Genomic DNA, 55,793 nt, shown 5'->3' with positions numbered 1-55,793 from the left:
AGCATCATCGACGTCTCGGCCCACCCGGCGTGGATCCCCATGCCGAGTTCGGTGGGGCCGGGGTTGGCCCGACCGGCGTACAGGAAGGTCCGCAGGCCGCTGCGCCGGCGCAGTTCCCGCAGCGCCACCTCCAGCAGGGCGGAGTTGCCGCCGTGGCAGTTGACAAAGAGCACGCGGCCGAACCCGCTGGCGCTCAGTGCGGATCCGAGCTCACGGACCTGGGACAGCAGGGTGTCCGCGGTGATCCACATCGCCCCGGGGAACGAGGAGTGCTCGTCGCTCTTGGTGTATCCGAGGGCGGGCATGAGCCAGGCGTCGACCTCGCCCCCCGCCCCTTCCCCGGCTGCGGCGGCGGCCACCGCCCGGGCCGCCACCTCCTCGGCCACGATCAGGTCGGTGGCCAGGGGAAGGTGGGGGCCGTGGGGTTCGATCGCACCGGCGGGGATGACGGCGACGGGATCGCCCCGGCCCACCCGCGCGGCCTCGACGGTGCTCAGGTCCGCATAGCGCCGGGCGGGCCCGATCATTCCTCCCACCGCCCGGGATTGAGCAGGCCGTGGGGGTCGGTCCGGGCCGCCAACGCCCGCACCTCCTCGGTTCCGTGGTCCACCCGGTACTGGTGCGGGGAGTGCACCCTCACGCCCAGCTCCTCCAGGACGGGCACTCCCGCGTAGGCGGCCTCCGGGTCGGTGTAGTGACCGTTGAGCATGCCGAACATTCGGCCGTGGCCGGCCTCGAGGTGCAGGGTTCCGCCCGGATAGACGGCCTCGACCTCGTCCAACCGCTCCACCAGCGCGTCACCCTGGCATTCCATGTGGAACCACGTGTCCGGCTCCGCTTTCTGCAACCAGTGGGTGGGGTGATTGTAGGACAGGGTCGAGACCTTGATGGACTCGTTGACCCCCTTGCGCACCGCTTCCACCACTCCCCCGGCACCGGTGACCAGGGCGCTCACCTCGTCCACGACGGAGGCCTCGACGATCGCGCGCAGACTCGCGCGGCCGGGCGGGATGGCCTCGTCGGGCGGTAGGCACCCGGCCACGTGGGCGCCATCGGCCGAGCAGAGCCGCGGCGCAGGGTCGAGACGGTGGATGCGCGGGACCACGGAGAAGGCGTCGTGGTGATCGTCGAAGCTGGCGTAGAGGCAGCGCCAGTCCTGCAGGGGTTCGATCCTCACGGTGGCGCGGACGATGATCCCCGCGACCCCGTAGGTGTGCACGAACGGCTGGGCGTCCTCCCCGGTCAGGTGCACGATCTCGGCGTCGGGGTGGGCGTAGACCACGTCGAGCGCCTCGACGAACCCCTCGTGGTTGCGGCCGTGCACGATCGTTCCGGTCCCTGCGGACCCCCCGGCCAGGAAGCCCCCCAGCGTGGACTGCACGGTCGAGGGATACATCCACAGCTGGGAGTCGTCGCGTGCGAGCCGCTTCTCCAGGCTCATCATGCGGACGCCTGCCTCGGCGGTGACCGTCCCGGCCTCCGGGTCCACGTCGTCGATGCCCCTCAGGGCGGTCAGGTCCAGCACGAGACCACCGTGCAGCGGCACCACCTGCCCGTAGTTGCCGGTGCCCTTTCCGCGTGAGGTGATGGGGACCCCGCGGCGGACCGCCGCGCGGACGATCGGCGGGACCTGCTCGACACTCGTGGGCCGAACCACCACCTCGGGGCGGCCGATCGGCCACTGCGCACGCAGGATCGGGCTGAGATACGAGCCGTCCTGTGAGGCCTTGTCGAGGCTGCGGTCGTCGGTGAGGACGAGCTCCGGGCCGAGCAGGTCACTCAGATCCTCGACGAGTCCGGCCACGTCCGGGGCCGTGGGAGCCGTCGGCGACGCCGTCTGGGTCTCGCTCACTGGGGTGCCTTCCTGAATCGGGTGGTCACTGGGGGGATCAGTTCATCCCGATGGCCGGATCGATGAACCGGTTGGTCGCGATGGTCTCCGGTGCAACGTCCTCGGCGATCGCGACGTCGGCGGCCTCGTAGATGCCCGTGACCATCCCGACGATGTCGGCCAGTCGTTCCTCGTCGAAGTTGCCGACCGTCGAGTCGGGACCGTTGCCGACGATCTCCCGGTCGAGCATGGCCTCGACGGCGAAGTCGGCCAGCTCGGAGCTGTAGACCCAGCCGGTGTTGAACTGCTCGACGGCGTCGACGATCACCGCGTTGGTGCGATCCGGGTCCGCGAAGTACTCGACCTCGGCCTGCTGCAGGACCGGAACGAGCATCTCCAGGCACGCGGAGTTGTCCTCGAGCTCGGCCGAGCGCACCGCCATCATGGACTTGTAGATCGGGTACCCGGTGTCGTGGAGCAGCTCGTAGGCCACGGGCTTACCCCACTCGGCGACCTCGTTCTCGTAGATGAACGGCTCGGCGCTGGCGTAACCCTGTTGCGCGACCGACCCGCCGGCCGCCACGAAGTTGGACGGCGACCCGTCGTAGCTGCCGTCGACCTGCTCGGGGTCCAGGATGCCCTCACCGGTGAGGTAGTCCATGTACGCGTTGCCCTCGAAGTACAGGACTCGGGTCCCCTCGTCCTTGAGGTCGGCGATCCGCGCCACGTCGGGGTAGGTCTCCGGGTCCCACATGATCATCTGCGGGTTGATGTCCAGCGGCGCGAACACCCCGATCGTCGGATTGTTGAGCGAGTTCTGCACGGCCTGGTCGGAGTCCACGTAGCCGAGCATGATGTCGGTGTCCTGGTACATCTGCGCGGTGACCTGCTGGAAACCGATTGCCGGGCCACCGGTGCGGATCTCCACGTCCACCCCGGTGTACTCCCCCGAGGCGAACAGCGGGCCCGAGACGGCCTTGGCGCCCGCGTCGATAGTGGGTTCCGGGCCCAGCAGCTCGTAGAGGTGTCCGTGCTCGGCCTCCGGGTTCCAGTCGGTCTGGACGACCACGGTGGCGGGGCAGCTCTCGCTGAGGTCGACGGCCCCGATCTCACCGCTGTATCCGGACGCCGCCTCGGCGGACTCGGAATCGGAACCACCACAGGCGGTCAGTGTGGCGGCTCCGAGGGTGCACAGGGCGGCCACGGAGAGCACGGTCCTGGTGGTGTGGGTGCGGCGCATCTGGGTCTCCTCCCGGGGGCCGGATCAGGCCTCCCGTATTGACGTGATCAATATCTATAGTGAAGCGGTGCTACGTTTCGGTTGTGTTGCCGGTCGGGCAGATGTGGGTTACGGCCGGGGCGAGACTCTCGCCATCACCGCTGGTCGTCGGCGTTGTACCACCGCCCCACCACCTTGCGGGAGAGTAACCCGAAGGCCAGGAACACGGCCACACCGAGCAGCGAGGCGAGCAGGATGGAGGCGAACAGTTCCGGCGACTGCAGCCGCGCCCGATAGGTGTCGATGAGGATGCCGATCCCCGGGTCCCCCTGCTTGAAGAAGAAGTCGCCGACGATCGCCCCGACCACGGAGAGCCCTGCGGCCACCCGCAGGCCCTCGAACAGCGCGGGCAGCGCCGCCGGTGCCTCGAGTTTGCGAAGCACGGTCAGTCGGCCGGCGTGGTGAAGCCGGAAGAGCCTCCGCAGACCCGGGTCCACGGACTTGAGGCCGAACAGGGTGTTCGACACGATCGGGAACAATGCGATCAGCACGCAGACGAACACCCGCGCGGTGAACCCGAAACCGAACCAGAAGCCGATCAGCGGCACCAGCGCGAGGATCGGGATGCACTGCAGCACCACGGCGTACGGGAACAGCGAGCGCTCCGCCCACGTCTCCTGACTCATCAGGATCGCCCACACCACCCCGATCACGAACGCGATCGCCAGGCCGGTCAGGGCGACGACCGTCGTGCGACCCAACGCCTCGAGCATGGCCGGAAAATTGGGCCCGAGGAACCCGTCGGTGATCACGACGTGCGGCGGGGGCAGCAGGAAACGGCGGGCGGGTTCGAGCACGACGTAGCTGACGAAGTACCAGAGGGCCAGGCAGGCGGCCAGGACGACCAGCGGGCCGCCGATCCGCACGAGCGCCCCGTCCGCGGAGATCCGGCGCCGCCGCCCGGTCTCCGCCGAGGTGGGCGCGGTTACCGTGGTCGCCCCGCCCGGGGCCGGGGTGTCGGACCCGGGGTCCGCGTCGGGCTCGGCCGAGGTGCTGCCGGCCGAGGTGCTGCCGGCAGCGGTGGTGGTGGTGTTCATCAGTGTGCCTCCTCCAGAGCCTGGGAAACCTCGCCGACGAGGTTGATGTAGTCGGCCGAGTACCGGACCTCGGGGTCGCGGGGGACGTCGAAGGGGACGTCGATGGTGTGGACGATGCGGCCGGGACGCCCGGACATGACGACGACCCGGGTGGACAGGTACACGGCCTCGGCGACCGAGTGGGTGATGAACAGTCCGGCGAACCGTTTGGCCGCGAACAGCTCCAGGAGCTCGTCACCGAGTCGCTGCCGCGTGATCTCGTCGAGGGCCCCGAACGGCTCGTCGAACAGGAACAGCTCGGGCTCCAGCGTCAGCGACCGGGCCAGCGACACCCGCATCTTCATCCCGCCGGACAGTTCTCGCGGCAGGGAGTGCTCGAAGCCGGTCAGCCCCACGAGGTCGATTGCCTCCTGCGCCCGCTGCCGCCGCTCGGCCTTGCCGATCCCGTCGAGCTCGGCGAGCATCTCGACGTTCTGGGCGACGGTGCGCCACGGCAGCAGCGTGGCGTCCTGGAAGACGTACCCCACCCGGTCGGTGCCGGTCTGCAAGTAGCCGTCGGTATGGGTCGCCAGGCCGGAGGCCAGCCCGAGCAGTGTGGACTTGCCGCACCCGGAGGGTCCCACCACGCTGACGAACTCTCCGGCCCCCACGCGGAGATCCACGCCCTCGAGCGCGCGGGTGCCGTTGGGGTAGGTGACCCCGACGTCGGAGAAACCGAGTATCTCGGTACCCGGCCGGAGGACGGGGCGGGCTGGGGTCGTCATGGTGCCTCCTGGAGATCGGGCGGGTGGGTCGAGGCCTGTGTGAGGGTCGAGGTCTGTGTGAGGAAGGGGTCGACGAGGACGGACGCCCTCGCGGACACCATGCGGCCCGCGCGAAGCACGATCCGGTCCACGGGCGCGTCGGCGATCACGTCGTCGAGCCCGCTCGCGCGCACGAGCAGCAGATCTGCGCGGCGGCCGGGAGCGGGACCGGCGGGCGGCAATCCCATGACGTCGCGGGCGCCGTCGGTGACCAGGTGCCATGCGGTGTCCATGTCGAGGTGGGCAGCGATGACCAGCAGCATCGCCGTCTCGATCGCGTCGGAGCGGCCGACCGGGTTGAACGGGTCGCGCACGTTGTCCGCACCCGCGCCCACGGTGACGCCGCCGTCCAGCAGTGCCCGCACGGGGGGCAGCCCGCGCGGCGTGGACGTGCATTCCGCCCGCCCCTGGAGGTAGAGGTTGGTGACGGGCAGTGTCACCACTCCCACACCCGCGCCGCTCAGCGCGGTGGCAGCGGCCGACTGACCGGACGCGTCCATCGTGCCGATCCGGCAGCAGTGACCGGCCGTCCGGATTCGGCCCGGTTCCCACGAGGCCACCCGGTCGGTGAAGGCCGTGAGCATGCCGTGGTCGCCGTCGAGGAACTCGTCGACGTGCAGGTCCACGCCCACCCCGAGCTCTTCGGCCAGGTCGATCAACCTGTGTGTCTCCGCGGCGGTGTCGGGGGCGATGTGCGGGGCGCCACCGATGAGGTCGGCCCCGGCCGCGATCGCGTCGCGGGCCCGCTCGGCGGGGTCCTCATCGCGGACCATCACCGCGATCTGCAGGTCCAGCACGTCCGCGAGCTCGTCGCGCACCCGGACCATGGCCCGGACTCCGCGGAGCGGGTCACCCTCTCTGTGCAGATCCACATGGGTGCGCACCGCCGTGGTGCCGCTGGCCACCAGTCTCCGCGCCGCCGCCAGCGCCCGTCCGTGGATCTCGTCCTCGTCCACGGTGACCGCAAAGGCCCGCCACGCGTCGATCGCGGCGCCCAGATCGCAGCCCGGTGGGCGCGTCGCACCCCAGCTCAGGGCCTTGTCCAGGTGGGCGTGCGGTTCGGCGGGCGCCGTGAGGGCCATGTAGCCGCGACCGTCGATCACCGCCGGCCCCACAGGCCCCGACCCCCCGGTGGTGTCGACTCCCGCGTCGGTGACCGCCACGACCACTCCGCCCGCGATGTCCACGTCGACCACCCGGCCGTCGAGCAGCCCCACCCCGGCGATGCGGTCGACCTGCCTCCCGGCGGTGCCGTCCGGCTCCGGGGCGGTGATGCCGGACCTGGCGGTTGCGCCGTCCAGCCTCGGGGCGGCAGCGCCTGGCTCCGGGGACCCTTCTCCACGCTGGCGGGTGAGTGTGTCCACTGACTGGGTTCTCCTGCTCTGCCGGACCGTCCCCGGCCGGGTCGGTGTGGTGCCTTGCGCTTTCGACCAGGACGCGGGATATTGACCTCGTCAATACAGATCAGTGTCACGGGTCGGTGTTTCGCCCGGATTACCCCGCCGGATCTGATCTGTAACCGCTCACTGCCGATGGGAGACACCGGTGTCGGGGTTACGTGGCGACGGACTCGCGCGCCTGGGTGCACGCATCCGGCACCACCGTCAGCAACTCGGCCTTACCCTCGTGGCGGTGGCCGGCCAGGCCGGCATCTCGCAACCGTTCCTCAGCCAGATCGAGCGTGGCAAGGCGGCCCCGAGCATGTCGACGCTCGAGGGGCTCGCCCACGCATTGGGCACCACACAGGCGCACCTACTCGAAGCGGTCGACGCCGTCGCCCCGACGCCCGGAGGCCCCGACGCGCCGGCGGGCGACCCGTCGACGGCAGGCGACTCGCCACCGGCGACGGGCGGACGCGTGGACATTCGTCGCGCCTCCGAGGGCGCCGTCCTCACCCGCGCGGAGGGCACCGTCGGAGGGCACACCCGACTACTTCCGGGCGGGCCCAACGACACGCAGTTCCTCGAGTTCGTGGAAACCAATCACGTGCCGGGCCGATTCTTCGAACACCCGGGCCGCGAATGGGTGTACGTCACCAGGGGCACGGTCCTGCTCGAGGTGGGCGAGTCTCTCAGCCGACTGCAGGCGGGGGATGTCGCGAGGTACGACGGCACCCTCCCCCACCGCTGGTACGTGCCCGAGGGCGGGCAGGCCTGCCTGATCGTGGCACGACCGGGCTGAGTCACCGCCCCACACGGTTCCGACCTGCGTTGCCCTGCAGGGGCCGAGCAGGGCACCCCAGGTCGGGACCACCGGATCCGCACCCGCACCCGCACCCGCACCCGCACCCGCACCCGGACCCGGACCCGGACCCGCACCGAATCATCCCGTGCCATCCCGCGCCGCCCGGAGTCCCTTCTTCTCCACGGACACTCTCCCGCCGGCACTCCGCCGAACCCCGTCGGACCGTCGCCCCACACCCCGCTGACCTGCGATGCCCTGCACGCCGCGTGCAGGGCATCGCAGGTCAGGCCCACGGAATCCACGCCTCCACACCGTGTCAGATCTCGAACATACTATCGAACCATGATCGCGACACCTCCCCCTGCTTCCGACGACGTCGAGCCTCCCGAGGCGCTCATCCCGCCTCCCGGATTCACCACGTGGACGGGGCCCGCACTCCCCGTGCTGGTCCCCGAGGCGTTCGCCCGGTGGGACCCGGGCCAACAACGCGGCTACCTCGCCCAGAGGACGATCTGCGCGGCCGAGGGTCGGACGCTCGCCTACGCCTACGACTGTGTCCGTTCCGCCACCGATCGTTTCGCCACCGAGCACGACCGCCATCGTGATCCGTGGGACGCCGCCGCCACGATGATCGGCGCCTCTATGGCGCTCTCACGCCACGGCGCATCCCGTCTGGTGACCACCGCGGTCGAACTGACCGAACGGCTCCCCCGAACGGCGGCGCTACTGGCGACGGGGTGGATAGGAATCCTCGCCGCGCACACCATCGCCGAGGAGACAGCCCTTGTGGCCGATCACCTCATGCCCGAACTCGATCGGCGGATCAGCGACGGGTTGGCTCCCACCAGGCGCCGGACCCACCCGCCGAGGCTCGGCCCATTGCGCAAGATGCTCATCAAGACCGTCGCGGCCTGCGATCCACTCGGTGCCGATGCCCGCGCCCGGCAGGCGCGACGTGACCAGGACGTGGAGCTGGTGCCCCTCCGGGACGACCGTGCGATCATCTCGGCCACACTCACCGCCGAGGACGCGCTGGAGATCGCGGACCGTATCGAGGCCCTCGCCCGCACCGCCTCGGCCGACGATCCGCGCCCCCTCGGCCAGCTCCGCGCCGCCGGATTGCTCGCGCTCAGCCGCGGCTGGGCCTGCCTGCCCGACCCGCAAGGAGAACACCCCGCCGACCCGGAAGCCCGGTCTGCGGCTCGCCGGGTCATCATCCACGCATACGACGATGGCACCCCGGACAATCGCGGCATCACCCTCGCCGGGTACGGGCCGATCACCCGGCACACCGCCGAGGAACTGCAGCGCGACGCCAGGCGGCGGGTCAACGCACTCTCCGAACTCGCGGATCCGGACACCGCCGCTGCGCGGCGCCACACCCCGTCCGAGGCCCTGGCCCGCTTCTGTCGGGGGCGCGACGGTACGTGCGTTTTCCCCGGCTGCCAGACCTCCGCCGAGAAATCCGACCTCGACCACATCGTCCCCTTCGACCATGACCACCCCGACCAGGGCGGACACACGACGTGCGACGACCTCGGCACCCTCTGCCGCTTCCACCACAGACTCAAGACCGACGGGGTGTGGGCCTACTACCGGGAGACCGACGGTTCATACGTGTGGATACACGGCCCCCACCACCCGAACAGGGACCCCGCAACCCGCATCACGACCTTCCCCACGGGGCCTTTCGCCGGCCACGCCGCACCACGACACCCTGAGGCGAGCCGACTACAGCGGGAGGCAGCCGAAGCGGGTGAGACCGGCTCCGGATCGGCCGAGTCGCGGCGGCGACCCCACCTGCGCCACCGTCGCGATGTCGAGAGACGCAACCTCCGTGCGCAGGCTCGACTCTGGCGACAGGCACCACAGACCGGTCCGGTGTCTCCGCCCACGCCGTCGACTCCCCTGTCGGACGAGGAGCCCCCGTTCTGATGGGCTGCGCGCGACTCTCGACGTCAGAAGCGCGAGCTCGTCGGATACCACCCGTCGGAGGCGTCGTGGGGACCGATGGATCGGACCTCGATGTGCTCGAACGACGCGAAGTCACCGGCGAGCCTGTCCCAGTTCTCGCGGGTGATCGCAGTGGTGATCGCCGAGGCGATCCGCCCGATCCCGCCGTAGATCCCGGAGAGCTGGTTCCCGGTGACGCCCATGGAGGCCCGCGCACCGGTCGAGAAGTGGTGCAGCCGGGTGAGCCACGGGGCGGTGCCCGGATCGCGTTCGGTGAACTCGAACCCCGGACCCAGGTAGGGACTCCGTCCGGCCGGGTGATCGACCGCGGGAGGGTGGCGGTCGGACCACAACGCGATGTCGTCGACGAACTCGGTGAGCTCCGGACGCATCTGCAGGTCCACCTGGTATCCGGTCGCGGACAGCACGACGTCAGCGTGGAACCGCCCCCTGGTGGTGTCGATCGCGATCTCCTGCCCACCGGTGCCGGTGTGGACCATCGAGACTGCGTTCCACCCACAGCCGGTGTGCAAGGCGAAGCCGGAGTGAGTGAAGCACCGCCACACCGCGTGCTGCGTGGGCGGCTGCGGAAGACCTCCGGACATCACGCCGAAGTCCCACTTGCGCTGGTCGTCCAGGTCGTAGAAGCGCTCCTGCATGCCCGGGAACTCCATCCACCGCAGCGGGTTGGAGGCCGGGACCGTCGCCCGTCGCACGAACACATGCGCCCGGACGGCGCCGTGGTCCAGCGCGGTGGCCGCGTTGTCGAACCCGGAGGCGCCGCCGCCCAGCACCGCCACCCGCTGACCCCGCAATGCGGTGAAGTCGATCGGGTCCTCCGTGTGGAACCAGCGTTCGCGGGGCAGAGAGGAGATGAACTCCGGCACGCGCACACCGCCCCCGCCCGCGAGCCCGAGTGCGCAGACGATGCGCCGGGCGGTCAGCGTGGTCTCCCGACCCTCCGGACCACGCAGATCCACGGAAAACGGCCCGTCCGGGGTGGCGGGGCGGTGAATCGCGGTGACCCGGGTCCGATGCTGGACGCTGATCCTCGTGACCTCCCGGTACCAGCGCAGGTAGTCGTTCCAGTCCAGGCGGGGAATGAGCTCGACGGCGGCCCAGGCGGCCTCTCCGTAGACGGCCTCGAACCAGCGCCGGACGTGGAGGGAGGGGACGTCGAACTCGATGCCCCTCATATGTTTGGGGCTGCGCAGGGTGTGCATGCGGGCATAGCGGTCCCAGCAGCCCACCTCGTGTTCCGGACCGTCGTCCACCACCAGGACGCGGTCGATCCGTTGGCGCTGCAGTGCGAACGCCGTGCCCAGGCCGGCCTGCCCGCCGCCGATCACCAGGACGTCGAGTTCCGTGGACCCGGGAGCGCGGGGGATCCAGTCACGGGCATGGCTGGTGGCGGCGATGTCCTCGTGCACACGGGCACGGAGTGTCGCCAGGCGAGCGTCCGCGTCGGGCAGGCGGCGGGAGGTCTGGGCCTCGGCCTCGGCCTCGGCCTCGGCCGCGGGGTCGGGGGCCGCGGGGTCGGAGGTCGCGGCGTCGGAGGTCACGGCGGTCATGGCGGAGGATCTCCTGGGTTCAGCGGGCCCGGGTCGATGTCGCGGGCCCACCCGGGTCCTGTGCCCGGGCGGACACCACGGCGATGCCTGACTGATGACTCGGCCGCCGTGCCGCGGGACGCGGCGGCCGGATCGGCGGGGCCGACCGCACCATCGTGGTGTCCAGACCGAGTCTGGCACCGCGGTTTTTCGGCCGTGTTACGAGCGCATGAGCCCGGTGTGCCGGGCTTGGGCGACCCGCGCCGCGAGCAGATCGAGTGCCTCGGTACTCAGCCTGCCGTGGACCCGCAGGCGGGCGATTCCGCCGTCCGGGAACACGTCGAGCCGGACGAACCGCACCAGATCCGCCGCACCCGGTTCTGCACCCGGCTCCGCTCCCGACCCCGACCCCACCAGGTAGCGGTGCCGACAGTCCGGTTGCAGTGGCGTTCGTGGAACGAGGTCCACCCACCGGTCAGGGTGCTCGAGGTCCTCCGCGCGAGCGATGCCACGAAGCGACGCCGACCCCGGGGCATTACCGACGTAATAGGAGGTGTCGATCTCCACATGGTCGACCGTTCCCTGGCCCGCGAGCGCCACCGTCACGTGGTCGTTGCCCCCGTCGCGCCGCCGGGCGTTCTCCCAGCCCTCACCCATGATGCGGGAGCGGCCGGGGGCGATGATGTTGGCCGGCGAGGAGTAGAACAGGTCCGAGCAGTCGACCACCCGGCCCCCGTTCTCGGCGGCCGCGAGGTCGACGGTTCCACCAAGGAACGCAGGGTCAGGGGTCGGTTCGCCGTGAACCCGCAGCCGCGCGACACCTCCGTCGGGGATCATCCGCAGGCGCACGTGGGTCACGGACACGGGGTCAGACACCGCGAAGAGGTTGCGGGTGTCCCCCTCCGCGGCCGCCGCAGGCACCAACGGCCGCCAGTGGGCACCCGGGAGTTCATCGGTGCCCGGGTAGCCGTCGATCCAGGCACCGTCCACGGCGACCTGCGGAGGGAAGTTGCCGCGGAAGAAGGCGGTGTCCACCACGACCCCGCGCACCACGCCCGGCACGCCCAGGCGGACGATCGCCGCGTCCTGGCCGGGCGAGCGCCGCCGACGGGTCTCCCAGCCGTCATAGACCTTGCCTTTGTGTCCGAACAGGTCCGGGTCGAACACCGGCTCGGAGGGCAGGATCAGGTTCTCCTTCTCGGCGAAGAACTCGTCATCGGCGTACACCACACTGCCGGCCAGCGCGCGGGAGGCGAGGTCGGGTAGGGCGAGGAACTCGGGGTCGGTCATCCGAGGGGCTCCGTTCGTGAGAGCGATGGCGCGCCGGTCCGGGCGGGCGCGGCAGTGGGCAGGTCAGCGGGCGGGGCGAGCGGGTCAGCGGGCGGGGCGGGCGGGGCGGGGGACGCCGGGCGGAAGACTGTGGTGCCGGCGGCGGGGCCGGTGAGGTCGATACGTCGACCGGCGAGGTAGACCTCGCGCACCACGCCGCCGAGTGCCCGCTGAGCGTAGGCGGTGACGGGGTTCTTGTGCTGTAGCCGCTCGGGCAGGACCACGAACGCCTCGTCGGGAGCCAGGACCACCAGGTCGGCGCGGGCGCCGGGGCGGATCGCGCCGCGGTCGGCCAGCCCGGCGAACTCGGCGGGGCCGGCCGACATCCACCGGACGACGTCGGGCAGGCCCAGTCCGCGCAGCCTCGCCTCGGACCAGATGATCGGCAGGCCCAACTGCACTGAGGCGATACCACCCCACGCCTGGCCGAAGTCACCGCTGTCGAACCGCTTGAGCTCGGGGACGCAGGGCGAATGGTCGGAGACCACCAGGTCGATGGTCCCGTCGCGCAGCCCCTCCCACAGCCGTTCGCGGTTGCCTGCCTCGCGGATCGGCGGGCAACACTTGTAGTGGGTGGCGCCCGGTTGGATCTCCTCGGAGAACAGCGACAGGTAGTGCGGGCACGTCTCCACCGTCAGAGGCAGTCCCTCCGCCTTGGCCGCCCGGATCAGCGGCAGGGCGTCGGCGGCCGACAGGTGCAGAATGTGGGCCCGGCACCTGGTGCGGCGGACACCGTCGATCACCTGCGCCACCGCGCGGACCTCCGCGGAGACCGGTCGGGACTCCAGGAATCCCGCGTAGGCGGGCCCGGACGGTGGGGGCTGTGCATCGATGGTCCCGGCGTCCTCGGCGTGGACGATGAGCAGCCCTCCGAACCCGGCGATCTCCTCCATGGCCGCCAGCATCTGCGAGGCATCGAGAGGCGGGAATTCGTCGATCCCGGAGTGGAGCAGAAAACACTTGAACCCGAACACCCCGCGGTCCCAGAGTTCGCGCAGCCGGCCGAGGTTCTCCGGCACGGCTCCACCCCAGAATCCGGCGTCCACGTGCAGTTTCCCGGTAGTGCTGACCAGTTTGGCGTCGAGCGCGGCGGGACTGGTGGTCACCGGGCTGGAATTGAGCGGCATGTCGATCAGGGTGGTCACCCCGCCGCACGCGGCGGCGCGGGTGGCGCTGGCGAATCCCTCCCAGTCGGTGCGGCCGGGCTCGTTGACGTGGACGTGGGTGTCGACCAGTCCGGGCAGCAGCACCACGTCGTCACCCAGGTCCACGACGTCCGTGCCTGCCGGCGTCGGAGAGGTCGGGGCCGCGGGACCGGTCTCGACGGCCAGGATGATCCCGCCGGAGACCGTCACGGAGGCCGGCACGATCTCGGAGCCGACCACTGCCCGGTGCGCGCGGAAGACGATCTCGGGGACACCGCGTGCGCTCATGTCGTGGTCTCCGCCTGGTCGGGGGCGTGCTCGGGGTGGGGCTGCTCGAGGCCCGGGCGCCGCAGCCGGTCGAGAGTGGCCCTGTCCACACCGGCAAGCTCGGCCACCTCCCCGGCAGTGGCGGCCCCGCAGTCCAGCGCGCGGACGCAGAAATCGGCCAGTGCGCGGGCGGTGGCCGGCTCGTCGAGGTATCCCGCCGACACCGGGGCGCCGTCGGGAGTGGTGCCGAGGTAGGCCGACAAGCGGGCACAGGCACTGGGCAGCGAGCGGCGGTAGAAGGCATAGGTGGCCACGTAGCGGGAGACCAGCTGCGCGGGGTGCAGGTCCCAGCCTTGGTATAAGCCCCTGCGCAGGGAACGGTCGACCAAACGCGCGTGCAGCTGCCAGGCGGTGAGGACCGCGTCCGGCTCGCCCACGGGCAGCCGGTTGGTGGAGCCGTCGGAGAGGGCCACCCCGGTCCCGGCGGCGGCGACCTGCATGACGGCCTTGGCGTGGTCGGCGGCCGGGTGGTCCATCGCCTGGTACGCGGCGGCGATCCCGCAGGCGGCCGAGTAGTCGTAGGTGCCGTAGTGCAGCCCGATGCAGCGTCGATCGGACGCGTGCACCAGGCGCGCCACCATTGCCGAGCCGTCGGGCCCGCAGATCGACTGCGGGGTCTCGATCTGGATCTCGAACCCGATGCTCCGCTCGGCCAGTCCGCAGGCCTGCTCGAGCTCACGGCACATCCGGACCATCGCGTCGACCTGGTCCACCGAGGTGACCTTGGGCAGGGTCGGGCGGAAGCCGCTCGGCAGGCTGCGGGGCAGCCCACCCTCCGCCGCGAGCCTGCTGACGAACCGGGAGAAGGTGCGGATCCCCCGTCGGCGGGTCTGCGGGTCGAGGGACCCGAACCGCAGCCCCCAGAACGCGGGGAGCGGTGCCACCAGGGGCGACGACAGCGACGACGACGAGGTCGGCCCCTGCCCCGCAGCTGCCGACTGCTCCGACTGCTCCGACCGCGCCCTCTGCCCAACCAGTAGTTCGGCCAGCACCCGGTCCACGTGGGCGTCCTCGTCGCGGTCGCGGTCGCCGGCGGGCACCCCGCGCTGGGTGAAGCCGTCCTCGAAGTCGATGCGCAGGTCCTCGACGGGTTCCCTCTCGAGTTTGCTCCTCACGAGCGCGTGGAGGGATGCGGCCTCGGAGTGGGTGCGCGCCTCGTCGTCGTCGCCCCCGGTGCCGGGTTCCCCTGCCACCACGTCTCCGAACACTCTCACCAGCGCGGCGGCGTCCGGCAGGTGGGTGTCGAACGCGTCGAGCGCGGCCGCGCCCACCTCGGCCACCACGCCGGCGTGGACGCGCTCGGCGGGCAGGTACAGGGTGTGGACGGGGTGGCGGGTGGCGGATGGGCCGGGGTACCGCTCGGCGAGGTCGGCGTCGGCCGCGGCGAGATCGGCGTCCAGGGCGACGGTCAGGGAGGCCGCCAGTGCATCAGCCAGTGCACCGGACGGGGCGCCGGACAGGGCGCCGGACAGGGCGCCGGGCGACCCCGAGAATCCTGCGCTCACCGGCTTTCCTGCTGCGCTGCCGCCAGGACACGCGCGGCCTCGCGGACCGCCCCGGTGTTGGCCCGACCCTGGCGGGAGCCGGCGAGCTTGGCGGCGATGTGGTCGCGCACGGTGATCGGGTCGTACGCGGACAGGTCCGCGCCGGGCAGGTCCGGCAGGGTGGCCACGATCGCGTCCACGTCGCCGTCGTGGAAGAACGCGGCCGAGCGTCGGCGCACGATCCCGCCGTCGACGATCGGCGGCCTGACCCGGTGGAGCGTGGACATCCAGCGGTCACCGGTCAGTCGCGCGGTGAGATCCCCGAGGTTGACCAGCAGCCCGCCCTCGACCGGGTGGACGTCGTGCCACACCCCGTCGGCGGACAGGACCTGCAGGCCCGCCACGCGGTCGGCCCAGAGCACGGTGACCAGGCCGAAGTCCGTGTGCTCGCCCATGCCGGTGAGCTCGCCGTCGAGGGTGACCGGTCCCGGGGGCAGGGCGTAGTTGTTGAGCCGCAGCACGTCGATCGAGTGCCCGGTCATCCCGGTGAACACCTCGGGCGGCACCCCGAGCGCGTCGGCGAACGCCCGGGTGAGAGTCCGCGCGACCCGCGAGGCCTCGGCGAAGTAGGCGTCGATCCGGGGCCGGAAGTCGGGGAGGTACGGCCACAGGTTGATCCCGTAGTCGGCCTCGTCCAGCGCCAGGTCCGGGAAGGAGCGCGCCTCGACGCCCACGTTGAACGCCTCGAAGAAGTCGTTCATCCTTCCCGCGGACTCGACCCCCAGGCTCAGGCTGAGCGTCTCGCTCTTCGGCGGGCTGTACCCGCGGTTGGCGCCGGCCACGCGGTAGCCGTTCTTGGTCTCGGGCGGCAGGGCGAAGAAATCGTCGATCGCGCCCGCCAGCCCCTCGATCACCGCGTCGTCGATGCCGTGCCCGACGATCTGCATGAACCCGACGGAGGAGCACGCGGCGTCGATCTCGCGCGCGACGCGCTCGCGGGCGGGGTCGTCTCGGGCGGGGTCGTCGCCGGCGGTGTAGGGGCTCAGGTCGATCACCGGGACGCTGAAGCCGGTCGGCGCGCTGCTCGGTGGTTGTGTGGTCATGTCCGCTCCCGGGGCTGGGGTGCCGGCCGAGGTGACGGGGGCCGGGGTACCGGGGCGCGGCCTGTCCGCGAGGGGTGGCCGAGCCGATGACCTTGTTCTATCCGCGCGCGATTACCGGCCGGATACCCCGTGTGTCGCCGGTGTTACGGGTGCGGTGTCGAGATCCCCGGGCACGTCCACATCGAGCGGGGACCCGGTGTCGTCGCACGGCACCTCGACCACCGATGCCGCGTGCGCGCGCAGGTGTCGGCGGGCACCCACGTCACCGACCGCCGACGCGATCACCCCGGGGTGGTGCCGCCCGCCGAGCAGCACCGGGTGGCCCCACCGCCCGCCGTAGGTGGCCACCGCCAGGGCAGTCCCGGCGTTGTCGCCGTCGATGTCGCCGTCGATGTCGCCCGGTCCCGCCTCGCACACCCGCCGCACCGCGCCCGGGCCGAGCCACGGCATGTCCACGGGCACCACCACCACGTCCCGCCCGGCCGCCGCCTCCAGCCCCACCCGCAGCGAGGACCCCATGCCCGTGTCCCACCCCTCGTTGTGCACCACCCGCGCGCAGGCCACCTCGAGAGGGGCGGCCCCGGTGACAACGACGACGAGCCCACACCCGCCGTCACGCAGCAGCCTCACCGCGCGATCGACCAGGCGCACTCCCCGGTACTCGACCAGCGCCTTGGGCCCGCCGAAGCGCCGCCCCGCTCCGGCCGCCAACACGAGCCCCACCGGCGCGGGTCGCGCACCGTCTGCGGCTCCCGACACGTCGGTCACCGGTGGATGGCCATCTCGAGGCCGGTCAGGGGCGCGCCCGTTCCGCCGCGGTGGTGGGCGACCAGCTCCGCGGCGATCGAGACGGCGGTCTCGGCGGCGGTGCGGGCACCCAGGTCCAGTCCGATCGGCGAGCGGAGGCGCCGCAGCTCGGACTCCCCCACGCCCGCCTCGCGGAGCGACGTCAGGCGCTCGGTGTGGGTGCGCCTGCTGCCCATCGCGCCGATGTACCCGGCGTCGGTGCGCAGGGCCTCGGTGAGCAGCGGGATGTCGAACCGGGGATCGTGGGTGAGGACGCAGATCGCGGTGCTCGGGCCCACGCGGGTCCGCCGCAGGAACTCGTGGGGCCAGCACCGCACCACCTCGGCGGCGGCGGGGAACCGCTCCGGCGCGACGAAGACGGGGCGGGCGTCGCAGACGGTCACCCAGTACCCGAGCAGAGCCCCGATCCGCACCAGGGCCTCGGCGAACGCGGTGGCGCCGAACACCAGCAGCCGCGGTGGGGCCAGGGACTGCACGAACACGCGCCCGGCGGGGCTGTCCAGGACCGCGGTCCCCGGCCGGCCCAGCGTGTCGGTGGCGCGGGCGCAGAGCAGCTCGCCGAGTGGCTCACCGGGGTGGTCGCCGAGTGGCTCACCGGGGTGGTCGCCGAGTGGCTCACCGGGGTGCGGCGAGTCCTCGTCGTCGTCGTCGTTCCCCACCAGTGCCGTCCCCACCAATACCGCCCACTCCCCTGCGCGCGGGCCGTCCAGGGCGGTGGCCACCACCACGGGCCGACCCTCGCGCAGGGCGGCGGTGACGCGGTCGACGGGGTGCCCGCCGTGGGGCGGGACGTACTCCACGAGGACCTCGAGGCTCCCGCCGCAGGTCGGGCCGACCGCCAGCAGTTCGTCGCCGTCGGGGCCGAAGACCGCGGTGGTCGGCCGCCCGTCCGCCGTGACCTCCCGGCACAGCGTGTACACCGCCCCGTCCACGCAGCCGCCGGAGACGCCGCCGATCACCTCACCGGTCGCGGACACGGCCATCGCGGTGCCGGAGGCCAGCGGAGCCGAGCCCCCGGTGGCCACGACACGGGCGAGCGCGCAGGGGATCCCCTCGGCGCGCCACCGGCTCACGGTCTCGGCGACGGTCTCCATGAGCACATCGTGGCGGGGCGAGATTGCGCCGGTGTTTCGCGGGAACGCGCCGCCCGTTACGGGCTCAGTGGTGGCGGGCGCCCATGAGGTGCAGGATGCGGTGCACGGTGTCGTCGGCGAGCGAGTAGCGGACCACCCTGCCGTCGTCGGCGTCCCGGGCGGCGCGCACCCAGCCCCTGTCCCGGAGGATCCGCAGCGCCTGGGAGGCGGCGTTGCGGGTGATCCCGGCGGCCTCGGCCAGGTCGGAGACGGTCGCGACACCGGGGCCCACGTGGTGCATGTGTGCGAGGAGCCCCAGCCTGGTGGGGTCGCCGAGCAGCTCGAAGCGCTCGGCCCAGTCGGTCAGATCCATCGCTCCCCCACGCATCAGGCTTAACACCAGGCGTGTTCAGACGCTCTCCGGTGTAACAGCAGCGACACATCCGCTCGCTACGCTCTGCGAACTATGTGTCCAGCCGGACACCTACCCTAGCCCTGGCAGGAGTGCGTCTGTGAGACCGTTGTACGCCGCCGTCTGCGTCGGACTCGCGTCGGCCCTCGCCGCGTCGGGCTGCGCGACCCCCGCCCCGGCGTCGGAGAACACCGGTCAGATCGTGTTGGCCGACGCTGGCGACCCCGGCGAGTTCAATCCCGTGTCCGGGTACGGATCGACCGGCGTCTCCCCGCTGTACGAGGGGCTCCTGCGCCCGGTCGCCGTCGACGACTCCACGCTGCCCCGGCTCGAACCCGCCCTGGCCGCGCAGGTGCCGGAGGTCAGCGCGGACGGGCTCACCTGGACCGTCCGGCTGCGCGATCAGGTGCGGTTCCACGACGGCTCCCTCCTGGACTCCGGCGACGTGGCCGCCACCTACCGCGCGGTGGTCGATCCGCGGTCGGCCTCCCCCATCGCCTCGGACTACTCCCCGATCGCGCGCGTGGACACCCCGGACCCGCTCACCGTGCGCTTCCACCTCCACGCGCCCGACCCGGGGATGCCGGCCCGGCTCCTGCTGGGCATCGCGCCCTCGGAGGCGCTGACCCCGGGGCCGGCGTCGGCGTCGTCGCTCAACTCCGCCCCGGTCGGCACCGGCCCCTACCGACTGGCCCGCCTCACCGCCGGCGAGGCCGTGCTGGAGGCCGATCCCGACTACCGCGACGGCCCGCCCGAGGTCTCCAGGGTGGTCCTGCGGTCGGTGCCGGACGCCGACGCGCGGGCCCAGATGCTGATGGCCGGGGAGGTCGACGGCGCCGCACTGCCACCGCGGCTCGCCGAAGGTCTGGCCGGACGGGGCGGCCTCGAGCTGGTCTCGGTGGCGTCGGCCGACTGGCGCGCGGTGGCGCTGCCCATGTCGCATCCCTTCGCCGGGGATCCCGCGGCCCGGCGGGCGCTGAACCTGGCCGTGGACCGGGACGGCCTGATCGACCGCGTCCTGTCCGGGCACGGCCGCCCGGTGGCGTCCCCGATCACCGACGCCTACCCGGAGTACGAACCCCCGCCGCTCACCGGTGTCCGGGCGGCCGACCTGCTGCGGGAGGCGGGATGGCGGCCCGGCGCTGACGGCGTCCTGGCCCGGGACGGAGCACGCGCCGAGGTCACGCTGGCCTACCCGGCCGCCGATCCGGTCCGCCGGGAGCTCGCGTCGGCGTTCGCCGACCAGATGCGCGAACTCGGCGTGGCGGTGACCGTGTGGGGCGGCAGCTGGGACCAGATCGAGCAGCGCATCGACGAGGTGGCGATCCTGTTGGGTGGCGGCGACAACCCCTACACGGTGGACACGCAGGCCTACCGGACCCTGCACTCGCGCACCTCGGCGTCCGGCCCGTTGGACAACCCCGGTGACTACCGTGATCCCCGGGTGGACGCCGCCCTGGACGCGGCCCGCTCCACCGCCGACCCCGGGGAGCGGACCGGATACTACCGCGAGGCGCAGAGGGCCTACGCCGACGCGCCCGGTCACGTCTTCCTGGCCACGCTCGACCACACCTACGTCCTGCGCGACACCGGCCACACCCGGCCCGCCCCGATCCTCGAGCCGCACGCGCACGGGGTGACGTGGGGTCCATGGTGGTCGCTGGCCTCCTGGACCAGCGGCCGGTGAGCAGGCGCCTGCGCGAACGCCGCGCCGACCTCCTCCACCTCACGGCCCGCCGCGCCGCCGCGGCGCCGCTGGTCCTGATCGCGGTGACCCTCGGCGCGTTCATCCTGGCCGCGGCGTCCCCTCTGAACCCGTTGGCCGCTCACTTCGGCTCCGGGTACGAGCGCACCACCGGGGCCGACCGGGCCGCGGCCGCCGCCGCACTGGGGACGGACCTGGCGTGGTGGCAGGCGTGGTGGAGTTGGGTGGCCGGGCTGGCCGCCGGTGACGCGGGGTTCTCTCACGCTTACCGGCAGCCGGTGCTCGAGGTTCTGACGGAGCGGCTGCCGTGGACGATCCTGCTCTCCGCCACCGCGCTCGCCCTGGCGCTGGCGGTGACCCTGGTGGCCGGAGCCGCCGCCGCCCGCCGCCCGCACGGCGCCCTCGACCGGGCCCTGGCGGGTCTGGCCGTGTCGCTCAGCGCGGTGCCCCCGTTCGTGCTGGCGATGGCCTCGGTCGCGGTGTTCGCGGTGGCGCTGGGGTGGCTGCCCGTCACCGGGGCGGCCCCGCCCGGGCAGGACCCCACGGTCGCGACCGTCGCCCGCCACCTGGTGTTGCCCGCGGTGGCGCTGGCCGCCGGGCAGGTCCCGTGGATGCTGCTGGCCCTGCGCCGGGCGGTCCTCGACGCCGAGGCCTCCGCCCCTGTGGCCGAGGCCCGCGCCCGGGGGTTGAACGAGCGCACTGTGCTCACCGGGCACATCGCGGCCGTGTCGTGGAAGCCCCTCATCGCGTTGCTGGGCGCGAGGCTGCCCGAACTCATCGCGGGGTCGCTGGTGGTGGAGAGCGTCTTTGCCTGGCCCGGCCTCGCCGCAGCGACCGTGGACGCCGCCCTCGAAGCCGACTTCGCGCTGCTGGCCGCCGTCACCCTGGGCGCCTCGGCGACCGTTCTGGTGGGCACCTGGCTCGCCGATTGCCTGCTCCTGCTGGCCGACCCTCGGGTGCGGATCGATGCGTGACCACCCGGCCCCCCAGCGTCACGGCACCCGGCGCCACACCACCCGCCGCCGAGCCCCCCGGCGCATCGTCGCGATACTGCTCCTTGCCCTCGTCGTGGCGTACGCGGTCGTCTGGCCGCTGCTCGCCCCGCCGGCGTGGGCGGACACCGACTATCTGCGCGCCGGGTTGGCCCCGAGCTGGCCGCACCTCATGGGCACCGACACGCTGGGCCACGACACCTCCGTGCGCGTGGCGCAGGCGCTGCAGGTCTCCCTGGCGGTGGCCGCCGGCTCGGCCGTGGCGGCCACGGCGATCGGGGTGGCCGTGGGCGCCGCCGCCTCCGCGGGCGGCGCGCGGGTCGACGCGCTGCTCATGCGCCTGACCGACGCCGTGGCCGCGGTGCCGCACCTGTTGGCGACGGTCGTGGTGGTGGCCCTGTTCCGGGGGTCGATCACCGCCCTGGTCCTGGCTCTGGCGCTGACCCACTGGCCCCCGGTGGCGAGGATAGTGCGCGCCGAGACGCAGAAGGTCATGGCCTCGGGGTACGTCGCCGCCTCGCGGGTGGCCGGGGCCTCGCCCGCCGGGTTGGTGCGCCACCACGTGCTCCCGGCCGTCGCCGGACAGGCGGGGCTGGCCGTGGTGGTGATGCTCCCCCACGCCGTGTGGCACGAGTCCACGCTGTCGTTCCTGGGCATCGGACTGCCGCCCGAGGAGGCGAGCCTCGGCACGCTCGTCGCCCTGTCCCGGGCGGATCTGCTGCTGGGCCGCTGGTGGGCGCTGGCCTTCCCCGCCGCGGCGCTGATCGTGGTGACCGTGGCCGTGGCGCTGCTCGCCCCCGCGGGGCGGCGCCGGGGACGCAGGGGGGCGTCGCCCGCGATCCACGAGATCGACGACGACGACAACGGGTCCGGTCCCTCCGGCGAGCCGATGCCGTCGCCACCTGTTCCGTCGACACCCGTTCCGTCGACACCCGTGGCCTCGACCCCGGCGCTGGACATCGCCGGGCTCACGGTGTCGGTGCCCGGCCCGGAGGGCCACCCTGTCCGGATCCTCGACCGCGTCACGCTGCGTGTCCCGCCGGCCCGGGTGCTGGCCGTGGTGGGCGAGTCGGGCGCCGGCAAATCGACGCTCGCGGACGCGTGCTGCGGTCTGCTCCCGGAACAGGCCCACGTCCGGGGGCGCATCACGGTCCTCGGGGACACGCTTCTCAGAGATACGCTTCTCAGAGATACGGCCCGCAGGTCCCGGGTGGGCCACGTGCCGCAGTCGGCGGCCGCCGCGTTCACGCCCAGCCGGCATGTGCGCGGGCAGCTCGCGGAAGCGCTCGCCGCGGCCGGGCGAAGGCGGGATGGCCGCCGCTCGGTCGCCGAGCTGTGCCTCGAGGTGGGTCTCGACCCGGCGCTGGCCGACCGCTATCCGCACCAGCTGTCCGGTGGGCAACTCCGGCGTGCGGCGATCGGCGCCGCCCTGGCCACCGCTCCGTCGGTGCTGGTGGCCGACGAACCGACCGCGGGCCTGGACGCCGGGCCCGCCCTGGCCACTCTCCGGCTGCTGCGCCGCCTGGCCGACGAGCGCCGCATCGGCGTCGTGGTGATCACCCACGACCTGGCCACGCTGACCGCTTCGGACGCCGCCGACGAGGTCGCCGTGCTCCGGGCCGGCCACCTCTGTGACGTGGGCCCGGCCTCGCGGTTGCTCGCCGCACCCGACACCCCGTACACCCGTGAGTTCCTGGCCGCCGCGCTGCACCCCGGATCGGCGGCGGTGCCGGCGGTGCCCGACTTCAGCCCGGAGCTCGACGCGGCGGTCGGGTCGTCGTCGTCATGACCCTCGTCGCCGACCGGGTCACCTACCGCCGTCCCGACGGCGGATTCGTCCTCCCGCCGACCGACCTGACCGTGCGACCCGGACGGATCACCGCGCTCGTCGGGCCCTCCGGGTGTGGCAAGACCACGGTGGCCCACCTGCTCTCGGGCCTGCTCGTCCCCGGCTCCGGTTCGGTGACCGCGGGGGGCGTGGATGTGCGTCGTCGTCGGGGTCGGCTGCCCGGCCACACGGCCCTGCTGGACCAGGATCCGGTGTCCGCCTCCGACCCGCACCTGACGCTGCGCCGTGCCCTCACCCTGTCGGCGTCGGTGCGCGGCGTCCCCGTGGACCCGGACGCGCTGGCGGTCGAGGTCGGCCTGGACCCGGCGCTGCTGGACCGCCGCCCGGCGGAGGTCTCCGGCGGGCAACTCCAGCGCGCCTGCCTGGCCCGCGCGCTGGCCCAGGAACCCCGGTACCTGATCGCCGACGAGGCCACCGCCCATCTGGATCCGCTGAGCACGACCGCGATCGCCCGCACCCTCCGCCGGCGGGCCGACGGAGGCCTGGGCGTCCTGGCGATCACCCACGATCTGCGGTTGGCCGAGAGTTGGGCCGACGAGGTTGTGGAGTTGGAGACCCACGCGCCGTGACGGCACCGAGACCCGAACGCAACCCGATCGCCTCTGGACACCGGCGGGTCACCGGCGCACAATCCTAACCATGTTAGGCACTCCGAATCGCGATAGGTCAGCCGAACGACGTGAGGCGACACGGCGGGAGATCATCGACGCCGCGTGGGAGGTGGCCCGCGAACAGGGCCTGGCCCAGCTGACCCTCCGCGATGTCGCGGCCCGCGTCGGCATGAAGGCGCCGTCGCTGTACTCCCACGTGGACTCCAAGAACGCCATCTACGACGCCATGTTCGCCCAGGCCTGGACCGAGTGCCTCGACATCATGCTGGCCCTGGACGAGGGACGCCCGTCCGATGCCCGGGGGACGGTCCGGATGTACGCGCGGGCGTACTTCGACTTCTGCGTGAGCGACCTCGCCCGGTTCCAGCTGATGAACCAGCGCACCATCCCCGGCTTCGAACCCAGCCCCGAGGCCTACGCGCCCGCGGTGCTCGTGCTCGACGGTCTGCGTCAGCGGTTCGCGGCCATCGGGATCACCGCCCAGGAGGACATCGATCTCTACGTGGCCGTGGTGGGCGGCATGGCGGACGCCCAACTCGCCAACGACCCCGGCGGCGATCGCTGGGCCCGCCTGTTCGACCGCGCGGTCGACATGTACCTGCACGACGTCGGCATCCCGACCGACGTCCCGGTCACCACCACACAGGAAGGCACACCGCCATGACCACGACAACCGGGCACCACCGCTCGAAGACCGATCCCCGCATGCCGCAACTACAGCGGGACGTCGCCGCGCGCCTCGCCGCCACCGAGTACGACCGGGTGGCAGACACGCTCGACCGCCTCGCCCCCGACCAGTGGGACGCCCAGACCGACTGCACAGAGTGGGACGTGCGCGCGATGGCCGGGCACATGCTGGGCATGATCCAGATGCTCGCCAGTTGGCCCGAGATGGTCCGCCAGCAGGTGGCGTCCGGCAGGCGCGCCAAGCGCGAGGGCTGCCCCGCGATCGACGCGATGACCGCGCTGCAGGTGGAGAAGAACGCCGGACTGTCGACGGAGGACCTGATCGCCCAGGTTCGCCGACTCGCCCCGAAGGCCGCAAGAAACCGGCGGCGCGCGCCGGGCGTGATGCGGAAGCAGGCCATGGAGGACAACGGCGAGTGGTGGTCCATGGGCTACCTGTTCGACGTGATCCTCACGCGCGATCCCTTCATGCACCGCATCGATATCGCCACCGCGACGGGAGCCCCCATGACGGCGACCGCGGAGCACGAGGGGGTGATCGTCGCCGACGTGGTCGCCGAGTGGGCCGGCCGACACGGGCAGGCCTACGATCTGGAGCTCACCGGCCCGGCGGGTGGGCGCTGGCAGCACGGCGGGCACTCGGGCGCGGGCGAGAACCTCACCATGGACGCGTTCGAGTTCTGCCGAGCACTCAGCGGCCGGGCCCCGGCGGAGGGACTGCTCCGGACCCAGGTCCCGTTCTGACCCGGATCGTGAATGTGCTTTTATCCAACCGAGTGTGAGGTAGATTACATTCCGGGCACAACGCGCTGGTAGCGCGCACTTCTCCGGCTCGTCGCCGCCTCTGACTCGACCCCGGAAGAAGGACGCCGCCATGCCCCCGTCAGAACCCCTCCCCCCGCCCCCGCCCACCGCCCGCCTCAGCCGCCGCTCGGTCCTCTCCGCCTTCGGCGGGGCGGTCGCGGCGACCGGAATCGTGGGCTTCGGCAGCGGCTCCGCCGGAGCCCAGAGCCTCACGGGTTCCCTGGGCTCCGGCTCCCTCGGGTCGTCCGGCGGCACCCCGCCGGACGGCATCCCCTCGGCGCAGCGTGAACCACTCGAGCTGCTGCTCCTGGGGACACTCGCCGGCCCGATGGTGGAGAGGACGCGGGTGGGGATCGCGTCGGTCCTCGTGGTCAACGGGGCCGCCTACGTGATCGACTGCGGCCGGTCCGCGGTGACGCAGTACGGGCTCACGGGCCTGGAACTGGCGGCGATCAGCGACATCTTCCTCACCCACCTGCACGCCGACCACATCGCGGACTACTACAACTTCGCGCTCATCGGTGGGGTGGTCGCCAACGCCGCCGGGGACAAACTCGTGGCCCCCGTCGGCGTCCACGGCCCGGGGTCCGCGGGCGGACTGCGACCGCCCAACGTCGACTACCCGGACTTCCCGGTGGTCGCCCCCCAGAGCCCGACCCCGGGCACGGCGGAGATGACGCAGCGGCTGGACGAGGCCTACGCCTACACGTCGAACATCTTCCTCCGGGACAACGGCCCCACCGGTGGGCCGCCCGACCCGCGCACGCTGTTCGACGTCCACGAGATCGTGATCCCGGACGTCGGCGCCAGCTACACCAACACCTCCCCGGCGATGGACCCGTTCCTCGTCATGGAGGACCAGAACGTCCGGGTCACCGCCACCCTCGTCCCGCACGGGCCGGTCTTCCCCGCGTTCGCCTTCCGCTTCGACACCGCGCACGGGTCGGTGACGTTCTCCGGGGACACCAGCCTCAGCGTGAACCTGGACCGGTTGGCGCTCGGCACCGACACCCTCGTGCACGAGGCGATCAACGTTCGCGGCGGCAACCTGCCGCCGGCCATGATCGAGCACAACCTGGAGTCCCACGTCGAGGTCCAGGTGGTGGGGCAGGTCGCCGAGCGCGCCGGCGCCGAGCGACTGGTCCTCACGCACCTCGGCGACTACTCCGGCGTCGTGGACGTGCGGCAATGGCACGACTGGGCCCAGGAGGGCTACGGCGGGGACGTGATCGTGGGCCACGACCTGCAGCGGATCGTCCTGGCCACCCGATGACCCCCGCCTCGCCCTCACCAGAACGAGTCCCAGGAGGAACCATGAGCACCATCGACATGATCACGTCCCACCCCCACCCGACCGGCGGTCTGCCCGTCGAGTTGCTGGCGGAGGCGATCGACGCCGCGTCCGCGTGCGCGCGCATCTGCACCGCCTGCGCGGACGCGTGCCTGGCCGAGGAGTCGGTCGCGGAGATGCGCGACTGCATCCGCACCGATCTCGACTGCGCGGACGTGTGCGCGGCCACCGCGTCGGTATTGAGTCGCCGGACCGGGACGATCTCGGGGGCGGTCAAGGAGTTGCTCAGCGCGTGCCGCGTCGCGTGCGCGACGTGCGCTGACGACTGCGGGGCCCACGCGGACATGCACGCCCACTGCGCGATCTGCGCCGAGGCCTGCCGCCGCTGCGAGACGGCGTGCGCGGAGTTGCTCAGCGCGATCGGGTGATCAGGGCCACCGCGCGGTTCGGGGGATCGTGAAGCTGAAGCGCGCGCCGTGCCCGGGGCCGTCGCTGGCCGCGCTGACGCGACCGCCGTGGGCCTCCACGAGTGCCCGGGTGATCGCCAGCCCGATGCCGCTTCCCCCGCCGTGTCGGCCGCGGGCGGTGTCCACGCGGTAGAAGCGGTCGAAGAGGTGATCCAGGTGGTGCGCGGCCACTCCCTCGCCGGTGTCGGTGACAGTGACGGACACCCGCCTCAGAGCCACCGTGTCGGTGCCGGACGTCCTGGTGCCGGTGTCCGCGGGGAGCAGGCTGGTGCTGACGGTGACGGAACCACCGGCAGGGGTGTGCCGAAGTGCGTTGTCCAGCAGGTTCCCCAGTACCTGGCCCATGCGGTCGACGTCCACGGTGACCTCGGCGTCGACGAGGTCGCGGGCGGTGAGCTCCACCCCCTTGTCCGCGAACCGCTCCCGGGCGGCGTCGAGGGCGGTCCCCACCAACCCGGCGATGGTGGTGGGGACCGGATGGAGGCGGGTCAGGTGCTCCTCGACGGCCGAGACGGCCACGATGTCCGACGCCAGGCGTTCGAGTCGGCGGGTGGCCGTCCACAGCACCTCCCTGGTGTCGTGGTCGTAGTCCCGCACACCGTCGTCGACGGCCTCGAGGTAGGAGTCGATCGTGGCCAGCGGGGTGCGCATCTCGTGACCGAGATCGGCGAGCATCCGGCGTCGCGTGGTGTCGGTGGCGTCGAGTCTCCGGGCGAGTTCGTTGACGCTCGTCGCGAGGTCGTCGAACTCCCGCCCCAGCTCGGGGCTCGCGACGCGCGTGTCGTAGCGTCCGCCGGCGATCTCGGCGGTGGAAGCGGTCACCACCGCGACCGAACGCTGGACCCTGCGGGTGAGGTACCAGCTCGCCAGCAACGCCAGGAGCACCGCGACGCCCACCGCCAGCCCCCACGCCAGGACGATCGAATCCGTGAACGCCTCCTCGACGTGGGCGGCCTCCGCGGAGTCGTGCTCGATCCCGGCCTGCCCGAGGTGGTCGTGGAAGATCTCGGGCGCCAGCACCGAGGCGACGAGCCAGGCGCTCCCCGCGCAGCCCACCACCACCCCGGCCATGACCACCAACAGACGCGTCCCGAAACTCGCCCCTGCGAGCCGGCCGCGCCGCACCTCACCGACGGCGCCGCCGCTCACCGCCCGGGTCCCATCCGGTAGCCCACGCCGCGGACCGTGCGGACGTAGCGACCCCGCGTGGCCTCGTCACCGAGCTTGCGGCGCAGGTGCGCGACGTGGACGTCCACCAGGTGGTCGTCGCCCACCCAGTTCGGGCCCCACACCCTCTCGATCAACTGGGATCGGGTGAACACGACACCCGGGTCGCGGGACAGGGCGGCGAGCACGTCGAACTCGGTGCGGGTCAGGGCGACGGCCCGCCCGTCGACGCTCACCTCGCGACCGGCCACGTCGATGGTCAGATCCCCGATCCTCCGCAGACGCGCGTCCACCGGGGTGGTGCCCGCGGACCCGGCGGCCGCCACCTCGTCGTCGTACCCGGTCACGGGACCCCGCGGTCTGCGCAACATCGCCTGGATCCTGGCCATGAGCTCGCGGGGGCTGAACGGCTTGGTCATGTAGTCATCCGCGCCGACGGACAGCCCGATCAGTGTGTCGACCTCGTCGGTCCGGGCGGTGAGCATCACTACGTACGCGTCGGAGTGCGCCCTGATCCGCCGGCACACCTCGACCCCGTCCAGCCCCGGCAACCCCAGGTCCAGGACGATCACGTCCGGGTCCACCGACCGCGCCAACGTGACCGCCTCGGCACCGTCGCCGGTGACGGTGACCTCGAATCCGTCGCGACGGAGATACGAGGCGACCAGGTCCGCGAGGGACTGCTCGTCGTCGACGACCATCGCCCGCAACCCCGTGGGCGGGCGCGGCACGGGATCGGGTGCACCGGCCTGTCCGTGGTCGCCAGGGCTGGGGGTCATGGGTCCCATCATCGCGCCCCTCCTGCGGTTCCGCCGCCCCCGCGACGGCCTTGACCAAACCTTCACACGACCTCCATCCGGAGCGCCGGACCCGACGGGCAGGATGGTTCCCAGCAGTCCGGGCGCCCGGCCGCTCCGTTCGAAAGGACCTCGACGATGACCAGCAGGATCTTCCTCGCCGCCGCAGCCGTGGCCGTCCTCACGCTCTCCGCCTGTGCCGACGACGGCGACGACACGACGGCCACGACGCCGGCCACGACCACCACCGCCGAGGACGGCGCTCCCGCGACCACCGAGGAGGGCGACGCGTCCGAGCACTCCGCCGCCGACGTGCGGTTCGCGCGGATGATGATCCCGCACCACGAGCAGGCCATCGAGATGAGCGACATCATCCTGGCCAAGGAGGGTGTCCCCGACGACGTCCGCGAGCTGGCCGAGGAGATCAAGGCCGCGCAGGGCCCGGAGATCGAGCAGCTCGACGAGTGGCTCGAGGAGTGGGGCGAGCCCGGCATGGGCCGCGGCGATCATGGCGACCACATGGGCGATCACATGGGCGACCACATGGGTGACGCCGGCGAGATGCGCATGATGGACGGCATGCTCTCGCCGCAGGAGATGCGGGAGCTGGCCGACGCCGAGGGTACCGACGCCGCGCGGTTGTTCCTGGAGCAGATGATCGTCCACCACGAGGGCGCGATCGACATGGCCGAGGACCAGGTGGATAACGGCACCCACCCGCAGGCGGTCGAGCTGGCCCGGGCCATCATCGACACCCAGCAGCGGGAGATCGATCAGATGCGTGAGATGCTCGCGGGCCTGTGACCGTGGTGAGTGTTCTGTCGATTGTGCCCCGCCCGTCCGCGCGCCGTCGCGCCCTGCTCGCGGCCGTGGTCGCGGGGTCGCTGGCGCTGACCGCCTGTACCTCGGCGGAGCCGGAGCCGGACTCCACGCCCGATCAGGCCGCGGCCACCCTCGTCGAGCAGCACGATCTGGAGGGGCTGGACGCCCGCCAGGTGATCGAGCGACTCGACACGATGCCCGTGGCCGAGCGGCCCGACGACCTGTGGGCCTCCGTCGAGCCGGACCAGCTGGTGCTCAGCGATCCCACCGGCGGGTTCGAGGAGACGGCGCTGCCGATGCCGGCCGACGAGTTCTACCTCTCCGTGGCCCCGTACCGGACCTATACGCACGACTGCTTCTTCCACAGCCTCACCACGTGCCTCGGTGAGCTCGGCGGCGAGACCGTGCAGGTGACCGTGACGGACGAGGCGACCGGGCGGACCGTCCTCGACGAGACCCGCACGACCTACGACAACGGCTTCGTGGGCCTGTGGCTCCCGCGCGACCTCACCGGCACGCTGACCATCGAGCACGACGGCGACTCGACGACGTCGCCGGTCTCGACCGGCGGAGACGACCTGACCTGTCTGACCACGATGCAGGTGGCGTAGGCGCCGCACCCGTCACACCGACTCAGCTGCACCATGGGGCGACCCGCCATCCGGTTCACACCCGCGACACGCCGCCGGATTTGACGCAATAGATCCCGGGCCGGCCGCGTTGCAGGACGGGAGCTTCCTCCCCTCAGCGCCCGGTCAATCGAGCGCCCTGTCCCGGTGGATCCGCGTCGACCGGCCGGTTCTGTACCTGCAGCCCGGGGCGTCGGCCGAGGTGGTCGCGACGATCTCCGTGCCCGCCGAGGCCCCGGATGCCGAGCAGTACGCGGTGATCTGGGCGTCCCACACCTCCGCGGCCCCGGGCGGGAGCGCGACCGGATCGGGTACTGGGTCGGTGGGCTCAGCGGGGTCGGTGGGGTCGGAGGCCGGATCGCTCGGGTCGGTCGGGTCCTCCGGGGGCGGTTCGGGCTCGCACGAGGCCGGCCTCGACCGGATCTCCCGCGTCGGGGTCCGCGTCTACCTCTCCACCGGCGCGGGCGACGACCCCGGGTCGGGTTTCGAGATCGTCGATCTCCGGCCGGTCTGGACCGCGCTCGGGGTGGCCGCCTTCCTCGCGACCGTGTCCAACACGGGACGACGGGCGATCGACGTGGCCGGCACCCTCGACCTCACCGGCGGGCCCGGCGGGTTGGCGACCCCACCGATCGCAGCGGAGCCCGTCACGATCGCTCCCGGCGAGACGGCCGAGGTCCGATTCCCGCTGTCGGCGGACCTGCCGGTCCCCGCCGGCGAGTGGAACGCGACCGTCGCTCTGGCGAGCGGCGCCGAGAAGCAGACGCGAGCGCAGGACCTCACCCTTCCCTCGCCTGACGACGGACCCACCCCGGACGCGTGGACCGGTGCCACCTCCGCCACGGTCCGCCCCCTGGGGGCCGGTGTGGCACTGGTGAGCCTCCTCGCGGTGCTGCTCGTCTGGTTACTCGTCCACAGACGCCGGGAGAGCGGTGGCTCGTAGGGGTAGACCCTGACGACCCGGCCGGGCGCGCTGCAGGGGTCCCCCGATCTTCTCCCGGATTTCCGTTCCGCCCCGGGTGAGCGGCGCGCGGCCGCGGCTAGGGTGACCCCGACGTCAGTCGAGTCGCCTCTCCCGCACCGTGAAATGAGACGCCATGAACGAGCAGTTCCCCTACCGGCCCGACGAGTCCTCGGACGCCGGTCGGGACCGCCTTCCGGCGCCCACGGACCAGTTCGCCCCCATCCAGAGGTTCCCCCCTGAGCAGTTCCCGACGGAACGGTTCCCGACGGAGCAGTTCCCGACCCGCCCGGCCGCCGGGCCCGCCGAACCCCTGGCGCACGAGGGCGGTCTGCCCTACGGCAACTCACCCGCCGCGCCGTACCGCCCTGACCAGGACTTCGCCCCCCGGCATCTGGGAGCGCCACCCGCGTTCGACAACGACCCCTTCGTTCCCGGCCCGTACCGGCCGTACCTGCCGCAGCACCTCATGCCGCAGCACGTCATGCCCCAGCAGTACCCTCCCCAGCCCTTCATGCCGCAGCCCTTCATGCCGCAGCCGTACCCGATGCAGCAGACCGTGTTCGTCGCCAACGGCGGCGGCAGGCGCGTCAACCACGTGCTGCACCTGATCCTGACCATCCTCACCTTCGGCCTGTGGCTCCCGGTGTGGGCGGTGCTCGCGATCGCCAATTCCTAGCGGCCGGGTCGACGCCGGCGTCGACCCTGGAACACATCGCTCAACACAGTTATCATCGTCGAATGACGATCAATGCCGGGGTTGCGTGCGCGGACACCACCGGGTGCCGGTCACGGACGGAGCCGGGAGCGGCCCCCGAGTCAGGGCCCGGACTCGATGCCGCTGCCGCGCTGTTCCGCAGCCTGTCCGACGGGACCCGGCTGGCGATCATCCGCCGGCTCGCCCGCGGTGAGACCCGGGTCGCCGACCTGGTGGCCGAGCTCGGGCTGGCCCAGTCCACGGTGTCCGCCCACGTCGCGTGCCTGCGGGACTGCGGGCTCGTGGAGGGGCGACCGCAGGGCCGGCAGGTGTTCTATTCGCTCGCCCGTCCCGAGCTGATGGACCTGCTGTCCTCCGCCGAGACGCTCCTCTCCGCGACCGGGTCGGCGGTCGCGCTGTGCCCCGACCACGTCTCGTGAGCGACGCGTGCGGGTGCGGCCCCGACGAACCGCTGGCCGGCGAGCACGAGGACCGCGGTCCGGAGAAGCTGTGGCAGGTCACCGAGATCCGGGCCGCGGCCATCGCCGGGCTCCTGCTGCTCGCGGGACTGATCCTCGGCTGGACGGCCGGCCCCCACGCGGCCGGGTCCGCGCTGTCCGTGCTCGCGCTGCTGGTGGCCGGTTACACCTTCGTCCCCTCGACCCTGAGGCGGCTCGTGCGCGGCAGGATCGGCGTGGGCACGCTCATGACCATCGCGGCCGCCGGTGCGGTGATCCTCGGACAGATCGAGGAGGCCGCCATGCTGGCGTTCCTCTTCGCCATCAGCGAGGGGCTCGAGGAGTATTCGGTCGCACGCACCCGCCGCGGCCTGCGCTCCCTGTTGTCGCTGGTGCCGTCGACCGCCACCGTCCTCCGCGGCGGGCGTGAGCTGCGGGTGGAGCCCGACGACCTGCGTCTGGGCGAGGTGATGATCGTCCGACCGGGCGAGCGGATCGCCACCGACGGCACCATCCGCGCCGGGCGGACCGCCCTGGACAACTCGGCGATCACCGGCGAATCGGTCCCGGTCGAGGCCGGTCCGGGGGACGAGGTGTACGCGGGGTCGATCAACGGCAGCGGCGCCCTGGAGGTCACGGTCACCGCGGAGGCGCGGGACAACTCGCTGGCGAGGATCGTCCGGATCGTCGAGGCCGAACAGTCCCGCAAGGGCGAGGCCCAGCGGCTGGCCGACACCGTCGCCAGGCCCCTGGTCCCGGGCATCCTCGTGGCCGCCGCGCTGATCGCGGTGGTGGGGAGCCTGCTCGGCGACCCGCAGGTGTGGATCGAACGGGCCCTCGTCGTCCTGGTGGCGGCCTCGCCCTGCGCCCTGGCGATCTCGGTGCCCGTCACCGTGTACGCCGCCGTGGGTGCGGCAAGCCGGTTCGGTGTGCTGGTCAAGGGTGGCGGCGCTCTGGAGGCCCTCGGCCGCATCCGCGGAATCGCCCTGGACAAGACCGGCACCCTGACCCGTGGGCGTCCTGCCGTCGTCGAGATCGCGACCGCGGACGGGGTCTCCGGGGCGGAGGTCCTCGCGGTGGCCGCCGCTCTGGAGGCCCGCAGCGAACACCCGTTGGCGGCGGCGATCCTGGACGCGGCCGGCCACGAGGTCCCCGCGTCCCGGGAGGTCACCGCCGTCACCGGCGCCGGCCTGACCGGGCTGCTCGACGGGCGGTCGGTCCGGTTGGGTCGGCCCGGATGGATCCGGCCCGGCCCCCTGGCGTCGGATGTCGAACGGATGCAGCACCACGGCTCGACGGCCGTGCTGGTCGAGCGGGAGGGCGAGGTGCTGGGGGCCATCGCGGTCCGCGACGAGCCGCGGCCCGAGGCCGCGGAGGTGGTCGCCGCGTTGCGCCGCGACGGCTACCGGGTGGCGATGCTCACCGGGGACAACGGCCGCACCGCCCGCGCGCTGGCGGCCGAGGTGGGGCTCGACGACGTCCACGCGGACCTGCGGCCGGAGGACAAGGCCCGCATCGTCACCCGGCTCCGCGCGGAGAGGGCGACGGCGATGGTCGGCGACGGCGTCAACGACGCCCCCGCCCTGGCGACCGCGGACCTGGGGATCGCGATGGGGGCGATGGGCAACGACGTCGCGATCGAGACGGCCGACGTGGCCCTCCTCGGCGAGGACCTGCGGCACCTGCCCCGGGCGCTGCAGCACGCCCGCCGCTCCCGCCGGATCATGCTGCAGAACATCGGGCTCTCGCTGGCGATCATCATCGGGCTGGTGCCGTTGGCGCTGGCCGGCGTCCTGGGGCTGGCCGCGGTCGTGCTGGTGCACGAGCTCGCGGAGATCCTGGTGATCGCCAACGGTGTGCGCGCCGGACGCACGCGCCGCGGGCTCAGCCCCGGTGGAGCGACTGCACCCGCACCTCGAGTTCGGTACCGACCGGCACCGAGGCGCCCAGGGCGTCCCGCAGGACCGACTGGATCTCCCGCACGCTCTGCCTGACCGGTCGGGAGGGGTCCAGGCTCACCTCGACGGTGACCCTGTTGCCGTCGCGGTCGACGTGGAGACCGAAGTGACTCAGGACGGGGCCGGCCCGCCGTATGCGGGCATCGAGCGCCCGCAGTGAGGTGCCGATGCCGGGTTCTATCCCGTTGACCCCGGGGACGGCGACCACCAGGTCGATCAACTCCGCTGCCGTCGGCTCAGTTCTCATGAAGATCCTCGATGTGGACGTCGACCGCCAGGTCGACGAGGTCGAATTCGCGGGCGCACGCACCACGCACCGCCTGTCGGACCGCGTCCGCCAGGGCGGGCAGATCCGGGGTCGACGCCGCGAACGAGACGCGGCACGCGATGCGGCGGGGCAGACCGCGGGTACCCCAGCCCTCGACCGGATCGTGGTCGACGGTGGTCCGCAGACTCAGCACCCCCGGGACGCCGTCGACGGTGTCGCGGATCAGTGTCCGCAGGGCGAGTTCGGTCAGCGAGTAGGGGCCGATGTCGGTGGGAGGCATCTGCACCCGCGCGCCGTGTCGGGCATCCGCGCGGACGGCCTCCGCCAGTGCCGACCTCGCCCGACCGGACATCTGCACGGAGTCGTCGCCCCGGCTCTCGAGCTCGTCCCAGTCGCGGTGCAGGGCGCGGATCTGGTCGAGGTAGTGCCGGGTGGCCTCGGCGTCGTCGGGTCCACCGGGTCCGGAGGATCCGTCCATGGTGTTCACCGCCATTCCTTCATATATTCGATCACGTGCGTGCGGGCACGCGCGAGGCGGCCCCGCGCGGTGGACTCGGTGATGTCGAGCGCGGACGCGACCTCCCGATAGGACATGCCGTCGATCTCGCGCAGTGTCCAGCAGGACCGCAGATCCGGGTCCATCGTCCCGAGCACCCGGGCCAGGGCCTGCATCTGCGCGTTGACCACGGTGGTCTGCGCGGGGTCGGACCGGGGGCCCTCGTCGCGGTGGACGTTCAGGAGCTCGGGCGGCTGGGCGTCGGTGGAGCGGCGGGCCCGGCGGCGGGCGATGTCGGTCGCCCGACGCGAGCAGATCTGGGACAGCCAGCTCCGCACCGCATCCGGGTCGTCCAGGAGATGCAGCCGCTTCCACGCGGTGAGCAGCGACTCCTGGACCACGTCCTCGCTGTCCTGCCGGTCCCCCAACACCAGGTAGGCGATGCGGAACAGGCGACCCTGGTGGCGGTCGATCAACACGTCGAAGGCCTCGGGGTCACCGTCCTGTGCGCGCAGCACCAGGGTGCGGTCGGGGTACTCCCCCGGCGGGGAGGGCGCGGGGGTCATGCCGCCTCGGAGACCAGTTCCCCGCCCGCACCGTGATGGCGCACGGCCACGCGGTCGGATCGGGAGGTCCGCGGGGTGTGCACGCGGACCAGCAGGTCGACCGACCGAGGGCTGGTGCCGAGGGCGGTCTCCGGATCCGCGGCAAGCACCCGGCGGGCCTCCTCGACAGCCCATTCCACCTGCGCCTCCTCGGCGATCGTCACCTCGGCCAGGATCCGCAGGGAGGTCGTGGAGCCGGAGACCCGCACGGACGCCTCCTCGACGCCGGGGACGCCCTCCACCCGCTCGGCGAGCGCACGTTCCAGCACCTGGGGTTCCAGGGTGGCCAGGACGGTGCCGTCGTCGTCGTGCAGACGCAGAGAGGTGTGCGCCGGTGCGGTGGGGATCTGCGCGAGCAGCAGACCCAGCCCGGCGAGCACGGCGAGGACGGAGGCGGCGGTGGCGGCCGGCAGTGCCCACCCACGGTGCTCCTGCACCAGCGTCGACACCGTCGAGTCGGCCGGCACCGTCAGGCCGGCGAGCGGCGAGCCCGCGGGGATGAGGGCGAAGGACACCGCGACCAGCCACGCCGCGACGGCCAGGGTCAGCAGACCCGCCACCGTCAACGCGACGCGGTTTCGGGTTCCGGACAGGCTACGCATGATGTGTCGTCCTCTCAGCTTCTGCGGTGGGTGCGCACGCGGGGTCGTGACGGGCCGGCCGGGCGCAGTTCGGCCAGCGCCCGTTCCACGGCGTCCTTCGCTCCCCTGGTCACCGGGGCGGGGTCGTCGACCACGGTCGCCACGGCCACGTCGATCCGGCGCCGGCGGACGGCCACGCTCGTACTGTGCACGCCGTCGACGTTCTCGGTCCGCCGTTGGATGCGGCGGGCCAGGTCACGGCGGGAAATGGCGGTCTCGCCCGGGACGTCGTCCTCGAGGACCAGGACGCGCGACGGGCGTCCCGGCACGAGGGCGGCCAGCAGCAGAGCGAGCCCCACCACAGCCAGGACGACGGCGGCGATGCGCATCTCCGTCGATCCGATGCCGGTGCCCGAGATCGAGTCCACCGTGGCGGACGCCGCCGAGGGCCAGGTGCCGTCGACCAGGTAGGTCCCCAGCAGCCAGCTCCCCAGGCCGCCCGCGACCAGGAGCGCTGCGGCGAGCAGTCCCACCGGGATGGCGCGCGGTGGCCGTCTGATCAGTCCGCTTCCGCGGGTCCGTGCACTCATCTCAGTGCTCCTCTCGTCGCGGTCCCGGGGTTGAGCCACGAGATCTCGATGTCCAACCGGCCCACCTGGAGGCCGGTCAACTCGCCGACCCTCTCGCGCACGTACCGGCGCAGGCCTCGGCAGGTGTCGGACAGGTTCACGGGGAACGCGACGCCCACGTCCAGCGTGAGCACGGCGACGGTCCCGTAGAGGTCGCAGGTGGCCGACGGGCGCGAGTCGAAGTCCCGGCGGGCGCCCACCCCCAGCAGACCTCCGGCGGCGCCGCCCACGTGGGTGTACTCGGAGGCGACCTGCTCGGCGATGCGGCCGACGACGGACGCGGGGATGGTGGTGAGTCCGCGCTCGGCGGCCGGCCGGAGCGCCTGGTCCTGCGGTGCGGACTCCTCGACCGCGGCCGGATCCGTGGCGGGCCGGCGACCGGTCTGGTCAGTCTGCGCGGCGGTCACGGGTCACCGCCTCCGGCGATCGGTGAGGCCCTTGATCTCGACGCGTCCCTCCATGGCCAGGCCCACGGCCACACCGATCACGCCGAAGATCAGCACGATGAGGAACTGGCCGATGGAGCCGAACGCGGCGACGGCGCCGAGGAACAACCCCACCAGAAGTGTGAGATGGGTGGTCTTCATGAGAACTCCTCGCTCAAGGGGGTGCGGGGGCGGGCCGGGCGACCCGCCCCCGCGGTGCAGCAGTGGTCGGTGGGTGGGCGCGGATCAGCGCAGCTCGCCGCGCCCGCTCTCGGAGCTGGTGCGGACGTCGTCGCCGTCGTCGTCCTGGGGCAGGCGGACGTCGGCCACGTTGACGTTGACCTCGACGACCTCGAGTCCGGTGGTGCCCTCGACCTGGTCGATGATGTTGCGTCGGATGGCGTTGCCCACGTCGACGATCGAGGCGCCGTACTCCACGACCACCGTCACGTCGATCGCCGTCTGGGTCTCGCCCTTCTCGACGCTGATGCCGCCCGTGACGTTGGTCTGGGCGTTGGGGATGCGATCGGTCACGACCGAGAAGGCGCGTCGCGCGGCGTTGCCCATGTCGTAGACGCCGGGGACCTCACGCGCGGCCATCCCGGCGATCTTGGCCACCACGGCGTCGTCCAGGGTGGTCACGCCGCGGGACGTCTGGAGCGGCCCGCGCGCGGGCTGCTTCTCGACGGACTTCTCCTGCGCCTCGGCCTGCGCGGCCTCGGCGGCCTGCTGCTCGCGCGACTGCTCACGGCCGGTCTTGGGAATTGCGTTCGACATGATTCCTCCTCGCGGGAAGGTCCGGCACCGGGCCGGGCCTTCGATGAACAACTACACAACTAAGACGTCACGAGTCGCCGGATCGTCACGAGAGATCTCGAACTTTTTCTCCGGGGCCTCGATCAGGTTCTCCGGGGCCTCGATCAGGCCGTGAACCTGCTGGTCACAGCGGCCTGGTGCCGGGTGGACGAGCCGTCGCGGCTCTAGTCCGTGATCCCCGGCAGACGATCGATCCGCACGCGCAGGGCACGCTCGGGCTGTCGCAGTCCGAACTCCGCGCGGCCCCGTCGACCGATTCGGGCGCCGCGGCGGGGCCGGGCACTGTGCCCGGGCCGGGCGCTGTGTGCAGTCCGGGCACCGCGGCCATCGGACAGTGACACCGGGGCCCACAGGAGCACCGTGGTCACGACCACGACGAGGGCGAACACCGTCACGGTGAACACCGCGGGCGCCATCCAGCCGCTGCGGGCGTGGAGCACCGCGCCGGCCGCCATCTCCGCTGACGACACGACACCGCCCATGGACGCCCCGAGCGAGACCATGCCGGGTACCAGGGCGACGGCGACCGCGCCGGTGGCGAGTACCGCGAAGCCCGCGAGCCTGAGCCTTCGGCCGGGGCCGGGGCGGGTGCGCGGTCCGGGGAGAGAACTCATGTGCGTTCTCCTTTCAGCGTCTGCCCCTGATTCGGAGACCTACACCACACGGATGGGGGCGCCGGACCCCCACCGCGGGCGCCGCCGCGACCTCCCGACGAGCGAGCCGCGACCTCCCGACGAGCGAGCCGCGACCTCCCGACGAGCGAACAGGTGGCCCCCCTACCCCGGAGGGCGTTGGGGGACTATGGTCATCCGCGTCCACCGTCGATCCGCGTCCTCCGTGGATCCGCGGTCGAGCAACGTGGATATCGAGCAACGCGGATACGCAGTCGAGCCGGAAGAGGAGTTCCATGGCCACCTCCACCATGCCGCCCCAGGTACTGGGGCAGCGGTTGCAGTTGACGACCCTCGAGTTGGGGGTCGGCGCAGCGCTCGCCGCGGTGGCGGTCCTGGGGGTCACCCTGTTCGCGGTGTCGAGCGAATCCGGTCAGTCCTCGCCGGGCGCGGACCGGAACGCCTCCACCGCGGTGGTCAGCCAGGTCCCCTGAGCGCTCCCGCCCTCCGGCCCAGGTAGCGACGCTCGGGGAGCGACGTCGCCGCCTGCGCCGCCAGGCCGTAGAGCTCGGCGGCCGCGGCCCGGTCCCCCGCCAGCTCGTGCAGGTAGGCCTCGGCCGCGGTGCGCCGGGGCAGCGAGCGCGGCACCGGTTCGAGCGCGGCCAACCCCTCTCGCGGCCCCACGGCGTGCCCCACCGCCACCGCGCGGTTCAGTCGGGCGACCGGACTGTCGTTCAGCGCGAGCAGCTCGTCGTACCACTCGACCACCTGCACCCAGTCGGTCGCGGCGGCGGACGGCGCGTCGGCGTGGAGGGCGGCGATCGCGGCCTGCGCCTGGTACTCCCCCACCTCGTTGCGGGCCAGCGCCGCCTGCAGGATCGCCACGCCCTCCGCGATCGCGCGGGTGTCCCATCGGCTGCGGTCCTGCCGGGCCAGCGGGATCAGTTCGCCGTCGTCGTCTCTCCGCGCGGCCCGGCGGGCGTGGTGCAACAGCATCAGCGCGAGCAGTCCCCGCACCTCGGGGTGGTCGATGGCCGCCGACAGTTGCCGGGTCAGCCGCAGGGCCTCCTCCGCCAGGTCCACCTCGCCGGTGTAGCCCTCGTTGAACACCAGGTACAGCACCCGCAGCACGGTGGCCACGTCCCCGGGCCGGTCCAGCCGCTCGCCGGTGATCGTGCGTTTGGCGCGACTGATGCGCTGCGCCATGGTGGCCTCGGGGACCAGGAACGCCCGCGCGATCTGCCGGGTGGTCAGCCCGCCCACCGCGCGCAGCGTGAGCGCCACCGCCGACGCGAGGGGCAGCGACGGGTGGGCGCACAGGAAGTACAGCCACAGGGTGTCGTCGACGTCGCGCTCCGGCCTCTACCCTGCCGCCGGGTCGGCGCCCGGACCGCCGGAGGAGATCGACGACGACGAGCTCACCACCTGCTCGGCCGCAGCCAGTTCCTCGCGACGCCGACGGGCGGCCTCCGCGCGCGCGGCGTCCAGGAACCTGCGCCACGCCACGGCGATCAGCCAGCCGCGGGGATTGCGGGGCGGGCTCTCCGGCCAGGTGCGCTCGGCCTCGAGCAGAGCGTCCTGCACGGCGTCCTCGGCCGCCGCGAAGTCCGCCCCACGGCGCACGAGCACGCCGATCACCCGCGGGGTCAGCTCGCGCAGTTCCTGCCCGTCTGCGGTTGGCCCGGTCTTGGCAGGCCCGTGCATGGCAGGGTCAGCCCTCGAACTCCGGGGGAGCCTCCAGGAAAGGCCGCAGCTCGAGCCACTCGTGGATCGGCTCCCCGCCCGCCCCCGGGGCCGCAGATAGCTCGCCCGCGAGCTCGAGGGCCCGCTCGTAGCTGGCGGTCTCGATGATCATCCAGCCGGCGATGAGGTCCTTGGTCTCGGGGAACGGGCCGTCGGTCAGCGGCGGGCGGCCCTCGCCGTCGTACCGCACCCACGTCCCCGACTCCGACAACGCGTTGGCGTCGACGAACTCGCCGGACTCCTCCAGCCGAGCGGCGAAGTCGTTCATGTACTGGATGTGGGCGGACACCTCCTCGGGCGCCCACTCGGTCATGGGCACGTTATTGGGTGGCTCCGGGGCACCCCGGTAGTGCTTGAGCAACAGGTACTTGGCCATGGCGATCCTCCTCGTACTGTGCGACCCAGTGTGGTCGCTGCACTAGGGGGACGGAACCGGATCCGGGTTCTCGACATGAGCGACCAGATCGGTCACACCGTGGTCATGTGCGGGCCAATCGTGCCGGGTCGAGGTCGAGGCGGCGCAACAGCTGGGCGTTGAGCGCCACCACGATGGTCGAGACAGACATGAGGATCGCCGCGACCGCGGGGGAAATCGCCACGCCGACAAAGGCCAGAACCCCGGCGGCCAACGGCACAGCGATGACGTTGTACCCCGTTGCCCACACCAGGTTCTGCCACATTTTGCCGTAGCTGGCATGGGAGAGGTCGATGATAGACAGGACCGCCCGCGGGTCGTTCGCGGCGAGCACCACCCCGGCGGATTCGATGGCCACATCGGTCCCGGCACCGATCGCCACGCCCACATCAGCGCGAGCCAAGGCGGGGGCGTCATTGACCCCGTCGCCGACCATCGCCACCCTGTGCCCGCGCTTCTGGAGCTCGGTGACCTTGGCGTCCTTGTGCTCGGGAAGCACCTCGGCGAACACCTCGTCAATCCCGAGGTCCGTGGCCACGGCGTCCGCGACCTGCTGGGCGTCGCCGGTGATCATGGCGACCGAGACCCCACGGGCGTGCAGGGCGTCGATCGCCTGCCGGGACTCCTCCCGCACGGCGTCCTCGAGCGCGACGGCCCCCAGGATCCGGTCACCTTCGGCGACGTGCAACACCGACGCCCCGCGCGACACCCACTGCTCGGTCACCTCCGCGACGTCGGTGGGAATCGACAACCCCAGTTCGTTGAGCATGGCGGGACCGCCGACGCTGGCCTCGGTGCCATCGACACGGGCGCGGACCCCACGGCCTGGCAGGGACCGGAAATCGGTGGCGGCGATCCGCTCGCCGGCCGGCACCCGGTCATCGGCCGCCGCGACGATAGCCCGGGCGACGGGGTGTTCACTGTCGGCCTCGACCGCCGCCGCCAACGCCAACACCCGCTCCCCGGTGACCCCGCGCGCGGCGGTGACTCCCGTGACCCGGTGCTGGCCCTCGGTCAAGGTGCCGGTCTTGTCGAACAGGACCACATCGACGGTGCGCATGCGTTCGAGCGAGAGCCGGTCCTTGACCAACACCCCGGACCTGGCCGCTCGTTCGGTGGAGATCGCGATCACAAGTGGAATAGCCAACCCCAGCGCGTGGGGACAGGCGATCACGAGCACGGTCACCGTGCGCACCACGGCCTCGTCGACGTTGCCGAGCAACGCCCAGACCGCAAACGTGAGGATGCCCACGACCGTGGCGAAATAGAACAGGAACGCCGCGGCCTTGTCTGCCAGAGCTTGCGCTCGGGACGAGGAGGCCTGGGCGTCGGCGACCATCCGCTGGATGCCGGCCAGAGCCGTGCTCTCGCCCACCGCGGTGATCCGAACCCTCAGCGCGCTGTCCGTCGCAACGCTTCCGGCGACCACGGTGTCGCCGGCTTCTCTGGTGACCGTCTTGGATTCGCCGGTGATCATCGATTCATCGACTTCGGCACGGCCGTCGGTGACCGTGCCGTCGGCGGGCACCCGCGCTCCTGCGCGCACGAGCACCAGGTCCCCCAACTCGAGGTCCGGAAGCGGAACTGCGACAGTCCCGGAATCCGTGATCTTCTCCGCCGAGTCCGGCAGCATGGCCGCCAGCGCATCGAGGGCTCCCGAGGCCGAGCCGAGCGCGCGCATCTCGAGCCAGTGCCCGAGCAGCATGATCACGATAAGCAGCGCCAGTTCCCACCAGAAGTCCAGCTCGAACCCGCCGAGGCCCAAGGTGGTGATCCAGGAGGCGACAAAGGCGACAGTGATCGCCATGGAGATCAGCAGCATCATCCCCGGGCGGCGCGAGCGGAGTTCGGCCCAGCCGCCCGTGAGGAACGGGGTGCCGCCGTAGAGGAAGATCACCGTGCCCAGCACCGGGGCGATCCACATGGCGCCGGGGAAATTCGGCATGGTGTAGCCGAGCAGATCGGCGACCATGTGGCTGAAGTACACCACCGGGATCGCCAGCACCAGCGACGCCCAGAAGCGACGGCGGAACATCTCCCCGTGTGCCCCGTGCCCAGCGTGTCGATCGTGGCCCCCGTCCTCGCCGTGCCCGCCCGGCCCGACATGGGCGACGTGCTCGCCGTGCTCGGCGGGGGGCGGGCTGTGAACCTCGGCGCCGTGGCCGTGTCTGGTCGGCGCCGGGTTCGGTTGCGCGGGTCCGTGTTCCGGATGCGACATCAATAGCCTCCTGGGAGTGGCGGGGCTCAGGGGTTCGGCTGTCTTGGGTGTTTCAGGGTGTTCACTAGGCCAGGTAGGACAGGGTGGTCATCATCCCGGCCTCCTGGTGATAGGCGTTGTGGCAGTGAAGCGCCCACTGGCCGGGGTTGTCGGCATCGAATTCGATCTCCACGGTGCGCATCGGTCTGATCGTGACGGTGTCCTTGCGCAGCCCGGTATCGGGCAGAGCGAAGGTGTGTCCGTGCAGGTGCATGGGGTGGAACATGTCCGACATGTTGCGCATCCGCATACGAACCCGTTGCCCTTCGTTGACGTCCAACGACGTGATGTCGGGGTGAGCGCGGCCGTTCAGGGTCCACCTGTACGGCGACATGGTCCCGCCCATGTCCAGACTGTGGTAAACATCGTGCCCCTTCTCTTCCAGTCGGACGTCCGCGCGAGGCGCCAGATCGGTGCCGAACAGCACCTGCCGGTCCAGCTCGTCGGGTCGGGACCGGGTAGGCAGGTCGCCCGCAGCGGTGCGCACCAGTGCCTGCCCGTGACCGGTCTTGCCCTCGGCCTGCGCGAACAACGGGAAGACGCCGTCGCCGAGGGTGACGAGCACATCGAACCGCTCGCCCATCCCGACCATCAGTGCATCGGTATCCTGCGGCACGACCGGGAAGCCGTCGGTGTGGGTGATGGTCATCCGGTGCCCGCCCAGGGCCACGCGGAAGGCGGTATCAGCACCGGCGTTGATGAGGCGGATACGCGCTCGCTCCCCGGGTGTCGCGTTGAACACCATCGGGTCCTCCGGGACCCGCCCACTGACCAGGTAGAGCGGATAGCTCACGTCCCCGGCGCCGCCGAGCATCGGCGAGAGCATCGTCTCGGAACCCGTGTCCGTGGCGCCCATCCCTCTCATGCCGCCGTGGTCCATCGCGCCCATTCTTCCCATCCCAGATCCGCTGCCCATACCTGCGGCGTCACCGATGCCCAGGTCGCGGGCAACATCGTCGGGGGTGCGACCGGTGCCGTCGAGCCAGTCGTCGAGCACCACGATCCACTCGTGCTCATGGTCACCGGGCTCGTTCGGGTCGTCGACGATCAGGGGCCCGTAGAGTCCGCGGTCGAGTTGGAGCCCGGAGTGCGAATGATAGAAGTACGTGCCCGCGTGCGGGACGGTGAACTCGTAAGCGAACCGACCGCCGGGGGCGATGGGGTCCTGAGTCAGGCCGGGTGCCCCGTCCATGTCGTTGCTCAGTGCCAGTCCGTGCCAGTGCACGCTGGTTTCCGCCGGCAGCTGGTTGTCCACCTCCACCTTGAGCAGATCCCCGACACGGGCACGCAGTAGCGGCCCGGGCAGGCTAGGGTCGTAGCCCCAGGTGGAGACGACGCGTCCACCGAGATCCACGTCGACCGGACGCGGCGTCAACCGCGCTGAGACCACCCGTTGGCCCGCGCTGCGGCGCGCCAGCTCGGCACGACGGACAGCGTCCGACAAGGGCTGCACGGGGGTACCGGTCGGCGGGCCCGCTCCGGAACAGGCGACGAGCGCCCCGGCCCCGGCGAGGGCTGAACCGAGGAGGAAGGACCGGCGGGTCAGCTCAGACACGGGGCCGCCCGTGCTCGGGTTTCGTCGGTACGGAGTTGCCGGAGCGCGTCAGCTCCTCTCGGCGGGCCACGAACTCGTCGGAGCCGATCTCTCCGCGGGCGAAACGCACTTCGAGCACTCGAAGCGGATCGGCCTCCGGCGCGGTGCGTCCGTGCCCCCCGGAACGGTCATTACGGAACATCATGGCCAGCATGGACAGCAGTGCCGCCCAAAACACGAGCATGCACACCGCCATGATGATCCACCCGGTGGCACTCAGCTGACCCGACCAGCCCATCATGGTCGTCACCGTCCTTCGGTTGGTGACATCAGCATCGCGCGTGCACGCACCAGTTCAGGTAGAGGTCGCGTGAAGTTTTGATCAAGAAGGCCGGCCGCTGCATCGGCGGTGGACACTGTCCCCCGGAACCTGTCGCCCGGCCGCCGAACCACACCACAATTCCGCACCCCAGGCGGACAATGACCGCGTGAACACGACCGAGGCGGAGACCTACCGCCGCGAGATCCTCGGCTACTGCTACCGCTACTTCGGCTGTATCGCGGAGGCCGAAGACGCAACGCAGGAGACGATGCTGCGTGCGTGGAGGGCGCGGGATGGCGCCGAATTCGGCGGCCGCTCGTCGCTGCGTACGTGGCTGTATTCCATCGCCACCCACGTCTGCCTGGACATGGCTCGCGCGCCGCAGCGACGCAGCCTTCCGGTGGACCTCAACGAGCCCGGCCGCGTCCCAGACGACCCCACGTCGCTGGCCACCATGCCCGAGCAGATGTGGATCGGCCCGGCGAGCGACGCCCATCTCGGCGTCGACCCGTCCGCCACCGCCCTCGCCCGCGAATCGGTCCGGCTCGCCTTTGTCGCCGCGCTGCAGTTCCTGCCACCCCGGCAGCGGGTCGTGCTGATCCTCCGCGATGTCCTGGTGCTCTCGGCGGCGGAGTGCGCGGACCTCCTCGACATGTCCGTGGCCTCGGTCAACTCCGCACTCGCCCGGGCGCGCAAGACCATGGCCCAGCACGGGGCCACTCTCCCAACCGACACCGCGGACGACGCCCCCGCCTACGACACCCGGCTTCTCGAGAAGTACGTCGCCGCCTTCGAGGCCTACGACGTCGACCGCCTAGTCGACCTGCTCACCGAGGACGCGGAGTTCAGCATGCCGCCGTTCGAGCTCTGGCTCCGCGGCCCCGCGCAGATCGAGCGCTGGTGGCGCGGCCCCGGGCAGGTGTGCCGCAACTCGCGGACCATCGTCACCTCCGCCAACGGCCGTCCGGCCGTCGCGGTCTATCACGACGGCGGCGGTCGAGACGAGAGCCGAAACGACGCCGGCGTTCGCGACTCCAGCGCGGCTCGATGGGAGCCGTTCGCGATCCACGTCCTGGAGTCCCGCGCCGGCCGCCTCTCGGCCCTCACCCACTTCATCGGCGCGGGCCACTTCGCCGAGTTCGGCCTGCCCGCCCACCTGCCGTAGGGAGAATCCCCGCCGCACCGATCACTTTCGGCGCCTCGCACCGTCTACCCCTGTGAGGACGGTCCTTCGGGCCCCGAGCACCTGCTCGACCGGGCCCCCGAGTCCCCTCAGGAGGGATCATCATGAGCCGCACGATCACGGCCCACATGTTCTCCACGCTCAACGGCGTGACGGAGCATGCCGAGCACTGGCAGTTCGACGCCTTCGGACCCGAGGAGATGGAGTTCATGCAGAAGATGACTGCCGCGACCACGGACCTGGTGCTGGGCCGCACGCTCTGGCAGGAGTGGTCCGGTTACTGGCCCGGTGCGCAGGACCCGTTCGCCGAGTGGGTCAACCCGGTCCGCAAGCACGTGCTCACCTCCACCCTGACGGGCGAGCTGCCGTGGAACAGCGTTATCGCCACCGGTGATGCGGCCGGGTACCTCGGGCAGCTGCGGCAGGAACCGGGCGGCGACATCGCGATCGCGGGTGGCGTGGAGACCACCAGGAGGCTGGTGCTGGCGGGCCTGGTGGACGAGCTCACGCTGACCATCCACCCGGTGATCTCCGGTGAGGGCCGCAGGCTCTTCGACGAGTCCGTCCCCACGACGCGCCTGCGTCTGTTGAACTCGACGCAGACCCAGGCGGGCAACATCGTCGCGACCTATGCCCTGCGCTCGGACTCCGCGGACGCCTGACCGGACCCACTCGCTCATCACCCGAAACCCATCACCCCGCCGCCTATCGATCAGAGGAGAATCCGATGTCCTTCCAGGCGTATCTCGACATCATCGAAACCAAGACCGGGCTGACGCCGCGGCAACTCGTGGATCAGGCGACCGAACGCGGTTTCGGCCCCGGCACCAAGGCCGGGCCGATTCTGGAGTGGTTGAAGAACGACTACGGGCTCGGCCGCGGCCACGGCATGGCGCTCGTCCACGTGATCACCAAGGGGCCTCAGATCAGCTCGAAGCACGTCGGCTCCACCGGTTCACACGCCGACGCGACCGACATGCTCTGGCTCGATGGCGCGGCCACCAACCCGAACCGCTGAACCCGGATCCTCCCCCGTCGAGCCGGCGGCGAGTATGCGCAGCCGGTCAGTATCGGATCCCGGCCCCACCACCCGCCACCGCGGGTAGCGTCCGTCACCATGCAGCCCTCGCCCGACCAGGCACCCGAGACCGCAGCCGACCAGCGAGAGGTCGTCCTCGAGCGCCACGACGACGTCGCCGTGATCAGGCTCAACAGCCCCGATCGGCTCAACGCGGCGACCACGCGGAACCTCACCGACCTCGTCGCCGCCCTCGACGCCTGCGACGCCGACGACGACATCCGGGCCGTGGTGCTCACCGGCACCGGGCGGGCGTTCTGCGCGGGGGCCGACATCTCGGGCGGGGGCGACACCTTCGCCGTCGATCCCGGCCAGGACACCGGCAACCCCCCGCCGGACACGGGCGGCCTGGTCTCGCTACGCATCTTCCGGATGACCAAGCCGATTATCTCGGCGATCAACGGCTCGGCCGCGGGCGTCGGGGTGACCATGACCCTGCCCACCGACGTGCGTATCGCCGCGGACCACGCCAAGTTCGGGTTCGTCTTCACGCGACGAGGGTTGGTGCCGGAGGCGTGCTCCACCTGGTTCCTGCCCCGCATCGTGGGCATCTCCACGGCGGTCGAGTGGACTGTCGGCGGCAGAACCATCCTCGCCGGCGAGGCCCTGGAGCGCGGCCTGGTGCGTGAGCTGCTGCCCGCCGACGAGGTCCTCCCCCGCGCCATCGAGATCGCCCGCGAGCTGACCCGCGGCACTGCCCCGGTGTCGGCGGCGCTGACCCGCCAGCTCATGTGGCGGATGCTCGGCGCTCCCGACCCCGAGGTGGCCCACCGCGCCGAGTCCATCGGAATCTACACCCGCGGCACGTCCGCCGACGTCCGCGCCGGCGTCTCCGCGTTCCTGGCCAAGGAGGAGCCGGACTTCCCGGACCGCGTCTCGGACGGCCTGCCCGACCTCTTCTCACCTGAGCTACTTCCCTCACTGCCTCGCCGCATCATCTGACCGGTTCCACCGCCACCCCCCACCTCGGAGAGGACTCCCCATGACTTCTGTCGACCTCACCGGTCGCGTCGCGATCGTCACCGGATCGACCGCCGGCCTCGGCGCCCGATTCGCCCATGTGCTCGCGGACGCGGGCGCGACAGTCGTCGTGACCGGGCGGCGTACCGAGAGGATCGAGGAGGTCGTCGACGCGATCAGCCGACGCGGAGGCAGCGCGCACGGCGTTCGGCTGGACGTCGCCGATCCGGCCTCCGTCGAGTCCTGCCTCACGGAGGTGACCGAGCGTCTCGGCGCTCCCCGGATCCTGATTAACAACGCCGGCATCCCCGATGCGCAGCGCGCACACAAGATGCCACTGGAGCTCGTGCACGCCGTGTTGGACACCAATATCCGTGGCCCGTGGCTCATGGCGACCGGGGTGGCCCGACGGTTGATCGTGGCCGAAACCCCGGGCCGGATCGTCAACATCTCCTCGATGGCCGCGTACCACTACGCCGGGAACGGGGCCGCCCTCTATGCCACGACCAAAGCGGCACTCAGTCGGATGACGGAGGCCCTCGCCGTGGAGTGGGCGCGCAATCTCATCAACGTCAACGCCATCGCGCCGGGAGTCTTCGAGTCGGAGATGACCGACGGGATGCTCGAGCGGGTCGGCGACATCGCGCCCGGGTTCCCGCGGAAGCGACTCGGCGTACCCGAACAGCTCGATTCCACGCTGCTCTACCTCGTCTCGGACGCGTCAGAGGCGGTCACCGGGACCGTCATCAAGATCGACGACGGGCAACTCCCCCGCTGAGTCAGCCGCCGCGCACCTGTCACCGATCAGCTCCGGACGCGTACTCCGACGCCAGCTGCCGCAGTGCGTCGTGGTCGCCTCCCAACAGGTTTACGGGTGGGCGCATGCCGGGCAGGGCGACCGACGGCAGGGTCCACCAGGAGGTCGCAGCTTCCGGATAGCGACCGGCGTCCAGCACCCGGTTGATCGCGCAGATGATGTTGTTCGGGTCGCGCGGATCGAAGTAGTCCAGTTGGAATCGCGGGTAGACCCATCTCCGGTCGCCGCGGAGCGCGATCAGGCGGCCGTCTCGCGCGAACGTCCGAAGTGCGTCGGCGGCGGTGGATTCGGACAACACTCCGCGCCGCGCGAGGGCCTCAGCCGCTTCGACCGAGCACATCACAGGCACTTGCAATGTGGCACCCCGCGAGACTGAGACCGCAACGGCACGGGCACGACGAGCGGCAGTAGCGCCACCTCCGGCACGCGGTGCCGCGGGTCCCCGGAGCAGGTCACCGTCCGGCGCCCGGACCGTCTTCACGGCCCTGTCGATCTGCCCGGCGACCCGGCCGAACGCACTGCGACGATGCACTTCCCGCAGGACGACGTCCGAGAAGACCTGGTCGTCGAGCTCCCTCAACGCGCGATTCGCCCTGTCCCCCGGCGCGACGGATCTCTGGGACAACGGTCGATTCCGAGAAGTCATTGACGACCACCCCGCCTTCTGGGGAAGAACTCTAGACCGTCCGGGGGGTTGCGGCGAGGAGCAGTGTCGGCACGATGCTGCGCTCGGCGACCCGAGAATGTCCCGCATCAGGCCTCGGTGCGGCGCCACCAGTCGCTGATCGCGGTGGCCAACTCTTCAGGCGTCTCCACCGGCAGCATGTGCCCGGTCTCCCGGATCTCCACGTAGGCCACCGCCCGGGCGCCCTTGCTGCTGGCGCCCGCACCACCGCCCCCGGCACCGTTTGCCTCGGCCCACCTGCGCTGTTCCTCGGTGGGCACCACCTGGTCGTGTGATGCCCCCACGATCAGGACCGGGCAGGGCGCCTGCGCGGGGAAGGTACTGCGGTCCGGCCGTGCGCCCAGGGCCACCGAGTGCGCGGCGAACCGCTCCGGCCCGTACCCGCGCGCCGCGCGCAGCCGCTCGGCCCTGACCTGCGGGTCGTGGCCGCGGTCGCCGTAGTACACCGCCTCCATGCCGTCGAGGGCGATCTCCTCGTACTCCCCTGGACTCAGATCCGCCGCGCGGGCGGCGCGCGCCGCGGCTGCGTCCGGGTCCTCGGCACCCACGGGCGCGGTGACCAGGACGAGGCCGGCCAGCAGGGACGGGTGCCGCTCGGCGAGGTGCATGGCCACCACGCCGCCGAGGGAATGTCCGACGACGACGCTGCCGGTAGCGATCTGTCGGGCGGCCTCGTCGACGAGCGCGTCGAGGTCGGGCTCGGCCGGCAGATCGAGGGCCGTGGTGTTCCATCTCTCCGGCAGGGCGCGCAGGGTCGGGTCCCATGACTGCGCGTCGCCGTGGAGGCCGGGGAGAAAGACAAGACTCGTCATGTCGCGACCCTACGCGCGACGGCCGCGAGCGACGCGGTGTCTGTGAAGGGCCGCATCGGCTGGCTCACACGATCCTCAACTCGGCATGGGATTGCGAGAGCTCATAGGTCTTGACCAGCCAGAACGCGGCAAACGCGTACAGCGCCGCCGCCTCCCCGGCGAACAGGGCCACAGACGGCCCCACCACCCAGGCGACGAGAACCGCCGCGCCCGGGAACGCAACGACCAGTACGGCCAGGACCCGGTAGACCGCGCGATACCTGCGCTGCTGGTCCGGATCCGAAAGGGATCCGAGGGTCTCCTGCCCGTAGAAGAAGATCGACAGCGCGGCCAGGACGAAGAACCCCACCGCGGCCACCGCGTGAACGGCACCCGCCACGGTGAGCCCGGGCAGAGACGAGTCTCCCGTCGGGACCAGCGCCACCACGATGGATAGGACGCCGGCTCCGTTGAGCAGCGCGTTCTCTCCGCGGGTGTAACCGCGGTAGGCCACCAGCGCGACGCCGATCGCCACGAGTATCCCCACGAAGAGACTCCGGGCCGGCGAGTAGTAGAAGGCGCTGAGTGAGCCCATCATCGTCACACCGGGGTCGAGAGCCACCCACAGGAGGAGGGCCGCCGGGAGGATGAGCGCACCAGCGGCGATGACCATCCGGAGCACGAAATAGGTCTCCACGATGTAGGCCGCGGGCGCCGCGCAGAAGGTGGCCGGATCGCCCTGGACCGGATCGCTCGGTGCCGGATTCCTCGGCGCTTGATTTGCCGGCGCTGGGTTCCTCGGCGCTGGATTCCTCCGTGACTGACGCATGCTCACACCTCGACTCTGTCGCCCGTTCACCCTCGCAGTCGGGTGCTGGTCTTGGTGTAGATCCGGTTGAGGTGACCCTCCACGGTCCGCTTGGACAGGTGGAGTTCGTCCGCGATCTCGGCGTTGGTCAACCCCTGCCCCACCAATTCGGCGACCTGGGACTCGCGGCGGGTCAGCGTGACCCCGGGCGGGACCCATCGGGCGGGACCTCCCAGTCCGGTGAGGCCGGCCAGCGACCCGCTGATCTCGGTGGTCGCGAGCATCCGCTCGGCCAGGGTGTGGTGCTGTGATCCCGGGGTGGCGAGGGTGCGGGCGCGGTCTGCGGCCGCTGCGGCCACCATGAGCAGACCGTGTCCACTGGCTCGCTGAGCCGCATCGATCAATCGCCGGGGGTTGTCGGCCAGGTTGGCAGCGGCCAGGTCGCGCACCAGCACCGGTACATCCCCACTGACCTCCAGCTCGGCCACTATCCGGCAGCTCTCCGGATCGGCCATCAACACCCCGGCCAGGGCGGCGCGCACAGCGGAGCCGAGCAGTCCGTCGTCGACGAGGGAGCGGACGATGCCGAGCGCCTCCTCGCTCCGACCGAGGCAGAACAGCACCCCCGCTTCGGCTCCGCGGATCTCCGGCCCGACCGGCGAGTTGGCATACCCGTGGACGGCGCGTAGGCGCCGCAGCTGCTCTTGCGCGGTCGCGGTCTGCCCGGACAGGGCCGAGACGAGCGCGTACAGGGAGATGGCACGCGGGAGAAAGTCCTCGGGGCCGTCCACCGCGATGGTGTCGAGTGCATCGGACGCGGCGCTCACGGCCGACGGCAGGTCGCCGGCGGCCAGGGCGATCTCCGCGTCGGCGACCCGGCGCATGCCGTGGTCCAGGCGCACGGAGTCGTCCTGCTCGACCGCCACGAACGGCGCGAGTTCCGCGAACAGCGCATTGACGCCGAAACCGTGCAGGACCACGTACAGCAGCGCCGCGAGGTACTCCTCCGACGCCCACGCGTGGTGGTCCACCGTGCGCGACTGGCGGGCCAGCCGCCGCAGGACGGCCAACGCGGCGTCGGACTGCCCGAGCGCGTCCAGCGCCAGGGCGTGGATCGCCTCGAGGCGCCGCTCCCACTCGGCTGACAGGGGCGCGGGGTGCGGTAGTCCGGGGTGCAGGGGTGCGGGATGACCGGGGGCGGCGTCAGTCTGTGGCGCGCCGAGTTCGGCGTGTGCCCGGGCCGCCTCCCGGTACCGCCCGGCGTAGGACAGGTGCACCACGGTCAGCGCGTCCAGCACCGAGTGAGCGGGGTGGCCCGGCGTCAGGAATCCGCGGGCCGCCTCGATCAAGGGCAGCGAGTTCTCCGGACCCCGGTCGCGGTAGTGCGCGAGGTCCGCCCGGGCCGTCACGTTGTCGATCAGCAGCCGGGTGAAGTCGTGCCCACCCGGCTCGCCGTCGTCACCACGCGGTCCGGCCGCTGCCCGCAGACACTCCAGCGACCGCTCGAACATGACGGCCGCCTCCTGCACCCTGTCGAGCAGCCGCAGGCAGGAACCCGCGACCAGCGCGAGCTCGGCCTGCTGCAGCGGCGTCATCTCCAGACCCGCACGCTGGGCGGCCTCGGACAACTCGACGCCGGTGCGGTAGTCGTGGGCGTCGAGCGCGGCGCGGGCCGCGGCCAGGGCGGCGGGGGCGTCCACTCGTTCGGCATGTGTGGCGGGTGTCTCGGACAGCGCCCACAGCACGATGGTCGGGTCCGGCGGGACGATCCCCGGGAGAGCGAGCACGGCGTCGTAGGCGTCACTGCGCCGACGGTGATCCGCGGCGGCCCGCAGCGCAGCGGCCAGAACGGGCGGTTGCACGATGAGCACCTGCGCGCCGTCGTGCTGGACCTCCGCCACGAGCGCCCGGGCCACCAGGTCGCTTGCCACCTCGCAGCCGTGGAGCCGCTCGAGGTCCTGGATCCTGATGCGGCGGGCGAGCGCGACGGTGGTAAGGGCATCGGTCACGGGATCGAGACCTCCGGGACCGACGACGCCGGGACCGGTGCCACCGGCGCCGATCCACAGCTGCGGGTCCACCGCCACGCCCGCGATCGCCGTGGCCGGATCCACCGTCAACTCCACCCGGTCGCACGTGCGTCGGGTCAACCCGCGGGTCGCCAGGTCGTCGTAGGTGGCGCGCAGGGCGGTGAGATTGCCGTGGGAGCAGGCCCACAGCGCCTCGACCAGCCGCGCCGAGAGCGGCGCTCCGACGGCCGCCGAGACCGCGGCTTCCGACTGACCGCGCGTGAGGTTCCGCAGCGGAAGCCGAGTGGTGCGGGCGCTCACCACCTCGCGGTACCCGGACAGTAGGGCCGCGCCCACCCTGGCCGAGGCCACCAGCACCGCGCCGTCGGGCAGCGCTCGGTGCGCACCGGCTCTGTCCAGGTCATCCCACACGGAGACCGGGATTCCGGCAGCGCGCAGTCCGGCCGCGATGTCGGCAGCGCACCGGCTGGCACCCGCGCCCGGTGGCCCCACCACCAGCACACCGCGCCGGGTGTCGACGCACAGCGCGACCGCGCGGGCCACGGTGTCCGCACGCAGCACCGCCCGGGCCTTTCTCCACGTGGGCACCAGATCCACCTCCAGTCCGGCCGCGTCGGGGCACTGAGGGGCACCACGTCCGCGTGAGGGCGCGACGAGCGCACTGCGCCACGGGAAGAACCCGGGAACCGAGCGTCACTGCACCGCAGCAAAAATCAGGTGTGCCGCACTCTATCGACACCTGTCTGTTGCGTCAGACGATAGGCGCATCTTGTCCGAGTCGCTCCACGAGGGTGCGACCGCCGACCCGAGAGGCCCGTACGTGAGCCGACCGCTCTCCGTCTCGATCGCATCCTGGATCTGGGTGTTCTGTGGCGTGTTCACCACGGTCACCATCGCCAGCCTCGTCACCGGAAGCAACATTCTGGCGCTGGTCGCGGGGTTCAGTGTCGAGGAAGCTGGTCGCGGCGGGGCGGGCTTTGGCGGCGCCGAGGCTGGCGAGGCCGAGGCGCTCGGCTGGTACGGCTGGATCCTCGCGACCGGACTGTTCGCCGCCATGGTGGTGCAGGTGGTGGCCGCCGTGAAGCTCCGTGACGGCGCGCGCTGGAGCCGGGCCCTGTTGACGGCCGCCGCGAGCGTCTCCCTGATGGCCGTGCTGTACGACCCGACCCTGTGGTCGGCCTGGGTGCTGCTCATCGCCAACGCCGTGGCCCTGGTCCTCACCTACGACGACAACGCGCTCGACTACCTGGAGGCACAGCCGGAGCGACTGGTGTCGGCGGGACGCTACTGAGGTTTTCGCTTTTCGACGAGCGGGCACGCGGCGGGCTCGGTTCGGCGGGAGGCGGCTCGGCGCCGGCGGCGGCTCGGCGGGCTCGGTTCGGCGGACAGCGGCTCGGCGCCGGGCGCAGCCGCCCGCACCCGCCCGACCCGCCCGACCCGCCCGATCCGCCGAGGGGTCGATCCCGCTCACGTTTTCCCAGGTCACTTTTCCCGGGAACGCGCATTCTCGACCACTCGACGGAGGCGCGGTTGCCAAGTTGAGTCCGGATGCCAGGTCGAGGGGTCTTCTCAGCTCAGCGCGGCGCGCAACAGGGCGGCGAGCTCATGGGGACGACGGTAGAGGAGCGTCGCCGTCACGGTGATGACCGTCCAGCCGGCCGCGCGCAAGCGGTTCAATCGGCGGACGTCGTTTCCGTGCTGCGCGGCGTCCCGGTGGCCTGCTCCGTCGTACTCCACCGCGACCTTGCGTTCCGGGAAGGCGAAGTCCAGACGGTACGGCAGTCCCGGGGTGCGGTACTGGACTCGGAACCCGGTCAGCCCGAGGTCGATCAGGAACAGCCGCAGGCGCGTCTCCATGGGCGATTCGGTCAGCGGCTCCACCATCGCGCAGCGCTCGAGAGCGATCCTGCGGCCCCGCAGCCCCGGATGCCTGGCGAGCAGCGTCGGCAGCGAATGTCTGACGTCGTAACCCGGCCCCATCCGCGAGGCGCCATCCAGTGCGATCACCGCCTCGGACTTCTCCGCGTGCCTCGCCAGGTCGAACAGTGCCCATTCCGGGCTGGCGAGACGAAGGGGTGCGCCGTCGGCGTCGAGGATGGTGTCCACCTGATCCTCCGGGATCTCGTACCGGCGCGCGACGATCCCCTCCCGCCGCACCCGCTTCCCGCCGACTGCGAGTTCGATCGAGTACTCGGCCGGAACCCACGGATGGCCGTGGATCGCGGCAGCCACCCACCCGGTGGCCACCGCACCCGGGCAGGCCAGTGTTGCCGCAGCCAGCCGCGTGATCGGCGTGGTGACGGTATTCGCGGGTTCCCATATGCCGTGGTGGGCTCTGCGGTATCCGTTCGTGACCCGGTGCGTCCCCTGGGTCGCAAGCAGATCGCCGCGACGTCGCGGGCCGTTCGGTGGTGATGCCATGCGGAGACTGTCGCGTATCGCGGGCGGTCCCTGCTCCGGCGAGCAGCCCGTTCGGAGCTGCGTTGTGGAGAGACCGCAAGCCTGGGAAAAGTGCGCGCTGGTCGGC

57 protein-coding genes and 1 pseudogene (1 of these 58 only partly in view) are annotated in these 55,793 nt (G+C 71.9%); 23 read left to right on the top strand and 35 right to left on the bottom strand.

Annotated features, from left to right (window positions below; translation table 11 throughout):
• The 6 genes from ABD250_RS02560 to ABD250_RS02535 all read right to left on the bottom strand — a co-directional run.
• Nucleotides 1-527: the 5' portion of a creatininase family protein gene (locus ABD250_RS02560; protein ID WP_241730863.1), read on the bottom strand. The gene continues 328 nt to the left of window position 1, outside the view; the window shows 527 of its 855 coding nt (coding positions 1-527); it begins with the start codon at nt 525-527; its stop codon lies off the left edge, out of view.
• The gene (locus ABD250_RS02555; protein WP_182610658.1) at nt 524-1,852 is read right to left on the bottom strand and encodes an FAD-binding oxidoreductase; all 1,329 of its coding nucleotides are present in this window, start codon (nt 1,850-1,852) and stop codon (nt 524-526) included. The genes ABD250_RS02560 and ABD250_RS02555 overlap by 4 nt, the downstream gene beginning before the upstream one ends.
• Before the next feature lie 37 nt (nt 1,853-1,889).
• Nucleotides 1,890-3,071, bottom strand: a complete 1,182-nt coding sequence (locus tag ABD250_RS02550) for an ABC transporter substrate-binding protein (RefSeq protein WP_182610657.1) — start codon at nt 3,069-3,071, stop codon at nt 1,890-1,892.
• A gap of 134 nt (nt 3,072-3,205) precedes the next feature.
• Nucleotides 3,206-4,147 (bottom strand): ABC transporter permease, encoded by a 942-nt coding sequence (locus ABD250_RS02545; protein WP_344390422.1) that lies wholly within the window; start codon nt 4,145-4,147, stop codon nt 3,206-3,208.
• Nucleotides 4,147-4,911 (bottom strand): ABC transporter ATP-binding protein, encoded by a 765-nt coding sequence (locus ABD250_RS02540; protein WP_182659603.1) that lies wholly within the window; start codon nt 4,909-4,911, stop codon nt 4,147-4,149. Before ABD250_RS02540 ends, ABD250_RS02545 begins: the two co-directional genes overlap by 1 nt.
• Nucleotides 4,908-6,314, bottom strand: a complete 1,407-nt coding sequence (locus ABD250_RS02535) for an amidohydrolase family protein (RefSeq protein WP_344390418.1) — start codon at nt 6,312-6,314, stop codon at nt 4,908-4,910. The genes ABD250_RS02540 and ABD250_RS02535 overlap by 4 nt, the downstream gene beginning before the upstream one ends.
• Before the next feature lie 181 nt (nt 6,315-6,495).
• On the opposite strand from ABD250_RS02535, the gene ABD250_RS02530 reads away from it, so the two are divergent.
• Together ABD250_RS02530 and ABD250_RS02525 are read left to right on the top strand one after the other, a co-directional pair.
• The gene (locus tag ABD250_RS02530; RefSeq protein ID WP_344390414.1) at nt 6,496-7,131 is read left to right on the top strand and encodes a helix-turn-helix domain-containing protein; all 636 of its coding nucleotides are present in this window, start codon (nt 6,496-6,498) and stop codon (nt 7,129-7,131) included.
• Nucleotides 7,132-7,476: 345 nt separating this feature from the next.
• Entirely contained in the window at nt 7,477-9,069 is a 1,593-nt protein-coding gene (locus ABD250_RS02525) for an HNH endonuclease signature motif containing protein (protein WP_194306782.1), read from the top strand.
• Nucleotides 9,070-9,092: 23 nt separating this feature from the next.
• On the opposite strand, the gene ABD250_RS02520 is transcribed toward ABD250_RS02525, so the two are convergent.
• The 8 genes from ABD250_RS02520 to ABD250_RS02485 form a co-directional block, all read right to left on the bottom strand.
• Nucleotides 9,093-10,658: an NAD(P)-binding domain-containing protein gene (locus ABD250_RS02520; protein ID WP_344390410.1), complete on the bottom strand. Its 1,566-nt coding sequence runs from the start codon at nt 10,656-10,658 to the stop codon at nt 9,093-9,095.
• A gap of 198 nt (nt 10,659-10,856) precedes the next feature.
• Nucleotides 10,857-11,927: an allantoicase gene (gene alc / locus ABD250_RS02515; RefSeq protein ID WP_182659428.1), complete on the bottom strand. Its 1,071-nt coding sequence runs from the start codon at nt 11,925-11,927 to the stop codon at nt 10,857-10,859.
• Entirely contained in the window at nt 11,924-13,399 is a 1,476-nt protein-coding gene (gene allB, locus ABD250_RS02510) for an allantoinase AllB (RefSeq protein WP_344390407.1), read from the bottom strand. The genes alc and allB overlap by 4 nt, the downstream gene beginning before the upstream one ends.
• Entirely contained in the window at nt 13,396-14,943 is a 1,548-nt protein-coding gene (locus ABD250_RS02505) for a DUF6986 family protein (RefSeq protein ID WP_344390405.1), read from the bottom strand. The genes allB and ABD250_RS02505 overlap by 4 nt, the downstream gene beginning before the upstream one ends.
• Nucleotides 14,940-16,025 (bottom strand): isopenicillin N synthase family dioxygenase, encoded by a 1,086-nt coding sequence (locus ABD250_RS02500; RefSeq protein WP_344390403.1) that lies wholly within the window; start codon nt 16,023-16,025, stop codon nt 14,940-14,942. The genes ABD250_RS02505 and ABD250_RS02500 overlap by 4 nt, the downstream gene beginning before the upstream one ends.
• A gap of 111 nt (nt 16,026-16,136) precedes the next feature.
• The gene (locus ABD250_RS02495; protein ID WP_344390401.1) at nt 16,137-16,793 is read right to left on the bottom strand and encodes a nucleotidyltransferase family protein; all 657 of its coding nucleotides are present in this window, start codon (nt 16,791-16,793) and stop codon (nt 16,137-16,139) included.
• The gene (locus ABD250_RS02490) at nt 16,790-17,926 is read right to left on the bottom strand and encodes an XdhC family protein (RefSeq protein WP_344390398.1); all 1,137 of its coding nucleotides are present in this window, start codon (nt 17,924-17,926) and stop codon (nt 16,790-16,792) included. Before ABD250_RS02490 ends, ABD250_RS02495 begins: the two co-directional genes overlap by 4 nt.
• A 64-nt stretch (nt 17,927-17,990) precedes the next feature.
• The gene (locus tag ABD250_RS02485) at nt 17,991-18,278 is read right to left on the bottom strand and encodes an ArsR/SmtB family transcription factor (RefSeq protein WP_179523269.1); all 288 of its coding nucleotides are present in this window, start codon (nt 18,276-18,278) and stop codon (nt 17,991-17,993) included.
• Between the two features lie 139 nt (nt 18,279-18,417).
• Here ABD250_RS02485 and ABD250_RS02480 point away from each other — a divergent pair, with 139 nt between their 5' ends.
• From ABD250_RS02480 to ABD250_RS02445, 8 genes are all read left to right on the top strand, one after another.
• Nucleotides 18,418-20,004, top strand: a complete 1,587-nt coding sequence (locus ABD250_RS02480) for an ABC transporter substrate-binding protein (protein WP_344390393.1) — start codon at nt 18,418-18,420, stop codon at nt 20,002-20,004.
• Entirely contained in the window at nt 19,968-20,996 is a 1,029-nt protein-coding gene (locus ABD250_RS02475) for an ABC transporter permease (RefSeq protein ID WP_344390391.1), read from the top strand. Before ABD250_RS02480 ends, ABD250_RS02475 begins: the two co-directional genes overlap by 37 nt.
• A complete protein-coding gene (locus ABD250_RS02470; RefSeq protein ID WP_344390389.1) occupies nt 20,989-22,803 on the top strand; it encodes an ATP-binding cassette domain-containing protein in 1,815 nt (604 codons plus the stop codon). The genes ABD250_RS02475 and ABD250_RS02470 overlap by 8 nt, the downstream gene beginning before the upstream one ends.
• Nucleotides 22,800-23,432 carry an ATP-binding cassette domain-containing protein gene (locus ABD250_RS02465; protein WP_344390387.1) on the top strand — a complete coding sequence of 211 codons (633 nt, stop codon included), beginning with the start codon at nt 22,800-22,802 and terminating at the stop codon, nt 23,430-23,432. The genes ABD250_RS02470 and ABD250_RS02465 overlap by 4 nt, the downstream gene beginning before the upstream one ends.
• A 70-nt stretch (nt 23,433-23,502) precedes the next feature.
• Nucleotides 23,503-24,138, top strand: a complete 636-nt coding sequence (locus ABD250_RS02460; RefSeq protein WP_182658354.1) for a TetR/AcrR family transcriptional regulator — start codon at nt 23,503-23,505, stop codon at nt 24,136-24,138.
• The gene (locus ABD250_RS02455; RefSeq protein WP_182658355.1) at nt 24,135-24,905 is read left to right on the top strand and encodes a maleylpyruvate isomerase family mycothiol-dependent enzyme; all 771 of its coding nucleotides are present in this window, start codon (nt 24,135-24,137) and stop codon (nt 24,903-24,905) included. Before ABD250_RS02460 ends, ABD250_RS02455 begins: the two co-directional genes overlap by 4 nt.
• 130 nt (nt 24,906-25,035) lie before the next feature.
• Nucleotides 25,036-26,238 carry an MBL fold metallo-hydrolase gene (locus tag ABD250_RS02450; RefSeq protein WP_344390384.1) on the top strand — a complete coding sequence of 401 codons (1,203 nt, stop codon included), beginning with the start codon at nt 25,036-25,038 and terminating at the stop codon, nt 26,236-26,238.
• Nucleotides 26,239-26,279: 41 nt separating this feature from the next.
• Nucleotides 26,280-26,684 (top strand): four-helix bundle copper-binding protein, encoded by a 405-nt coding sequence (locus ABD250_RS02445; RefSeq protein WP_182652056.1) that lies wholly within the window; start codon nt 26,280-26,282, stop codon nt 26,682-26,684.
• Here ABD250_RS02445 and ABD250_RS02440 read toward each other — a convergent pair whose 3' ends face one another.
• Complete coding sequence (locus ABD250_RS02440; protein ID WP_344390944.1) at nt 26,685-27,794, bottom strand: sensor histidine kinase; 1,110 nt, start codon at nt 27,792-27,794, stop codon at nt 26,685-26,687. It lies immediately after the preceding gene.
• A 74-nt stretch (nt 27,795-27,868) separates the two neighbouring features.
• The gene (locus tag ABD250_RS02435) at nt 27,869-28,591 is read right to left on the bottom strand and encodes a response regulator (RefSeq protein ID WP_344390942.1); all 723 of its coding nucleotides are present in this window, start codon (nt 28,589-28,591) and stop codon (nt 27,869-27,871) included.
• Nucleotides 28,592-28,825: 234 nt separating this feature from the next.
• Here ABD250_RS02435 and ABD250_RS02430 point away from each other — a divergent pair, with 234 nt between their 5' ends.
• The 6 genes from ABD250_RS02430 to ABD250_RS02405 all read left to right on the top strand — a co-directional run bounded on the left by ABD250_RS02430 (nt 28,826) and on the right by ABD250_RS02405 (nt 34,248).
• Entirely contained in the window at nt 28,826-29,491 is a 666-nt protein-coding gene (locus tag ABD250_RS02430) for a DUF305 domain-containing protein (protein ID WP_182658230.1), read from the top strand.
• A gap of 23 nt (nt 29,492-29,514) precedes the next feature.
• The gene (locus ABD250_RS02425; RefSeq protein ID WP_259846537.1) at nt 29,515-30,120 is read left to right on the top strand and encodes a CueP family metal-binding protein; all 606 of its coding nucleotides are present in this window, start codon (nt 29,515-29,517) and stop codon (nt 30,118-30,120) included.
• 109 nt (nt 30,121-30,229) lie between these two features.
• Nucleotides 30,230-31,081, top strand: a complete 852-nt coding sequence (locus tag ABD250_RS02420) for a hypothetical protein (protein ID WP_182658232.1) — start codon at nt 30,230-30,232, stop codon at nt 31,079-31,081.
• Nucleotides 31,082-31,235: 154 nt separating this feature from the next.
• A complete protein-coding gene (locus tag ABD250_RS02415) occupies nt 31,236-31,778 on the top strand; it encodes a hypothetical protein (RefSeq protein WP_344390375.1) in 543 nt (180 codons plus the stop codon).
• 62 nt (nt 31,779-31,840) lie between these two features.
• On the top strand, nt 31,841-32,236 hold the full coding sequence (locus ABD250_RS02410) for an ArsR/SmtB family transcription factor (RefSeq protein WP_017838012.1): 396 nt from the start codon (nt 31,841-31,843) through the stop codon (nt 32,234-32,236).
• Nucleotides 32,233-34,248, top strand: a complete 2,016-nt coding sequence (locus ABD250_RS02405; RefSeq protein ID WP_344390940.1) for a heavy metal translocating P-type ATPase — start codon at nt 32,233-32,235, stop codon at nt 34,246-34,248. The genes ABD250_RS02410 and ABD250_RS02405 overlap by 4 nt, the downstream gene beginning before the upstream one ends.
• Here the strand turns inward: ABD250_RS02405 and ABD250_RS02400 are convergent.
• From ABD250_RS02400 to ABD250_RS02360, 9 genes are all read right to left on the bottom strand, one after another.
• On the bottom strand, nt 34,139-34,459 hold the full coding sequence (locus tag ABD250_RS02400) for a hypothetical protein (protein WP_146166327.1): 321 nt from the start codon (nt 34,457-34,459) through the stop codon (nt 34,139-34,141). The two genes, ABD250_RS02405 and ABD250_RS02400, sit on opposite strands and share 110 nt — an antisense overlap.
• Nucleotides 34,449-34,973 (bottom strand): hypothetical protein, encoded by a 525-nt coding sequence (locus tag ABD250_RS02395; protein ID WP_182658596.1) that lies wholly within the window; start codon nt 34,971-34,973, stop codon nt 34,449-34,451. Before ABD250_RS02395 ends, ABD250_RS02400 begins: the two co-directional genes overlap by 11 nt.
• On the bottom strand, nt 34,964-35,542 hold the full coding sequence (locus ABD250_RS02390; RefSeq protein ID WP_179523289.1) for an RNA polymerase sigma factor: 579 nt from the start codon (nt 35,540-35,542) through the stop codon (nt 34,964-34,966). The genes ABD250_RS02395 and ABD250_RS02390 overlap by 10 nt, the downstream gene beginning before the upstream one ends.
• Entirely contained in the window at nt 35,539-36,183 is a 645-nt protein-coding gene (locus ABD250_RS02385) for a hypothetical protein (protein WP_182658597.1), read from the bottom strand. The genes ABD250_RS02390 and ABD250_RS02385 overlap by 4 nt, the downstream gene beginning before the upstream one ends.
• A 14-nt stretch (nt 36,184-36,197) precedes the next feature.
• A complete protein-coding gene (locus ABD250_RS02380; protein WP_344390368.1) occupies nt 36,198-36,752 on the bottom strand; it encodes a DUF6286 domain-containing protein in 555 nt (184 codons plus the stop codon).
• A complete protein-coding gene (locus ABD250_RS02375; protein WP_017838018.1) occupies nt 36,749-37,198 on the bottom strand; it encodes an Asp23/Gls24 family envelope stress response protein in 450 nt (149 codons plus the stop codon). Before ABD250_RS02375 ends, ABD250_RS02380 begins: the two co-directional genes overlap by 4 nt.
• A gap of 3 nt (nt 37,199-37,201) precedes the next feature.
• Nucleotides 37,202-37,378 (bottom strand): hypothetical protein, encoded by a 177-nt coding sequence (locus ABD250_RS02370; protein ID WP_162845654.1) that lies wholly within the window; start codon nt 37,376-37,378, stop codon nt 37,202-37,204.
• Between the two features lie 84 nt (nt 37,379-37,462).
• Entirely contained in the window at nt 37,463-37,993 is a 531-nt protein-coding gene (locus ABD250_RS02365) for an Asp23/Gls24 family envelope stress response protein (RefSeq protein ID WP_176475066.1), read from the bottom strand.
• Nucleotides 37,994-38,196: 203 nt separating this feature from the next.
• Entirely contained in the window at nt 38,197-38,646 is a 450-nt protein-coding gene (locus ABD250_RS02360; protein WP_344390361.1) for a hypothetical protein, read from the bottom strand.
• A gap of 293 nt (nt 38,647-38,939) precedes the next feature.
• Between ABD250_RS02360 and ABD250_RS02355 the strand changes: the two genes are divergently transcribed.
• On the top strand, nt 38,940-39,137 hold the full coding sequence (locus tag ABD250_RS02355; RefSeq protein WP_259846556.1) for a hypothetical protein: 198 nt from the start codon (nt 38,940-38,942) through the stop codon (nt 39,135-39,137).
• Here the strand turns inward: ABD250_RS02355 and ABD250_RS02350 are convergent.
• The 5 genes and pseudogenes from ABD250_RS02350 to ABD250_RS02330 all read right to left on the bottom strand — a co-directional run bounded on the left by ABD250_RS02350 (nt 39,121) and on the right by ABD250_RS02330 (nt 44,893).
• A pseudogene (locus ABD250_RS02350) lies at nt 39,121-40,347 on the bottom strand (RNA polymerase sigma factor). The gene ABD250_RS02355 and the pseudogene ABD250_RS02350 overlap by 17 nt on opposite strands.
• Before the next feature lie 7 nt (nt 40,348-40,354).
• Complete coding sequence (locus ABD250_RS02345) at nt 40,355-40,762, bottom strand: YciI family protein (RefSeq protein ID WP_095718236.1); 408 nt, start codon at nt 40,760-40,762, stop codon at nt 40,355-40,357.
• Nucleotides 40,763-40,865: 103 nt separating this feature from the next.
• The gene (locus tag ABD250_RS02340; RefSeq protein WP_095718237.1) at nt 40,866-43,019 is read right to left on the bottom strand and encodes a copper-translocating P-type ATPase; all 2,154 of its coding nucleotides are present in this window, start codon (nt 43,017-43,019) and stop codon (nt 40,866-40,868) included.
• A gap of 64 nt (nt 43,020-43,083) precedes the next feature.
• Nucleotides 43,084-44,613: a multicopper oxidase family protein gene (locus tag ABD250_RS02335; protein WP_095718238.1), complete on the bottom strand. Its 1,530-nt coding sequence runs from the start codon at nt 44,611-44,613 to the stop codon at nt 43,084-43,086.
• Nucleotides 44,606-44,893 carry an SHOCT domain-containing protein gene (locus ABD250_RS02330; RefSeq protein WP_182658765.1) on the bottom strand — a complete coding sequence of 96 codons (288 nt, stop codon included), beginning with the start codon at nt 44,891-44,893 and terminating at the stop codon, nt 44,606-44,608. Before ABD250_RS02330 ends, ABD250_RS02335 begins: the two co-directional genes overlap by 8 nt.
• A 97-nt stretch (nt 44,894-44,990) precedes the next feature.
• On the opposite strand from ABD250_RS02330, the gene ABD250_RS02325 reads away from it, so the two are divergent.
• The 5 genes from ABD250_RS02325 (at nt 44,991) to ABD250_RS02305 (ending at nt 48,913) form a co-directional block, all read left to right on the top strand.
• Nucleotides 44,991-46,079 carry an RNA polymerase subunit sigma-70 gene (locus ABD250_RS02325; RefSeq protein WP_344390938.1) on the top strand — a complete coding sequence of 363 codons (1,089 nt, stop codon included), beginning with the start codon at nt 44,991-44,993 and terminating at the stop codon, nt 46,077-46,079.
• 122 nt (nt 46,080-46,201) lie between these two features.
• Nucleotides 46,202-46,759: a dihydrofolate reductase family protein gene (locus ABD250_RS02320; RefSeq protein WP_095718241.1), complete on the top strand. Its 558-nt coding sequence runs from the start codon at nt 46,202-46,204 to the stop codon at nt 46,757-46,759.
• 65 nt (nt 46,760-46,824) lie between these two features.
• Nucleotides 46,825-47,115, top strand: coding sequence for a DUF4287 domain-containing protein (locus tag ABD250_RS02315; RefSeq protein ID WP_182658762.1), 291 nt, complete (start codon nt 46,825-46,827; stop codon nt 47,113-47,115).
• Between the two features lie 99 nt (nt 47,116-47,214).
• Complete coding sequence (locus ABD250_RS02310) at nt 47,215-48,117, top strand: enoyl-CoA hydratase-related protein (protein WP_182609465.1); 903 nt, start codon at nt 47,215-47,217, stop codon at nt 48,115-48,117.
• A gap of 40 nt (nt 48,118-48,157) precedes the next feature.
• Nucleotides 48,158-48,913 (top strand): SDR family NAD(P)-dependent oxidoreductase, encoded by a 756-nt coding sequence (locus tag ABD250_RS02305; RefSeq protein WP_182658763.1) that lies wholly within the window; start codon nt 48,158-48,160, stop codon nt 48,911-48,913.
• A gap of 19 nt (nt 48,914-48,932) precedes the next feature.
• Here ABD250_RS02305 and ABD250_RS02300 read toward each other — a convergent pair whose 3' ends face one another.
• The 4 genes from ABD250_RS02300 to ABD250_RS02285 form a co-directional block, all read right to left on the bottom strand.
• Nucleotides 48,933-49,247, bottom strand: a complete 315-nt coding sequence (locus tag ABD250_RS02300) for a hypothetical protein (protein ID WP_141244239.1) — start codon at nt 49,245-49,247, stop codon at nt 48,933-48,935.
• Nucleotides 49,248-49,705: 458 nt separating this feature from the next.
• Entirely contained in the window at nt 49,706-50,449 is a 744-nt protein-coding gene (locus ABD250_RS02295; protein WP_344390347.1) for an alpha/beta fold hydrolase, read from the bottom strand.
• 64 nt (nt 50,450-50,513) lie between these two features.
• Nucleotides 50,514-51,125, bottom strand: a complete 612-nt coding sequence (locus tag ABD250_RS02290; RefSeq protein ID WP_182658446.1) for a hypothetical protein — start codon at nt 51,123-51,125, stop codon at nt 50,514-50,516.
• 158 nt (nt 51,126-51,283) lie between these two features.
• A complete protein-coding gene (locus tag ABD250_RS02285; protein WP_344390343.1) occupies nt 51,284-53,854 on the bottom strand; it encodes a helix-turn-helix transcriptional regulator in 2,571 nt (856 codons plus the stop codon).
• A gap of 232 nt (nt 53,855-54,086) precedes the next feature.
• Between ABD250_RS02285 and ABD250_RS02280 the strand changes: the two genes are divergently transcribed.
• Complete coding sequence (locus tag ABD250_RS02280) at nt 54,087-54,557, top strand: hypothetical protein (RefSeq protein WP_344390341.1); 471 nt, start codon at nt 54,087-54,089, stop codon at nt 54,555-54,557.
• Nucleotides 54,558-54,835: 278 nt separating this feature from the next.
• Here ABD250_RS02280 and ABD250_RS02275 read toward each other — a convergent pair whose 3' ends face one another.
• Nucleotides 54,836-55,498: a DUF559 domain-containing protein gene (locus tag ABD250_RS02275; protein WP_182659186.1), complete on the bottom strand. Its 663-nt coding sequence runs from the start codon at nt 55,496-55,498 to the stop codon at nt 54,836-54,838.
• Nucleotides 55,499-55,793: the final 295 nt, after the last annotated feature.

The sequence above is a fragment of the Dietzia cercidiphylli genome, assembly GCF_039531545.1.
In the GTDB taxonomy this organism is placed as follows: Bacteria; Actinomycetota; Actinomycetes; order Mycobacteriales; family Mycobacteriaceae; genus Dietzia; species Dietzia natronolimnaea.
The sequence above is the reverse complement of the archived record's forward strand: the minus strand, read 5'-3'. Positions and strand labels throughout refer to the sequence as shown.

Excerpts from the sequence above, each read along its gene's own strand:
- ABD250_RS02550 (WP_182610657.1), bottom strand. The coding sequence starts at position 3,071 with ATGCGCCGCACCCACACCACCAGGACCGTGCTCTCCGTGGCCGCCCTG.
- ABD250_RS02545 (WP_344390422.1), bottom strand. The coding sequence starts at position 4,147 with ATGAACACCACCACCACCGCTGCCGGCAGCACCTCGGCCGGCAGCACC.
- ABD250_RS02540 (WP_182659603.1), bottom strand. The coding sequence starts at position 4,911 with ATGACGACCCCAGCCCGCCCCGTCCTCCGGCCGGGTACCGAGATACTC.
- ABD250_RS02525 (WP_194306782.1), top strand. The coding sequence starts at position 7,477 with ATGATCGCGACACCTCCCCCTGCTTCCGACGACGTCGAGCCTCCCGAG.
- ABD250_RS02520 (WP_344390410.1), bottom strand. The coding sequence starts at position 10,658 with ATGACCGCCGTGACCTCCGACGCCGCGACCTCCGACCCCGCGGCCCCC.
- alc (WP_182659428.1), bottom strand. The coding sequence starts at position 11,927 with ATGACCGACCCCGAGTTCCTCGCCCTACCCGACCTCGCCTCCCGCGCG.
- allB (WP_344390407.1), bottom strand. The coding sequence starts at position 13,399 with ATGAGCGCACGCGGTGTCCCCGAGATCGTCTTCCGCGCGCACCGGGCA.
- ABD250_RS02500 (WP_344390403.1), bottom strand. The coding sequence starts at position 16,025 with ATGACCACACAACCACCGAGCAGCGCGCCGACCGGCTTCAGCGTCCCG.
- ABD250_RS02490 (WP_344390398.1), bottom strand. The coding sequence starts at position 17,926 with ATGGAGACCGTCGCCGAGACCGTGAGCCGGTGGCGCGCCGAGGGGATC.
- ABD250_RS02485 (WP_179523269.1), bottom strand. The coding sequence starts at position 18,278 with ATGGATCTGACCGACTGGGCCGAGCGCTTCGAGCTGCTCGGCGACCCC.
- ABD250_RS02475 (WP_344390391.1), top strand. The coding sequence starts at position 19,968 with ATGGTGGTCGCTGGCCTCCTGGACCAGCGGCCGGTGAGCAGGCGCCTG.
- ABD250_RS02470 (WP_344390389.1), top strand. The coding sequence starts at position 20,989 with ATGCGTGACCACCCGGCCCCCCAGCGTCACGGCACCCGGCGCCACACC.
- ABD250_RS02465 (WP_344390387.1), top strand. The coding sequence starts at position 22,800 with ATGACCCTCGTCGCCGACCGGGTCACCTACCGCCGTCCCGACGGCGGA.
- ABD250_RS02460 (WP_182658354.1), top strand. The coding sequence starts at position 23,503 with ATGTTAGGCACTCCGAATCGCGATAGGTCAGCCGAACGACGTGAGGCG.
- ABD250_RS02455 (WP_182658355.1), top strand. The coding sequence starts at position 24,135 with ATGACCACGACAACCGGGCACCACCGCTCGAAGACCGATCCCCGCATG.
- ABD250_RS02450 (WP_344390384.1), top strand. The coding sequence starts at position 25,036 with ATGCCCCCGTCAGAACCCCTCCCCCCGCCCCCGCCCACCGCCCGCCTC.
- ABD250_RS02445 (WP_182652056.1), top strand. The coding sequence starts at position 26,280 with ATGAGCACCATCGACATGATCACGTCCCACCCCCACCCGACCGGCGGT.
- ABD250_RS02440 (WP_344390944.1), bottom strand. The coding sequence starts at position 27,794 with ATGGCCGGGGTGGTGGTGGGCTGCGCGGGGAGCGCCTGGCTCGTCGCC.
- ABD250_RS02435 (WP_344390942.1), bottom strand. The coding sequence starts at position 28,591 with ATGGTCGTCGACGACGAGCAGTCCCTCGCGGACCTGGTCGCCTCGTAT.
- ABD250_RS02430 (WP_182658230.1), top strand. The coding sequence starts at position 28,826 with ATGACCAGCAGGATCTTCCTCGCCGCCGCAGCCGTGGCCGTCCTCACG.
- ABD250_RS02415 (WP_344390375.1), top strand. The coding sequence starts at position 31,236 with ATGAACGAGCAGTTCCCCTACCGGCCCGACGAGTCCTCGGACGCCGGT.
- ABD250_RS02410 (WP_017838012.1), top strand. The coding sequence starts at position 31,841 with ATGACGATCAATGCCGGGGTTGCGTGCGCGGACACCACCGGGTGCCGG.
- ABD250_RS02400 (WP_146166327.1), bottom strand. The coding sequence starts at position 34,459 with ATGAGAACTGAGCCGACGGCAGCGGAGTTGATCGACCTGGTGGTCGCC.
- ABD250_RS02395 (WP_182658596.1), bottom strand. The coding sequence starts at position 34,973 with ATGGCGGTGAACACCATGGACGGATCCTCCGGACCCGGTGGACCCGAC.
- ABD250_RS02390 (WP_179523289.1), bottom strand. The coding sequence starts at position 35,542 with ATGACCCCCGCGCCCTCCCCGCCGGGGGAGTACCCCGACCGCACCCTG.
- ABD250_RS02385 (WP_182658597.1), bottom strand. The coding sequence starts at position 36,183 with ATGCGTAGCCTGTCCGGAACCCGAAACCGCGTCGCGTTGACGGTGGCG.
- ABD250_RS02380 (WP_344390368.1), bottom strand. The coding sequence starts at position 36,752 with ATGAGTGCACGGACCCGCGGAAGCGGACTGATCAGACGGCCACCGCGC.
- ABD250_RS02370 (WP_162845654.1), bottom strand. The coding sequence starts at position 37,378 with ATGAAGACCACCCATCTCACACTTCTGGTGGGGTTGTTCCTCGGCGCC.
- ABD250_RS02365 (WP_176475066.1), bottom strand. The coding sequence starts at position 37,993 with ATGTCGAACGCAATTCCCAAGACCGGCCGTGAGCAGTCGCGCGAGCAG.
- ABD250_RS02360 (WP_344390361.1), bottom strand. The coding sequence starts at position 38,646 with ATGAGTTCTCTCCCCGGACCGCGCACCCGCCCCGGCCCCGGCCGAAGG.
- ABD250_RS02355 (WP_259846556.1), top strand. The coding sequence starts at position 38,940 with ATGGCCACCTCCACCATGCCGCCCCAGGTACTGGGGCAGCGGTTGCAG.
- ABD250_RS02345 (WP_095718236.1), bottom strand. The coding sequence starts at position 40,762 with ATGGCCAAGTACCTGTTGCTCAAGCACTACCGGGGTGCCCCGGAGCCA.
- ABD250_RS02340 (WP_095718237.1), bottom strand. The coding sequence starts at position 43,019 with ATGTCGCATCCGGAACACGGACCCGCGCAACCGAACCCGGCGCCGACC.
- ABD250_RS02330 (WP_182658765.1), bottom strand. The coding sequence starts at position 44,893 with ATGATGGGCTGGTCGGGTCAGCTGAGTGCCACCGGGTGGATCATCATG.
- ABD250_RS02320 (WP_095718241.1), top strand. The coding sequence starts at position 46,202 with ATGAGCCGCACGATCACGGCCCACATGTTCTCCACGCTCAACGGCGTG.
- ABD250_RS02315 (WP_182658762.1), top strand. The coding sequence starts at position 46,825 with ATGTCCTTCCAGGCGTATCTCGACATCATCGAAACCAAGACCGGGCTG.
- ABD250_RS02310 (WP_182609465.1), top strand. The coding sequence starts at position 47,215 with ATGCAGCCCTCGCCCGACCAGGCACCCGAGACCGCAGCCGACCAGCGA.
- ABD250_RS02305 (WP_182658763.1), top strand. The coding sequence starts at position 48,158 with ATGACTTCTGTCGACCTCACCGGTCGCGTCGCGATCGTCACCGGATCG.
- ABD250_RS02295 (WP_344390347.1), bottom strand. The coding sequence starts at position 50,449 with ATGACGAGTCTTGTCTTTCTCCCCGGCCTCCACGGCGACGCGCAGTCA.